At 58.8% G+C, this 57671-nt stretch carries 48 protein-coding genes (1 of these 48 only partly in view); 29 read left to right on the top strand and 19 right to left on the bottom strand.

Translation table 11 applies throughout. The annotated features are described in order from the left end of the window. Window positions 1–62 carry the 3' end of a PA3496 family putative envelope integrity protein gene (locus tag PSH69_RS05560; protein WP_305411307.1) on the top strand. Its footprint begins 118 nt before the window's first position, so the window shows 62 of its 180 coding nt (coding positions 119–180); its start codon lies off the left edge, out of view; it ends in the stop codon at window positions 60–62. A 91-nt stretch (window positions 63–153) separates the two neighbouring features. Here the strand turns inward: PSH69_RS05560 and PSH69_RS05555 are convergent, their stop codons facing one another. Then, a complete protein-coding gene (locus PSH69_RS05555; protein ID WP_305411306.1) occupies window positions 154–780 on the bottom strand; it encodes a response regulator transcription factor in 627 nt (208 codons plus the stop codon). Window positions 781–1342: 562 nt separating this feature from the next. Here PSH69_RS05555 and PSH69_RS05550 point away from each other — a divergent pair. Beyond that, window positions 1343–1924, top strand: coding sequence for a hypothetical protein (locus tag PSH69_RS05550; RefSeq protein ID WP_018926603.1), 582 nt, complete (start codon window positions 1343–1345; stop codon window positions 1922–1924). A 174-nt stretch (window positions 1925–2098) separates the two neighbouring features. Here the strand turns inward: PSH69_RS05550 and PSH69_RS05545 are convergent, their stop codons facing one another. Then, window positions 2099–3316, bottom strand: a complete 1218-nt coding sequence (locus tag PSH69_RS05545; RefSeq protein WP_007938916.1) for an argininosuccinate synthase — start codon at window positions 3314–3316, stop codon at window positions 2099–2101. A 129-nt stretch (window positions 3317–3445) separates the two neighbouring features. Continuing rightward, the gene (locus PSH69_RS05540; RefSeq protein WP_018926605.1) at window positions 3446–4354 is read right to left on the bottom strand and encodes an OmpA family protein; all 909 of its coding nucleotides are present in this window, start codon (window positions 4352–4354) and stop codon (window positions 3446–3448) included. Between the two features lie 157 nt (window positions 4355–4511). Between PSH69_RS05540 and pyrC the strand changes: the two genes are divergently transcribed. Further along, window positions 4512–5558, top strand: coding sequence for a dihydroorotase (gene pyrC, locus PSH69_RS05535; protein WP_018926606.1), 1047 nt, complete (start codon window positions 4512–4514; stop codon window positions 5556–5558). Further along, complete coding sequence (rnt, locus tag PSH69_RS05530) at window positions 5555–6232, top strand: ribonuclease T (protein WP_007938919.1); 678 nt, start codon at window positions 5555–5557, stop codon at window positions 6230–6232. The genes pyrC and rnt overlap by 4 nt, the downstream gene beginning before the upstream one ends. Window positions 6233–6308: 76 nt before the next feature. On the opposite strand, the gene PSH69_RS05525 is transcribed toward rnt, so the two are convergent. After that, on the bottom strand, window positions 6309–6911 hold the full coding sequence (locus PSH69_RS05525; RefSeq protein ID WP_018926607.1) for a peroxiredoxin: 603 nt from the start codon (window positions 6909–6911) through the stop codon (window positions 6309–6311). Between the two features lie 314 nt (window positions 6912–7225). Here PSH69_RS05525 and PSH69_RS05520 point away from each other — a divergent pair, with 314 nt between their 5' ends. Beyond that, the gene (locus tag PSH69_RS05520; protein ID WP_007938921.1) at window positions 7226–7444 is read left to right on the top strand and encodes a bacterioferritin-associated ferredoxin; all 219 of its coding nucleotides are present in this window, start codon (window positions 7226–7228) and stop codon (window positions 7442–7444) included. Between the two features lie 200 nt (window positions 7445–7644). Further along, a complete protein-coding gene (gene bfr, locus PSH69_RS05515) occupies window positions 7645–8118 on the top strand; it encodes a bacterioferritin (RefSeq protein ID WP_007898512.1) in 474 nt (157 codons plus the stop codon). Between the two features lie 117 nt (window positions 8119–8235). Here bfr and grxD read toward each other — a convergent pair whose 3' ends face one another. From grxD to PSH69_RS05500, 3 genes are all read right to left on the bottom strand, one after another. Continuing rightward, window positions 8236–8577: a Grx4 family monothiol glutaredoxin gene (gene grxD, locus PSH69_RS05510; RefSeq protein ID WP_007938922.1), complete on the bottom strand. Its 342-nt coding sequence runs from the start codon at window positions 8575–8577 to the stop codon at window positions 8236–8238. A 97-nt stretch (window positions 8578–8674) separates the two neighbouring features. Beyond that, window positions 8675–10783, bottom strand: coding sequence for a molybdopterin oxidoreductase family protein (locus PSH69_RS05505; protein ID WP_305411305.1), 2109 nt, complete (start codon window positions 10781–10783; stop codon window positions 8675–8677). Between the two features lie 135 nt (window positions 10784–10918). Next, complete coding sequence (locus tag PSH69_RS05500; RefSeq protein ID WP_305411304.1) at window positions 10919–11209, bottom strand: hypothetical protein; 291 nt, start codon at window positions 11207–11209, stop codon at window positions 10919–10921. A gap of 405 nt (window positions 11210–11614) precedes the next feature. Here PSH69_RS05500 and argF point away from each other — a divergent pair, with 405 nt between their 5' ends. Then, the gene (gene argF / locus PSH69_RS05495; RefSeq protein ID WP_019581556.1) at window positions 11615–12535 is read left to right on the top strand and encodes an ornithine carbamoyltransferase; all 921 of its coding nucleotides are present in this window, start codon (window positions 11615–11617) and stop codon (window positions 12533–12535) included. Then, window positions 12532–13641 (top strand): ABC transporter ATP-binding protein, encoded by a 1110-nt coding sequence (locus tag PSH69_RS05490; protein WP_305411303.1) that lies wholly within the window; start codon window positions 12532–12534, stop codon window positions 13639–13641. Before argF ends, PSH69_RS05490 begins: the two co-directional genes overlap by 4 nt. A 48-nt stretch (window positions 13642–13689) precedes the next feature. Here the strand turns inward: PSH69_RS05490 and PSH69_RS05485 are convergent, their stop codons facing one another. Both PSH69_RS05485 and ybaK read right to left on the bottom strand, forming a co-directional pair. Next, window positions 13690–14472: a PhzF family phenazine biosynthesis protein gene (locus PSH69_RS05485; protein ID WP_305411302.1), complete on the bottom strand. Its 783-nt coding sequence runs from the start codon at window positions 14470–14472 to the stop codon at window positions 13690–13692. Window positions 14473–14587: 115 nt separating this feature from the next. Then, the gene (gene ybaK, locus PSH69_RS05480; RefSeq protein ID WP_007938929.1) at window positions 14588–15058 is read right to left on the bottom strand and encodes a Cys-tRNA(Pro) deacylase; all 471 of its coding nucleotides are present in this window, start codon (window positions 15056–15058) and stop codon (window positions 14588–14590) included. A gap of 370 nt (window positions 15059–15428) precedes the next feature. On the opposite strand from ybaK, the gene PSH69_RS05475 reads away from it, so the two are divergent. The 11 genes from PSH69_RS05475 to PSH69_RS05425 all read left to right on the top strand — a co-directional run bounded on the left by PSH69_RS05475 (window position 15429) and on the right by PSH69_RS05425 (window position 27889). Next, complete coding sequence (locus tag PSH69_RS05475) at window positions 15429–16280, top strand: MIP/aquaporin family protein (RefSeq protein WP_305411301.1); 852 nt, start codon at window positions 15429–15431, stop codon at window positions 16278–16280. A 75-nt stretch (window positions 16281–16355) separates the two neighbouring features. After that, complete coding sequence (gene glpK / locus PSH69_RS05470; RefSeq protein WP_018926616.1) at window positions 16356–17861, top strand: glycerol kinase GlpK; 1506 nt, start codon at window positions 16356–16358, stop codon at window positions 17859–17861. Window positions 17862–17956: 95 nt separating this feature from the next. Next, entirely contained in the window at window positions 17957–18712 is a 756-nt protein-coding gene (locus tag PSH69_RS05465; RefSeq protein ID WP_007938932.1) for a DeoR/GlpR family transcriptional regulator, read from the top strand. A gap of 325 nt (window positions 18713–19037) precedes the next feature. Then, entirely contained in the window at window positions 19038–20576 is a 1539-nt protein-coding gene (gene glpD, locus PSH69_RS05460; protein ID WP_258613187.1) for a glycerol-3-phosphate dehydrogenase, read from the top strand. A 355-nt stretch (window positions 20577–20931) separates the two neighbouring features. After that, a complete protein-coding gene (locus PSH69_RS05455) occupies window positions 20932–21846 on the top strand; it encodes a glutamate/aspartate ABC transporter substrate-binding protein (RefSeq protein ID WP_204124682.1) in 915 nt (304 codons plus the stop codon). Window positions 21847–22010: 164 nt separating this feature from the next. Continuing rightward, the gene (locus PSH69_RS05450) at window positions 22011–22757 is read left to right on the top strand and encodes an amino acid ABC transporter permease (protein WP_018926619.1); all 747 of its coding nucleotides are present in this window, start codon (window positions 22011–22013) and stop codon (window positions 22755–22757) included. Next, entirely contained in the window at window positions 22757–23428 is a 672-nt protein-coding gene (locus tag PSH69_RS05445; protein WP_018926620.1) for an amino acid ABC transporter permease, read from the top strand. Before PSH69_RS05450 ends, PSH69_RS05445 begins: the two co-directional genes overlap by 1 nt. After that, window positions 23425–24159, top strand: a complete 735-nt coding sequence (locus tag PSH69_RS05440; RefSeq protein WP_019581562.1) for an amino acid ABC transporter ATP-binding protein — start codon at window positions 23425–23427, stop codon at window positions 24157–24159. Before PSH69_RS05445 ends, PSH69_RS05440 begins: the two co-directional genes overlap by 4 nt. A gap of 165 nt (window positions 24160–24324) precedes the next feature. Next, window positions 24325–26226: a sensor histidine kinase gene (locus PSH69_RS05435; protein WP_305411300.1), complete on the top strand. Its 1902-nt coding sequence runs from the start codon at window positions 24325–24327 to the stop codon at window positions 26224–26226. Between the two features lie 44 nt (window positions 26227–26270). Continuing rightward, window positions 26271–27551 carry a sigma-54 dependent transcriptional regulator gene (locus PSH69_RS05430; RefSeq protein WP_230139365.1) on the top strand — a complete coding sequence of 427 codons (1281 nt, stop codon included), beginning with the start codon at window positions 26271–26273 and terminating at the stop codon, window positions 27549–27551. An 8-nt stretch (window positions 27552–27559) separates the two neighbouring features. Continuing rightward, window positions 27560–27889, top strand: coding sequence for a GlpM family protein (locus PSH69_RS05425; protein ID WP_172901245.1), 330 nt, complete (start codon window positions 27560–27562; stop codon window positions 27887–27889). A gap of 91 nt (window positions 27890–27980) precedes the next feature. On the opposite strand, the gene PSH69_RS05420 is transcribed toward PSH69_RS05425, so the two are convergent. Next, window positions 27981–29015: an alpha/beta fold hydrolase gene (locus tag PSH69_RS05420; protein ID WP_305411299.1), complete on the bottom strand. Its 1035-nt coding sequence runs from the start codon at window positions 29013–29015 to the stop codon at window positions 27981–27983. Between the two features lie 250 nt (window positions 29016–29265). On the opposite strand from PSH69_RS05420, the gene PSH69_RS05415 reads away from it, so the two are divergent. Further along, window positions 29266–32472 carry a hypothetical protein gene (locus PSH69_RS05415; protein WP_305411298.1) on the top strand — a complete coding sequence of 1069 codons (3207 nt, stop codon included), beginning with the start codon at window positions 29266–29268 and terminating at the stop codon, window positions 32470–32472. Window positions 32473–32627: 155 nt separating this feature from the next. Here the strand turns inward: PSH69_RS05415 and metE are convergent, their stop codons facing one another. After that, complete coding sequence (metE, locus tag PSH69_RS05410) at window positions 32628–34940, bottom strand: 5-methyltetrahydropteroyltriglutamate--homocysteine S-methyltransferase (protein WP_305411297.1); 2313 nt, start codon at window positions 34938–34940, stop codon at window positions 32628–32630. Window positions 34941–35059: 119 nt separating this feature from the next. Here metE and metR point away from each other — a divergent pair, with 119 nt between their 5' ends. Then, window positions 35060–35977 (top strand): transcriptional regulator MetR, encoded by a 918-nt coding sequence (metR, locus tag PSH69_RS05405; protein WP_018926627.1) that lies wholly within the window; start codon window positions 35060–35062, stop codon window positions 35975–35977. 5 nt (window positions 35978–35982) lie between these two features. On the opposite strand, the gene PSH69_RS05400 is transcribed toward metR, so the two are convergent. The 4 genes from PSH69_RS05400 to PSH69_RS05385 form a co-directional block, all read right to left on the bottom strand. Beyond that, on the bottom strand, window positions 35983–36492 hold the full coding sequence (locus PSH69_RS05400; protein ID WP_305411295.1) for a GNAT family N-acetyltransferase: 510 nt from the start codon (window positions 36490–36492) through the stop codon (window positions 35983–35985). Between the two features lie 2 nt (window positions 36493–36494). Beyond that, entirely contained in the window at window positions 36495–37133 is a 639-nt protein-coding gene (locus PSH69_RS05395) for a LysE family translocator (RefSeq protein WP_019581569.1), read from the bottom strand. A 36-nt stretch (window positions 37134–37169) separates the two neighbouring features. After that, window positions 37170–37604 (bottom strand): NUDIX domain-containing protein, encoded by a 435-nt coding sequence (locus tag PSH69_RS05390; protein WP_305411294.1) that lies wholly within the window; start codon window positions 37602–37604, stop codon window positions 37170–37172. Window positions 37605–37821: 217 nt separating this feature from the next. Further along, complete coding sequence (locus PSH69_RS05385) at window positions 37822–39174, bottom strand: HD domain-containing phosphohydrolase (RefSeq protein ID WP_305411292.1); 1353 nt, start codon at window positions 39172–39174, stop codon at window positions 37822–37824. 257 nt (window positions 39175–39431) lie between these two features. Here PSH69_RS05385 and PSH69_RS05380 point away from each other — a divergent pair, with 257 nt between their 5' ends. The 6 genes from PSH69_RS05380 to PSH69_RS05355 all read left to right on the top strand — a co-directional run bounded on the left by PSH69_RS05380 (window position 39432) and on the right by PSH69_RS05355 (window position 49712). Continuing rightward, a complete protein-coding gene (locus PSH69_RS05380) occupies window positions 39432–41738 on the top strand; it encodes an EAL domain-containing protein (RefSeq protein WP_305411291.1) in 2307 nt (768 codons plus the stop codon). Further along, window positions 41735–43597 carry a bifunctional diguanylate cyclase/phosphodiesterase gene (locus tag PSH69_RS05375; protein WP_064616301.1) on the top strand — a complete coding sequence of 621 codons (1863 nt, stop codon included), beginning with the start codon at window positions 41735–41737 and terminating at the stop codon, window positions 43595–43597. Before PSH69_RS05380 ends, PSH69_RS05375 begins: the two co-directional genes overlap by 4 nt. Window positions 43598–43641: 44 nt before the next feature. Further along, on the top strand, window positions 43642–44601 hold the full coding sequence (locus PSH69_RS05370; protein ID WP_028939465.1) for a cytochrome-c peroxidase: 960 nt from the start codon (window positions 43642–43644) through the stop codon (window positions 44599–44601). After that, window positions 44598–46409 carry a DAHL domain-containing protein gene (locus tag PSH69_RS05365; protein ID WP_305411290.1) on the top strand — a complete coding sequence of 604 codons (1812 nt, stop codon included), beginning with the start codon at window positions 44598–44600 and terminating at the stop codon, window positions 46407–46409. The genes PSH69_RS05370 and PSH69_RS05365 overlap by 4 nt, the downstream gene beginning before the upstream one ends. Continuing rightward, on the top strand, window positions 46406–47812 hold the full coding sequence (locus PSH69_RS05360; protein WP_305411289.1) for an ATP-binding protein: 1407 nt from the start codon (window positions 46406–46408) through the stop codon (window positions 47810–47812). The genes PSH69_RS05365 and PSH69_RS05360 overlap by 4 nt, the downstream gene beginning before the upstream one ends. 280 nt (window positions 47813–48092) lie before the next feature. After that, window positions 48093–49712 carry an FMN-binding glutamate synthase family protein gene (locus PSH69_RS05355; RefSeq protein ID WP_305411288.1) on the top strand — a complete coding sequence of 540 codons (1620 nt, stop codon included), beginning with the start codon at window positions 48093–48095 and terminating at the stop codon, window positions 49710–49712. On the opposite strand, the gene PSH69_RS05350 is transcribed toward PSH69_RS05355, so the two are convergent. Genes PSH69_RS05350 through PSH69_RS05340 form a run of 3 tightly spaced genes read right to left on the bottom strand, consistent with a single transcriptional unit; the run spans window position 49690 to window position 53724 of the window. Next, window positions 49690–51267 carry a glycosyltransferase family 39 protein gene (locus tag PSH69_RS05350; protein ID WP_305411287.1) on the bottom strand — a complete coding sequence of 526 codons (1578 nt, stop codon included), beginning with the start codon at window positions 51265–51267 and terminating at the stop codon, window positions 49690–49692. The genes PSH69_RS05355 and PSH69_RS05350 overlap by 23 nt on opposite strands. Window positions 51268–51272: 5 nt before the next feature. Continuing rightward, window positions 51273–52781 carry a glucosyltransferase domain-containing protein gene (locus tag PSH69_RS05345; protein ID WP_305411286.1) on the bottom strand — a complete coding sequence of 503 codons (1509 nt, stop codon included), beginning with the start codon at window positions 52779–52781 and terminating at the stop codon, window positions 51273–51275. Between the two features lies 1 nt (window position 52782). Further along, window positions 52783–53724 carry a glycosyltransferase family 2 protein gene (locus PSH69_RS05340; protein ID WP_305411285.1) on the bottom strand — a complete coding sequence of 314 codons (942 nt, stop codon included), beginning with the start codon at window positions 53722–53724 and terminating at the stop codon, window positions 52783–52785. Window positions 53725–53975: 251 nt separating this feature from the next. Here PSH69_RS05340 and PSH69_RS05335 point away from each other — a divergent pair, with 251 nt between their 5' ends. Continuing rightward, window positions 53976–55100, top strand: coding sequence for an OpgC domain-containing protein (locus PSH69_RS05335; protein WP_305411284.1), 1125 nt, complete (start codon window positions 53976–53978; stop codon window positions 55098–55100). Window positions 55101–55154: 54 nt separating this feature from the next. Here PSH69_RS05335 and PSH69_RS05330 read toward each other — a convergent pair whose 3' ends face one another. After that, window positions 55155–56576 (bottom strand): amino acid permease, encoded by a 1422-nt coding sequence (locus tag PSH69_RS05330; RefSeq protein ID WP_305411283.1) that lies wholly within the window; start codon window positions 56574–56576, stop codon window positions 55155–55157. 503 nt (window positions 56577–57079) lie between these two features. Between PSH69_RS05330 and PSH69_RS05325 the strand changes: the two genes are divergently transcribed. Then, entirely contained in the window at window positions 57080–57538 is a 459-nt protein-coding gene (locus PSH69_RS05325; RefSeq protein WP_026286462.1) for a transposase, read from the top strand. The last annotated feature ends 133 nt before the right edge of the window (window positions 57539–57671 follow it).

Here is a 57671-nt window from a genome sequence, read left to right as displayed (position 1 = left end):
ACAATCTGCTGGAGGAGCGCCGACTGCAAAAGCAATTGGCCGATTACGATTTTGACCTATGACACCTAAAAGCCTCCCGAAACGGAGGCTTTTTACTAAGTGCCCATCCCCGACAAACGCCCGCTCATCGCCCCTCGTCAAACGCTGGCATACTCATACCAGGCCATTACGTTGAGCCAATTCAATAAGATCGACCAGTGAGCGAGCATTGAGCTTCAGCAACAGGCGAGTCTTGTAAGTACTGACGGTTTTATTACTGAGGAACATCCCATCGGCGATTTCCTTGTTTGTCTTTCCTCGGGCCAACTGCTGCAGGACCATCATTTCCCGCCCGGACAATCGATCCACCATGTCAGTTTCACTGGCATTCCCAAGACTGGAGCGCACAGTATGTAGCGCCTGATTAGGAAAGTAGCTGTAACCTGACAGTACGGCCTTTATTGCACTGAGCAACTCAGTAAGGTCCTGTTGTTTACAGACATATCCGGCGGCACCCGATTGCATACAACGCATGGAAAAATGTCCTGGAGCCTGGGACGTCAATATCAGCACTTTAAGAGGCATCGCCGCCGAGGTCAGGCGCGCAATAACTTCCAGCCCATCCAGCTTCGGTATTCCAATATCCAGGATAACGATATCCGGCATAAGTTCACGAGCAAGTTGCAATGCATCCACGCCATTGTCTGTTTCTGCAATGACTTCGTAGCCATGACGCTCCATTAGCATACGTACCGCAAGACGAATGACGGGGTGATCATCCACGATCAGCACTTTATTCATGGGCAATTCCAATTTTCGCTGTTCGAATTTTTAGAGCCCGCACCATAGCCTAGTCGTTTCACCCATGGCATGCCGTCCCCCTCGACCACTCGCACCGAGAGACATTACCTACAAACAACACGGATTATTCCTACAAGAAATCATTGCGCATGATGAGCCAGGGATTTTATTGGCCGAACACGGCTAAACGCTTCGACAATTTCTTTGTAACAATTCACACCCCAGAAAACAGGGTTCAACGCCCTTGGTCCGACAGACCGCGACTATTAAGCTACCCTTAAAGGTAACAAGTATCTTGCAGAATCTTACATAACCCGGCCCGAACGGCTCGAAAAACCTTACACACAGCAACACTTCAGAAGCCAAACAAACCCACACAAATTTAAAACAAATAAACAGACATACCCAGACCCAGAACAATGCAGCTACTATATCAATTTCAACCACACAGCAAAAAAACTTAAATAACAAAAACAAAAACAACACATCCATACATGCATCACCACCAAAACACACCCTATAAACCAACAGAGAAAAAGATAATATCTAATGAGTAAAAAACATGATAAAACTCAAAAAAAGAATCACCAACCCCATGACAATCATTGCAATATTTGCAGCACTGTCCGAAACATCAGCTGCTGTATCGCTGCCCTTTCTTGACCACAAGGAGAGAGAACTCTACATCTGGTTTCTGATCAGCTTTCCCTTTTATTTGCTTTTTCTTTTCTTCGCCACACTTAACTTCAATTATCGATCGCTTTACGCGCCCTCCGATTTCGAGAAGGGAAAGCATTTTATAAAAGTCATGGACAACGCTGATCACTCTGGAAACAGCACTTCCAGTGTGTCGCCTGAACGCTCGGTCCAACACCATGTGCAGCTGCCCGCACCGCTAAAGGATCTGCACATCATCGATGCACGCTGGATAACCAAAAAAATGGGGTTCAGCGCCCTGATGGAGAGTATCCAGCACGCTCCGGATAATCCTGCACACGTGATCGTATTTCTCACGTGCGCCGATTCGGAGGTAGTGCTGAAGGACAGTGCGCTCAAACACTGGAAACAGCTAAAGAAACGCAGCAACGCAACGTTCTGTGTTTCTTACAATTTGAGCTCACATGGCGTGACGATCATGGGCTAGGTTTTGACCCGTCGCACAGAGCAAGGCAGCCCTTGAAGTGAGATCAAAGGCAGGCAGCAAAAGGAACGGTTGGAAGAAACCAGCAGAAAGCGAAACGTAATATGCAGCAGCCCTTTTTCAGAACTGTGGCCTTGTCATCGACAAGGCCACAGTTCCATTACCGCATCAAAGGTCTCAGAACAGCTTGCGGCCTTTGTTCGCCGCGATACGCATGCGCAAGGCGTTGAGCTTGATGAAGCCCGCCGCATCGGCCTGGTTGTAGGCGCCACCATCTTCCTCGAAGGTCGCGATGTTGGCGTCGAACAACGACTCGTCGGACTTGCGTCCGGTGACGATCACGTTGCCCTTGTACAGTTTCAGGCGCACTACGCCGTTCACGTGGGCCTGGGAAGCATCGATCATCTGTTGCAGCATCAGACGCTCTGGGCTCCACCAGTAGCCGGTGTAGATCAGACTGGCGTATTTAGGCATCAGCTCGTCTTTGAGGTGAGCCACTTCGCGGTCCAGGGTGATCGACTCGATCGCACGGTGAGCGCGCAGCATGATGGTGCCGCCAGGCGTTTCGTAGCAACCACGGGACTTCATGCCCACATAGCGGTTTTCGACGATGTCCAGACGGCCAATACCATGTTCGCCACCAATACGGTTCAAGGTCGCCAGCACGGTGGCCGGGGTCATTTCGACGCCGTCCAGTGCAACGATGTCGCCGTTGCGGTAGGTCAGTTCCAGGTACTGCGGCTTGTCAGGAGCGTTCTCCGGGGAAACGGTCCAGCGCCACATGTCTTCTTCGTGCTCGGTCCAGGTGTCTTCCAGCACGCCGCCTTCATAGGAGATGTGCAGCAGGTTGGCATCCATCGAGTACGGGGATTTTTTCTTGCCGTGACGCTCGATCGGAATCGCGTGCTTCTCGGCGTAGTCCATCAGCTTCTCACGGGACAGCAGGTCCCATTCGCGCCATGGAGCGATCACTTTCACGCCTGGCTTCAAGGCGTAGGCGCCCAGTTCGAAACGAACCTGGTCGTTGCCCTTGCCGGTCGCGCCGTGAGAAATGGCGTCAGCACCGGTTTCGTTGGCGATTTCGATCAGGCGTTTGGCGATCAACGGACGAGCGATGGAAGTACCCAGCAGGTACTCGCCTTCGTAAACGGTGTTGGCGCGGAACATCGGGAACACGAAATCACGCACGAATTCTTCGCGCAGATCGTCGATATAGATTTCTTTTACGCCCATGGCCTGAGCCTTGGCGCGGGCCGGTTCGACCTCTTCGCCCTGACCCAGGTCAGCGGTGAAGGTCACTACTTCACAGTTATATGTATCCTGCAGCCACTTGAGGATCACCGAAGTGTCCAGGCCGCCGGAATACGCCAGAACGACCTTGTTTACGTCCGCCATGCCATCACTCCACGGGGTTCTACGGAAAGCTGTCAAGTCTACCGCTCATGCAGGATAATTTACAGAGGCGCGACAGCTTATGACGACGAAGCGACAGATTATGTCGAGCGAGCGACGAATTCAGCAGGCTCAGGAGGTCGTCGCGCTGCTCGCGGCGGCCGTGGCTTGAGGCGCAGGTTTCTCGGTCGGTGCGACCCGCTCGAGACGTACGGCAACCCGGCGGTTCTTCGCCCGGTTGGCGGCATTGTTGTTGGGCGCCAGCGGATAGCGCTCACCGTGAAAACGCAGGGTGATCTGCGATTCCTGCACACCATTGGCCTTGAAGAAATCCATCACCGCCAGCGCCCGGCGTCGTGACAGTTCACGGTTGGTCAGCCGGTTGCCACTGTTGTCGGAATGGCCGTCGAGTTCAATGTGGTTGACCGTCGGATCGGCCTTCATGAACTCCAGCATGACCTGCAACTGGGCCTTGGCCCTGGCATCGAGATCGATGCCCTCCCCCGGGAAGCCAACCTCGGATTGCTTCACTTGCTCGAAATTCTGTGGCAACAACTTGGCGACGCAACCTTGATAGTCACCATAGGCCTTGCTGAACTTGACTGGCAGCAGACGCACTTCAGACACCCGACCGTCACCCGATGAGTGTCGAACGACCGGGCTGCGCCCCTCCATCAACCCACTGATCAGGCGCCCGGCCTGCACTTGTGAGCTATTGAACAGCACGTTGCCACTACCGATTCTCACCGACCCCAGATTTATGTCGCCACGCCCCGGCTGCCATGGCGCGGCTGCCGCCAGCAAAGTCGCAGAACCCCCACCAATCATTGAGTTGTAGGCCTTCAGACGAAATGTCGCCTGCTCGCCGGCGCGACGCACAAACTCACCCGAACCGAAATCGGTGATCGGTTGAGTCAGGCGGCATTCGAATTTGTCACCTTCGACCGTCCACTCGATGCTCTCCAGACGAGTCTGGAAAGTGAGCGCCATCGCGGGAAGGCTGGCAAACACACTGAGCAAGGCTAAATAACGCTGGCGCACGGGAGGCTCCACTGGCTTCTACGACAAAAAGACCGACACACATATTCACGGCCTGCCTGTTGGGTATCGGAAGCTTGTCGTAAAACTTGATAGCGAGTGCCTGGAAGAGTCTTTTCCGGTAGCATTCCCCTGAGTTTGACCCGCCTGGAATTCCCTCATGTCCGACCGCCTGACCCTGCTGCGTCCCGACGACTGGCACATTCATCTTCGCGATGGTGCCGTGTTGACCAATACCGTCGCGGATGTCGCGCGCACCTTTGGTCGCGCCATCATCATGCCCAACCTGGTACCTCCGGTGCGCAACGCTGCTGAAGCCGATGGCTATCGCCAGCGGATTCTCGCCGCACGTCCGGCCGGCAGCCGTTTCGAACCGCTGATGGTTCTGTACCTGACCGACCGCACCCAGCCCGAAGAAATTCGTGAGGCCAAGGCCAGCGGTTTCATTCACGCCGCCAAGCTGTACCCGGCCGGCGCGACCACCAACTCGGACTCTGGCGTCACCAGCATCGACAAGATTTTCCCTGCACTGGAGGCCATGGCCGAAGTCGGGATGCCCTTGCTGGTTCACGGTGAAGTCACCCGTGGCGATATCGACGTTTTCGATCGGGAAAAAATCTTCATCGATGAGCACATGCGTCGCGTGGTCGAGCGTTTCCCGACGCTCAAAGTGGTGTTCGAACACATCACCACCGCCGATGCCGTGCAGTTCGTCAACGCGGCTTCAGCCAACGTTGGCGCCACCATCACCGCGCATCACCTGCTGTACAATCGCAACCACATGCTGGTGGGCGGGATTCGGCCGCACTTCTACTGCCTGCCGATCCTCAAGCGCAATACCCACCAGGAAGCGCTGCTCGACGCCGCCACCAGCGGCAGCGACAAGTTCTTCCTCGGCACCGACTCGGCCCCCCATGCCCAGCACGCCAAAGAAGCGGCTTGTGGCTGTGCCGGTTGCTACACCGCTTATGCCGCGATCGAGATGTATGCCGAAGCCTTCGAACAGCGTAATGCGCTGGACAAGCTCGAAGCCTTCGCCAGCCTCAATGGCCCGCGCTTCTACGGTCTGCCGGCGAACACCGATCGCATCACCCTGGTCCGCGAAGAGTGGACCGCCCCAACCAGCCTGCCATTTGGCGAGCTGACCGTTATCCCGCTGCGCGCCGGTGAAAAACTGCGCTGGCGCCTGCTGGAGGAACACGCGTGAGTGAAGACCATTTCGACGACGAACAGGACGGTCAAGGCGGTGGAGGTGGTCCTCGTCATCCAATGGCTGCCAGATTCCGTGGTTACCTGCCGGTTGTCGTCGACGTAGAAACCGGTGGCTTCAACTCGGCCACCGACGCCCTGCTGGAAATTGCTGCAACCACCATCGCCATGGATGAAAAAGGGTTTGTGTACCCCGATCACACCTACTTCTTCCGGGTCGAGCCATTCGAAGGCGCCAACATCGAAGCAGCAGCCCTGGAATTCACCGGGATCAAACTCGATCACCCGTTGCGCATGGCAGTGAGTGAAGAAGCGGCACTGACCGATATCTTCCGTGGCATTCGCAAGGCCCTGAAAGCCAACGGTTGCAAACGCGCGATTCTGGTCGGTCACAACAGCAGCTTCGACCTGGGTTTCCTCAACGCAGCAGTCGCGCGCCTGGACATGAAACGCAACCCGTTTCACCCGTTCTCCAGCTTCGACACCGCGACCCTCGCCGGTCTTGCCTACGGTCAAACCGTACTGGCCAAGGCCTGTCAGGCAGCGGACATCGACTTCGACGGTCGCGAGGCTCATTCGGCTCGCTACGATACCGAGAAGACCGCCGAGCTGTTCTGCGGCATCGTCAATCGCTGGAAACAGATGGGCGGCTGGGAAGACTACAACGACTGAGTCTGGTCGCCGGTTTATCCCGCCCATAAAAAAACCGGCCTCAGTGAGGCCGGTTTTTTATTGCCGGACGCCTGGCTTACAGCGCAGCAGCGTGCTCGGTCAGGTAAGCCGCAACGCCTTCTGGCGAAGCGTTCATGCCTTTGTCGCCTTTTTTCCAGTTGGCAGGGCAAACTTCACCGTGCTCTTCGTGGAATTGCAGAGCGTCAACCAGACGGATCAGCTCTTCCATGTTACGGCCCAGCGGCAGGTCGTTGACGATCTGCGAGCGGACAACGCCCTTGTCGTCGATCAGGAACGCACCACGGAAAGCCACGCCGTCAGCGGACTGAACGTCGTAAGCCTTCATGATTTCCTGCTTGATGTCAGCAGCCATGGTGTAACGAACCTGGCCGATACCGCCATTGTTCACCGGGGTGTTGCGCCACGCGTTGTGCGTGAAGTGCGAGTCGATCGAAACGGCGACCACTTCAACGTTGCGTGCCTTGAAGTCAGCCATGCGGTTGTCCAGAGCGATCAGCTCGGACGGGCAAACGAAGGTGAAGTCCAGTGGGTAGAAGAACACCAGGCCGTATTTGCCTTTGATGGCCGAGGACAGGGTGAAGCTGTCGACGATTTCGCCATTGCCGAGTACGGCCGGTACGGTGAAGTCAGGGGCTTGTTTGCCTACGAGTACGCTCATTGGATATCTCCTGGTGTAATAACGTTGAAGAACAGGGCTCATGCCAGCCTGTCACCCTCAGGCGACAGCCCTGTGACACGAACCTCCTTCGCAAAAGGCCGACCATCATACACCGCGTTTTTCGCCTGTCCTTAGCGGTTTTTTTCTGACGGGCAAAATGGCCACTTCTATTTTTTTTCATAAAGCGCGAGAGGAAACCGTTCGTCAGTCAAAGGCCCTTATGACAAAAAGCCTTCAGAAACCACTTTGACAATCATTCTCGTTAACATTAAGATCCATCGCAATTGAGTCACAACCAGCGACGGTTCTCACTTATGTATGTCTGCCTCTGCACTGGCGTCACCGACGGTCAAATCCGCGATGCAATCTATGAAGGTTGCTGCAGCTACAAAGAAGTCCGTCAGGCTACCGGCGTAGCCAGCCAATGCGGCAAATGCGCTTGCCTGGCCAAGGAAGTGGTGCGTGAAACTCTGGGCAAACTGCAAACGGCCCAGGCGGCGATCCCCTACCCCGTAGAATTTACAGCCGCATAACTACCGTATTTCGAAGAACCGGACTTGATGTCCGGTTTTTTTATGTCTGAAAATCAATCGCTTAGGCCTTAGACGCGGAACACAAACATTCTTATTCCGATTAATTTTCATTTAAGTTTCAATAACTTAGGTTTGACACTGTTAATTACGCGGCTCAAACTCCGCCTTATATACAGCTAATACAGGGCAGGACTCCCACCATGAAAGGCGACGTTACAGTCATCCAGCATCTCAACAAAATCCTTGCCAATGAACTGGTCGCGATCAATCAGTACTTCCTGCACGCGCGCATGTATGAAGATTGGGGCCTGAACAAGCTCGGCAAGCACGAGTACCACGAATCCATCGACGAGATGAAGCACGCTGACAAGCTGATCAAGCGCATCCTGTTCCTTGAAGGCCTGCCGAACGTCCAGGACCTGGGCAAGCTGCACATCGGTGAACACACCAAGGAAATGCTTGAGTGTGACTTGAAGATCGAACGCGACGGTCATGCCGACCTGAAAGTCGCTATCGCCCATTGCGAAACCGTTGGCGACTTCGGTAGCCGTGAACTGCTCGAAGACATTCTTGAATCCGAAGAAGAACATATCGACTGGCTGGAAACCCAGCTGGGCCTGATCGATAAAGTCGGCCTTGAGAACTATCTGCAATCGCAGATGGGCGAAGAGTAAGTTCTACGCCGCTAACCCCGACGCAATAAAAAGCCCCGCTCTCTTTACAGAGGCGGGGCTTTTTACGTGCTGAAGATCAAAAGATCGCAGCCTGCGGCAGCTCCTGCGGGAACCGAATCAGGCTTCGGTCTTGGCAGCGGCGGCTTTGGCGGCGGCGTCTTTGATCAGTGCCTGCAACGAACCGTCGGCAGACATTTCAGTCATGATGTCGCTGCCACCAACCAGCTCACCGGCAACCCACAGTTGTGGGAAGGTTGGCCAGTTAGCGTACTTTGGCAGGTTGGCGCGGATTTCCGGGTTCTGCAGGATATCCACATAGGCAAACTTTTCACCACAGGCCATCACAGCCTGGGCGGCTTTCGCGGAGAACCCACACTGCGGGGCATTCGGCGAGCCTTTCATGTAAAGCAGAATGGTGTTGTTGGCAATCTGCTCTTTAATCGTTTCGATGATATCCATGGAGCACCTCGGCTGAACTTTCCGACTCAGTGGTCGGCACGGTGGCGCATTGTAACGGAAACCCGAGCGCCATGCTCGGCCTCCCCGACAGACATGTTCACGCCGCCGCCACGGTCACCGGCACGCCGTTCAATGCCGCATTGCCCGACAACTCATCGAGCTGACATTCGTCAGTCAGGTCATTGGCGCTGGAACCTGGCTGGCCACTGGCAATCGTCATCTGCACGCCCGGTCGCGCATGGCCCCAACCGTGGGGCAGGCTGACCACTCCTTTCATCATATCGAGGCTGGCGACCACTTCAACCTCGATCACGCCGACCCGCGAACTGACGCGCACCCGCTGCCCATCGCTGAGCCCGCGGCTGGCCAGGTCATCCGGGTGCATCAGCAGTTGATGGCGCGGCTTGCCCTTCACCAGGCGGTGATAGTTGTGCATCCATGAGTTGTTGCTGCGCACATGGCGGCGACCGATCATCAGCAACTCATCGGCGGCTGGTGCTTGCAACGCCGCAAAGCGCGCCAGATCGGCGAGGATCTCCACAGGCGCCGCCTGGACACGCTGATTGGCCGTCTTCAGACGAGGCGTCAAATTGGGCTTGAGCGCGCCGAGATCGACACCGTGAGGGTGATCGAACAAGGTCGCCAGCGACAGTTTGTGCTCTGAAGCATCGCCATACAGGCCCATCCGCAGCCCCCGGTCAATCATCTGCGCCGGCGCAATGGTCGGTTTCAGCTCCTTGCCGGTCTTCGCCGCAAAGGCCTTGGCCAGCCCCACGAAGATCTCCCAGTCATGCAGCGCGCCTTGCGGCTTGGCGAGAATCGCCCGGTTGAAACGGGTGACGTTGCGCACCGCGAACATATTGAACGTAGTGTCGTAATGATCGTTTTCCAGCGCCGAAGTCGACGGCAGGATCAGGTCGGCATAGCGCGTGGTTTCATTGATGTACAGGTCGACGCTGACCATGAATTCAAGCCCGTCCAGCGCCTGCTCCAGCTGTCGGCCATTGGGCGTGGACAAAACCGGATTACCCGCCACGGTAATCAGCGCACGGACCTGCCCCTCCCCTTCGGTGAGCATCTCTTCGGCCAGCGCCGACACCGGCAACTCGCCACCGTATTCAGGACGCCCGGACACGCGGCTTTGCCACAGATTGAAATGGCCACCCGACGTGGACGCCACCAGGTCCACCGCCGGCTCGGTGCACAACGCACCGCCGACACGATCAAGGTTGCCGGTCACCAGATTGATCAATTGCACCAGCCAATGGCACAAGGTGCCGAAGGCTTGGGTCGAGACGCCCATGCGGCCATAGCAGACCGCCGTCGGGGCTGCCGCGAAGTCCCTCGCCAGTTGACGGATCTGTTCGGCGGGTACTGCGCACAGCGGGCTCATGGCCTCGACAGTGAAACCTGCGATCGCCTTACGCACTTCATCCAGACCATCGACCGGCAAATGACTGTCGCGGGTCAGGCCTTCAGCGAATAACGTATTGAGCAGCCCGAACAACAGCGCCGCATCGCCGCCGGGGCGCACGAACAGATGCTGATCGGCAATCGCCGCCGTTTCGCTGCGACGCGGATCGACCACCACCACTTTGCCACCCCGGGCCTGAATCGCCTTGAGGCGCTTCTCCACATCCGGCACGGTCATGATGCTGCCGTTGGAGGCCAGCGGATTGCCGCCCAGGATCAACATGAAATCGGTGTGGTCGATGTCCGGGATCGGCAACAGCAAGCCGTGGCCGTACATCAAATGACTGGTCAGGTGATGGGGCAACTGATCGACCGACGTCGCGGAAAACCGGTTACGGGTTTTCAACAGGCCAAGGAAGTAATTGCTGTGGGTCATCAATCCGTAGTTGTGCACGCTGGGGTTGCCCTGATAGACCGCCACCGCGTTCTGTCCGTGACGCTCCTGAATCGCCGCCAGGCGTTCGGCTACGAGGCTGAACGCAGCTTCCCACTCGATAGGCTGCCACTCGCTACCCACTCGCTGCATCGGCTGACGCAGGCGATCCGGGTCGTTCTGAATGTCTTGCAGGGCCACCGCCTTGGGGCAGATATGCCCACGGCTGAAGCTGTCCTGAGGGTCGCCCTTGATCGAGGTGATCTGCACGCCGCTGCCTTCGACTTCGGTGGTTTCGATGGTCAGGCCGCAGATGGCTTCACACAGGTGGCACGCACGGTGATGGAGAGTCTTGGTCATGGCCAGTCTCTGTTTTGTTCTGGGCGGACAATGTCGGCCGCGGGAACAAAACTATGGCGCGTGACTTGCCACCGCGCCAGCGACGTTCGTCTTGTGAATCGACGACCATCAGGCCGGCCGATGGCAGCAAGGGGATCAGTTCGGCGGCAGACTCGACGGCGCCTGCAGTTGGATTTCCTCGATGGTTTCGATCTGTTCGTGGGCGATGTGCACGCCGGTGAGCTCGCCGATCAGCCGCCAATGCTCGTCGAGCCCGGCACTGATGGTGGCCATGCGGTCGATCATACGCCGGCCAGCCGCCTTGGTGACTTCGTCTTCACTGCGTAACAACTCGAAAGACATCGAGGTCATGGAAGCAGTGAGGTGGGTCAGAGAGCGAGCCGTAAGGCCGAGTAGCTCCATCAATAACTGTTCTTTCGATTCCATTCCTGTGGCTTCCTGCGTCGCTCGTGCTTTAGTTATAACCCAGCACTTTGCATTAGCAAATGTTTCAGACCAGACACATTGCCCGCCAAAGGCTCGAATGACAGGTCAAAAACCGACTGCCAATAGTCGCCCGCGCCCTGTCTGATTGCCAAGCCCGGCGAGCCCAGTGTACAAATGCTCAGCTGCTGTCAGGAAACAGGCTTCAAAAGCGCTACCTCGGTCACCCCGTAGCCTCTCTGAAATCCTCTAAACACCGTAGCCTATTGGAAAAACGCGACATTTAATGTCAATATCGCGCCTCCCCCTATTTCGTCGCCCCGTGCGGCTTACGCCGCAGGTCTCGCCCGTTTTTCAGTTAAACAAGGCTTTGAGTATCTGCGGTCTGTTGCAAAAAGGTAGTCAATGATGAGCGCAAGGCACTTTCTCTCCCTGATGGATTGCACGCCCGAAGAGCTGGTCAGCGTGATCCGTCGAGGCGTTGAGCTCAAGGACCTGCGTAACCGCGGCGTACTGTTCGAGCCTTTGAAAAACCGCGTCCTGGGGATGATTTTCGAGAAGTCCTCGACCCGTACCCGTATTTCGTTCGAAGCCGGCATGATCCAGCTCGGTGGCCAGGCGATCTTCCTGTCGCCGCGCGACACTCAGCTGGGCCGTGGCGAACCGATCGGCGACGCCGCCATTGTCATGTCGAGCATGCTCGATGCAGTGATGATCCGTACGTTTTCGCACAGCACCCTGACCGAATTCGCCGCCAATTCGCGAGTCCCGCTGATCAACGGCCTGTCCGATGACCTGCACCCGTGCCAGTTGCTGGCCGACATGCAAACCTTCCTCGAACATCGCGGTTCGATCCAAGGCAAGACCGTGGCCTGGATCGGCGACGGCAACAACATGTGCAACAGCTATATAGAAGCGGCGATCCAGTTCGACTTCCAGCTGCGCATCGCCTGCCCGGAGGGTTACGAACCCAACCCTGAATTCGTGGCCAAGGCCGGCGATCGGGTAAGCATCGTCCGCGATCCTCAGGAAGCCGTGCGCGGCGCGCATCTGGTGAGCACCGATGTCTGGACCTCCATGGGCCAGGAAGAGGAAACCGCCAAGCGCCTGAAGCTGTTTGCACCGTTCCAGGTCAACCGGGCGCTGCTCGATCTGGCCGCGCCGGACGTATTGTTCATGCATTGCCTGCCAGCCCACCGTGGCGAGGAAATCAGCCTCGACCTGCTCGACGACCCGCGCTCGGTGGCTTGGGATCAAGCCGAAAACCGTCTGCATGCACAAAAGGCCCTGCTCGAGTTTCTCGTCCCACCTTCGTACCATCACGCATGAGCCAGCCATTACTGCTGAACCTGCGCAACCTGGCCTGTGGTTATCAAAACCAGCGGGTTGTGCAGAACCTCAACCTGCATTTGAATGCCGGCGATATCGGTTGCCTGCTGGGCTCTTCGGGCTGCGGCAAAACCACCACTCTGCGGGCCATTGCCGGTTTCGAACCGGTGCACGAGGGTGAGATCCAGTTGGCGGGCGAGACCATCTCCAGCGCCGGTTTCACCCTCGCCCCGGAGAAACGCCGGATCGGCATGGTGTTCCAGGATTACGCGCTGTTTCCGCATTTGAGCGTGGCCGAGAACATCGCCTTCGGGATCCGCAAGCACCCGCAAAAGGATCGTGTCACCGAAGAATTGCTCGAACTGGTCAACCTGAAAAACCTCGGCAAGCGCTTTCCCCATGAACTGTCCGGTGGCCAGCAGCAGCGGGTTGCACTGGCCCGCGCGCTGGCACCGGAACCGCAACTGTTGTTGCTCGACGAACCGTTCTCCAACCTCGACGGTGAGCTGCGGCGCAAGCTCAGCCACGAAGTACGCGACATCCTCAAGGCTCGCGGCACCAGTGCGATTCTGGTGACCCACGATCAGGAAGAAGCCTTCGCGGTCAGCGACCATGTCGGCGTTTTCAAGGAAGGTCGCCTGGAGCAATGGGATACCCCCTACAACCTCTATCACGAACCGCTGACACCGTATGTGGCCAGTTTCATTGGCCAGGGTTACTTCATTCGCGGTCAATTGAGCAGCCCGGAGTCAGTGCAGACCGAGTTGGGTGAATTACGCGGCAACCGTGCCTACACCTGGCCGATCGGTGGCGCCGTGGACGTATTGCTGCGTCCGGACGACATCGTCTATGCACCGTCCAGCCCACTGAGGGCGCAGATTGTCGGCAAGAGCTTCCAGGGTGCCTCAACGCTGTACCGCTTGCAGTTGCCTACGGGCGCACAGCTGGAGTCGATTTTCCCAAGTCATGCCGATCATCTGGTCGGTGCTGAAGTCGGCATTCGGGTAGCGGCGGAACACCTGGTACTGTTCCAGGCCTCCGGCAGTACAGCGGCGCAGATTCCGACGATCGAGTCCGGGGTTCGGCGCTACAGCGCTGCCAGATGAACAACGCAGACATAGGTGGGAGCGAGCTCCCACCTATTGGATTTTCGTTTAACCCAGCATTAGCGTTCCGCTCGCGACCAGCGTCGCATTCCCGCCAATACTCACCCGATCCCCTTCCAGCTGACAAAACAACTCCCCGCCCCGCGCCGAGCACTGATAAGCCGTCAGATTCGACTTGCTCAAGCGTTTCGACCAGTACGGAATCAGGCTGCAATGGGTTGAACCGGTCACCGGGTCTTCGTTGATGCCGATCGCCGGGGCAAAGTAGCGCGACACAAAGTCATGCTTGTTGCCTTTGGCTGTCACGATGGCGCCCGGCCACGGCAGTTTCGCCAGGGCAATCATGTCCGGCTGACAATCGAGCACCGCCTGCTCGGACTCCAGCACCACAAACAATTCCTTCGAGCCCAGCACATCGACCGCCTCGACGCCCAAGGCGCGCTCGACATCCCGGGTCATGCCCACTTCCGACGGCACGACTGCCGGGAAATCCAGCCACAAGCGCCCACCCTCTCGGCTGACACTCAACGGGCCGGACTTGCAGATGAAGTCCAGTCGCTCGACCGGTTCTTTATAGAGTTCAAACAGTACATAGGCGCTGGCCAGCGTCGCATGACCGCACAACGGGACTTCGGTGGTCGGGGTAAACCAGCGGATGCGCCAGACAGAACCCTCACGCACCAGGAACGCGGTTTCGGCGAGGTTATGTTCGGCGGCGATTTTTTGCATCAACTCATCGTCAAGCCACGCATCGAGCCGGTACACCATCGCCGGGTTGCCACTGAACGGCCTATCACTGAACGCATCGATCTGATGAAACTCAAGCTCCATGGCGCTGCTCCTTTTTCCGGGTCGCCGAGCATGAAGCCGTGGACAACGCTTCACCAGTGACAGAACGAATCAATTTTCACCATACAGCGCCAGGATGAAAACCCGCCCCCCCTATTCAGGCACGACCGATATCGGCGAACTTCGCCTGAGTGTGTTCGGCCAACACGGCAGGCGCCAGTTCGACTTCCAGACCGCGCCGCCCGGCGCTGACGAAGATGCTGGAAAACGGCTGGGCCGAATGATCGATAAAAGTGCGCAGGCGCTTCTTCTGCCCGAGCGGGCTGATACCGCCCAACAGATACCCTGTCGAACGCTGCGCAGCGGCTGGATCGGCCATTTCGACTTTTTTCACGCCTGCCGCCTGTGCCAGCGCCTTCAAGTCCAGACTTCCGACGACCGGCACCACCGCCACCAATAACTCCCCCTTCTCACTGGCCGCCAGCAATGTCTTGAACACCTGCGCGGGGTCCAGGCCCAGTTTTTCCGCGGCCTCCAGACCATAGGACGCTGCCTTCGGATCATGTTCGTAACTGTGCACACGATGTTCGGCACGAACTTTTTTCAACAAATCCAATGCGGGGGTCATGACAGCTCCAGACTTGGCGGCAGAAGAAAAATACTGCGCAGGATTCTAGGTCATTGATCGATAAAAGGCTCTATTGCGCTGCTATTTCCAAAGCATGGCCGGGCTTTCGGTCGTTCGTCCACACGCTTCTCGCCCGATGAACGATGCGATCATTCACAAGACTAATAGTTTAAATATGACTGATGGTTCACTTTCGACCTTTGACAGCAGCGCTTCTTGTCTATATTTTTTCGAATGTGAACACAGCACGAATATCTCACCGCAGCACCCGGCAGTAAGCCGAGCACAGGATGGGGATCCTGCCTCGGTGAAAATCGCGCTTTGACCTCGATGGAAAGGCGCCACACAACAACAAAAAACGAGGTTTTCAATGACAACTGCGTTACAACAACCGTCGCTCTCGAGCCAATGCATGGCCGAGTTTCTGGGTACTGCACTGCTGATCTTTTTCGGTACCGGCTGCGTTGCCGCGCTCAAAGTGGCGGGTGCCAGCTTCGGTTTGTGGGAAATCAGCATCATCTGGGGGGTTGGCGTCAGCATGGCGATCTACCTCACCGCCGGCGTTTCCGGTGCGCATCTCAACCCTGCCGTGAGTATCGCGCTGAGCATTTTCGCTGACTTCGAAAAGCGCAAACTGCCTTTCTATATCTTCTCCCAGGTCGCCGGTGCCTTCTGCGGGGCATTGTTGGTTTACACGCTGTACAGCAACCTGTTCTTCGATTTCGAACAAACTCACCAAATGGTTCGTGGCACCGAAGCCAGCCTTGAATTGGCCTCGGTGTTCTCCACCTTCCCGAACCCTGTCCTGTCCACGGGCCAGGCCTTTCTGGTTGAAGTGATCATCACCGCCATTCTGATGGGCGTGATCATGTCGCTCACCGACGACAACAATGGCCTGCCCAAAGGACCGCTGGCGCCGTTGCTGATCGGCCTGCTGATTGCCGTGATCGGCAGCTCGATGGGCCCGCTGACCGGTTTCGCGATGAACCCGGCCCGTGACTTCGGTCCTAAACTGATGACTTTCTTCGCAGGCTGGGGTGAAATTTCCTTCACTGGCGGACGCGATATCCCGTACTTCCTGATTCCGGTTTTCGCACCGATTGTCGGTGCCTGTCTCGGTGCTGCAGCTTATCGCGGGCTGATTGCCCGTCATCTGCCCAGCGCCATTCCTGCTACAAAGGACGCAGCACTGGCCATTGACGGCAAACCAAGAACGTCTTGAAACCGTTGGCGCGTGATCCTGCCCATTTGATCCCGCGCCTGACTTCACTTCCTTATTTCGTCCAAGGCAATCGACATGACCGACATTCAGAATAAGAACTACATCATTGCCCTCGATCAGGGTACGACCAGCTCCCGCGCGATCATTTTCGACCGCGACGCGAACGTGGTTTGCACCGCCCAGCGTGAATTCGCACAGCATTACCCGCAAGCCGGTTGGGTTGAACACGACCCGATGGAAATCTTCGCCACCCAAAGCGCCGTGATGGTCGAGGCCCTGGCTCAAGCCGGCCTGCATCACGACCAGGTCGCGGCCATCGGCATCACCAACCAGCGCGAAACCACCGTGGTCTGGGACAAGACCACTGGCCGCCCGATCTACAACGCGATCGTCTGGCAGTGCCGCCGCAGCACCGAAATCTGCCAGCAGCTCAAGCGCGATGGCCACGAGCAATACATCAGCGACACCACGGGCCTGGTCACCGACCCGTACTTCTCTGGCACCAAACTCAAGTGGATCCTCGACAATGTCGAAGGCAGCCGTGAGCGGGCGCGCAAGGGTGAACTGCTGTTCGGCACCGTCGACAGCTGGCTGATCTGGAAATTTACCGGCGGCAAGGTGCACGTCACCGACTACACCAACGCCTCGCGCACCATGCTCTTCAACATCCACACGCTGGAGTGGGACGCGAAGATGCTGGACGTCCTCGACATCCCGCGCGAGATGCTGCCGGAAGTTAAGTCCTCGTCCGAAATCTACGGCCACACCAAAAGTGGCATCGCCATTGGCGGTATCGCCGGCGACCAGCAGGCCGCCCTGTTCGGCCAAATGTGCGTCGAGCCAGGCCAGGCGAAAAACACCTACGGTACCGGCTGTTTCCTGCTGATGAACACCGGCGACAAAGCAGTGAAGTCCAAACACGGCATGCTGACCACCATCGCTTGCGGCCCGCGCGGCGAAGTGGCCTATGCGCTGGAAGGCGCGGTGTTCAACGGTGGCTCCACCGTGCAGTGGCTGCGAGACGAGTTGAAAATCATCAACGACGCCCACGACACCGAATACTTCGCCAACAAGGTCAAGGACAGCAACGGCGTGTACCTGGTGCCGGCCTTCACCGGTCTGGGCGCTCCGTACTGGGACCCGTATGCCCGTGGTGCGTTGTTCGGCCTGACCCGTGGCGTACGCGTGGATCACATCATTCGTGCGGCGCTTGAGTCGATTGCCTACCAGACACGCGATGTTCTGGACGCCATGCAGCAGGACTCCGGCGAGCGCCTGAAGGCCCTGCGCGTGGACGGCGGCGCAGTGGCGAACAACTTCCTGATGCAGTTCCAGGCCGACATTCTCGGCACTCAGGTCGAGCGTCCGAAAATGCGCGAAACCACAGCGCTGGGCGCCGCTTACCTGGCGGGCTTGGCCTGCGGTTTCTGGGGCAGCCTGGACGAGTTGCGTGGCAAGGCGGTGATCGAGCGCGAGTTTGAACCGGCGCTGGACGAAACCGCGAAGGAAAAACTCTACGCCGGCTGGAAAAAAGCCGTCAGCCGCACTCGCGATTGGGAACCGCACGAAGGCGCTGAATAAGCCACGGACCGGACTCGTATCCGGTTGTAACTGGTAGGGAGCGGATTCCTGCGGCATCATGGGCAAATTTTGCACGGCAGCCCAAAGGAAGCCCCATGAATCTGCCTCCCCGTCAGCAGCAAATCCTCGAACTGGTCCGCGAACGCGGCTATGTCAGCATCGAGGAAATGGCCCAGCTGTTCGTCGTTACACCGCAAACCATCCGCCGCGATATCAATCAACTGGCGGAAGTGAATCTGTTGCGTCGCTATCACGGCGGCGCAGCCTACGACTCCAGCGTCGAAAACACCGCCTACGCCATGCGCGCCGATCAGATGCGCGATGAAAAGCAGCGTATCGGCGAAGCCATTGCGGCGCAGATTCCCGATCATGCCTCGCTGTTCATCAATATCGGCACCACCACCGAATCCATTGCTCGGGCGCTGCTCAACCACAGCCACCTGAAGATCATCACCAACAACCTGCATGTGGCCTCGATGCTCAGCGCCAAGGACGACTTCGACGTGCTGCTGACCGGTGGCAACGTGCGGCGTGACGGTGGCGTGGTCGGTCAGGCCAGCGTCGACTTCATTAACCAGTTCAAGGTCGACTTCGCCCTGGTCGGCATCAGTGGTATCGATGAAGACGGCAGCTTGCTGGATTTCGACTATCAGGAAGTGCGGGTATCCCAGGCGATCATCGCCAACGCCCGACAGGTGATTCTCGCGGCGGACTCCAGCAAATTCGGGCGCAACGCGATGATTCGCCTGGGGCCGATCAGCCTGATCGATTGCCTGGTCACCGACCAGCCGCCTTCGCCGGCCCTGGCGCAGTTGTTGAGCCAGCACAAGATTCGGCTGGAGGTCGTGTAAGCACTCCCCCCCCCCTGTGGCGAGGGGGCTTGCCCCGTTGGGCCGCGAAGCGGCCCCAAAACCATTCACCGCCAATCCCTCAGTTAAATATCACAACCTGCTCTGCGACTGCTGCGCAGTCGAACGGGGCGATGCGGCGTTCCGACAAGCCCCCTCGTCACAAAACCGCGCCTGAATGTTCGAAAATTTTCCTTTAACGGCCCTTCGATCAGTATTTTCAATCGAAGCACGCTGGCTGTGGGCGTCTTTATGGGCTAGTATTTTCGCAAATGAACATTAATGTTCGAATTCAAATATAGAAATCCAAAAAGCCCGAGGCCAGCCGATGCCCACTTCTACCTTGCCTACGCCCCCTCTCGCCGAGGTCTACGATATCGCCGTCATTGGTGGTGGGATCAATGGCGTGGGGATCGCAGCGGATGCCGCCGGTCGCGGCCTTTCGGTGTTCCTTTGCGAAAAGGATGATCTGGCCAGCCACACTTCGTCGGCCAGCAGCAAGCTGATCCACGGTGGCCTGCGCTACCTGGAGCATTATGAATTCCGCCTGGTGCGCGAAGCCCTTGCCGAGCGCGAAGTGCTGCTGGCCAAGGCGCCGCACATCGTCAAACAGATGCGCTTCGTGCTGCCCCACCGCCCGCACCTGCGTCCGGCCTGGATGATCCGCGCCGGCCTGTTCCTTTATGACCACCTCGGCAAACGGGAAAAACTCGAAGGCTCGAAAAGCCTGAAGTTCGGCCCGGACAGCCCGCTGAAAAGCGAAATCACCAAAGGCTTCGAATATTCCGATTGCTGGGTCGATGACGCACGCCTCGTCGTACTGAACGCCATGGCCGCCCGCGAGAAAGGTGCCCACGTTCATACGCAAACCCGCTGCGTCAGCGCCCGTCGCACCAAGGGCCTGTGGCACATGAACCTGGAACGCGCCGATGGCAGCCTGTTTTCGATCCGCGCCAAGGCACTGGTGAACGCTGCCGGTCCATGGGTCGCTCAGTTCATTCGTGACGACCTGAAGATGGAATCGCCGTACGGCATCCGTCTGATCCAGGGCAGCCACCTGATCGTGCCAAAACTGTACGAAGGCGAACACGCGCATATTCTGCAAAACGAAGATCAGCGTATCGTCTTCACCATTCCGTACCTGAACCACTTCACCCTGATCGGCACCACCGACCGCGAGTACACCGGCGACCCGGCAAAAGTGGCAATCACTGAAGGCGAAACCGATTACCTGCTGAAAGTGGTCAATGCCCACTTCAAGAAACAACTCAGCCGCGCGGACATCCTGCACAGCTACTCCGGCGTTCGTCCGCTGTGCAACGACGAATCCGACAACCCGTCGGCCGTCACCCGCGACTACACCCTGGCGTTGTCGGGTTCTGGTGAAGAAGCGCCGTTGCTGTCGGTGTTCGGCGGCAAGCTGACGACCTACCGCAAACTGGCCGAGTCGGCGCTGGCGCAACTGGCCCCGTACTTCACGCACATCAAGCCAAGCTGGACCGCCAGCGCGCCCCTGCCCGGTGGCGAAGACATGACGACTCCGCAGGCATTGAGTTCGCGGATCCGCGACAAGTTCGACTGGATCCCCACCGAGATCGCCCGACGCTGGTCCACCACTTACGGCAACCGCACCTGGCGCATGCTCGAAGGCGTGGAAAACCTCGGTGACCTGGGTGAACACATCGGCGGCGGCCTCTACACCCGCGAAGTCGACTACCTGTGCAGCGAAGAATGGGCGACCACCGCCGATGACATCCTGTGGCGCCGCAGCAAGCTTGGGCTGTTCACCACTGCGGCGGAACAGCAGAAGCTCAAGGATTACCTGAACAAGCTCGAACAGAACCGCAGCAAGATCGAAGCAGCCTGATCGGATATCCGGTTAAACCAAAGCCCCTGAATCTCACGATTCAGGGGCTTTTTCATACCGCGCATTACTGTAGGAGCGAGGCTTTGTGCGAGTTAATCCATTCGGTTTTCCGAACGCGACTCCTCGGTCGATTCGGAAAACCGGATCATCCGACAATAAACTCAACGTCATAAACATTAAAATACTCTTAAAAATCAATAAATTGCTAGATGATGCATGGTCTGGCACGAGTCATGCTCTACTCTCCCTGACGAATGTTTATTGCGCTACTCCTTCAGGAGCCGCCAGGCATTCGAAGCACCAAAAAAGGCCGATGAACTGGCTCCATAAAAAAAACAATGTCGAGGAAAATTTGATGCGCATCGTTCCCCATCTCCTGGGCGCAGCCATTGCTGCCGCTCTGATTAGCACTCCAGTTTTCGCCGCCGAACTCACCGGCACACTGAAGAAGATCAAAGAGTCCGGCACCATCACCCTCGGGCATCGTGACGCTTCCATTCCGTTTTCCTACATCGCGGACGCCTCCGGCAAACCGGTTGGCTACTCCCACGATGTCCAGCTGAAAATCGTCGAAGCCATCAAGAAAGACCTGGACATGCCCAACCTCCAGGTCAAATACAACCTGGTGACCTCGCAAACCCGTATCCCGCTGGTGCAGAACGGCACCGTGGACGTCGAGTGCGGCTCCACCACCAACAACGTCGAACGTCAGCAACAAGTTGACTTCTCCGTCGGCATCTTCGAAATCGGCACCAAGCTGCTGGCCAAGAAAGACTCGCCCTACAAAGACTTCGCCGACCTCAAAGGCAAGAACGTCGTGACCACCGCCGGCACCACGTCCGAGCGCATCCTCAAGTCGATGAATGCCGACAAGCAGATGGGCATGAACGTGATCTCCGCCAAAGACCACGGCGAATCCTTCCAGATGCTGGAAACCGGCCGTGCCGTGGCCTTCATGATGGACGACGCCTTGCTGGCCGGTGAAATGGCCAAGGCCAAGAAGCCGGATGACTGGGCCGTGACCGGCACACCACAATCGTTCGAAATCTACGGCTGCATGGTCCGCAAGGGCGACGCACCGTTCAAGAAAGCCGTCGACGACGCAATCATCGCGACCTACAAGTCGGGCGAGATCAACAAGATCTACGAAAAATGGTTCATGCAGCCAATCCCGCCAAAAGGCCTGAACCTGAACTTCCCGATGAGCGACGAGCTCAAGACCCTGATCGCCAATCCGACCGACAAAGCGGCTGACGAAAAGAAATCCTGATTTCTGACTAACGTTACCCCCTGAGAAGGCCTCTGCCCTTTCAGGGGTTGTCACTCCCTGCTGGCATTTCTGGAAACACTCGAACCGGTGGTTGTCGAGCCGTTCGCGTGTGCCTGACCGTCATCGGGCACTTGTACATCGATCGAATCCGAGGGGAGACCCTAATGAATTACAACTGGGACTGGGGCGTGTTCTTCAAGTCCACCGGCGTGGGCAGCGAAATTTATTTCGACTGGTACCTCTCCGGTTTAGGCTGGACCATCGCCATCGCCGTCGCCGCCTGGATCATCGCGCTGCTGCTGGGCTCGATCCTGGGTGTCATGCGCACGGTGCCGAATCGCATCGTATCGGGCATCGCGACCTGCTACGTCGAACTCTTCCGTAACGTGCCACTGCTGGTGCAGCTGTTCATCTGGTACTTCCTGGTGCCCGACCTGCTGCCGCAAAACCTGCAGGACTGGTACAAGCAGGACCTGAACCCGACCACCTCGGCCTTCCTCAGTGTCGTCGTGTGCCTGGGCCTGTTCACCACGGCCCGGGTTTGCGAACAAGTGCGCACCGGTATCCAGGCGCTGCCCCGCGGCCAGGAATCCGCTGCCCGCGCCATGGGTTTCAAGCTGCCGCAGATCTACTGGAACGTACTGCTGCCCCAGGCTTACCGCATCATCATTCCGCCGCTTACTTCGGAATTCCTGAACGTGTTCAAGAACTCCTCCGTCGCGTCGCTGATCGGCCTGATGGAGCTGCTGGCGCAGACCAAACAGACCGCCGAGTTCTCCGCCAACCTGTTCGAAGCCTTCACCCTGGCAACGCTGATCTACTTCACCCTGAACATGAGCCTGATGCTGCTGATGCGCGCGGTCGAGAAGAAAGTCGCCGTGCCGGGCCTGATTTCCGTAGGGGGTAAATGATGGAATTCGACTTCTCGGGCATCATTCCGTCCCTGCCGGGTATGTGGAACGGCATGGTCATGACCCTCCAGCTGATGGCCCTGGGCGTGAGCGGCGGGATCATCCTCGGCACGGTCCTGGCGTTGATGCGCCTGTCCCACAACAAACTGCTGTCGAACATTGCCGGCGCCTACGTCAACTACTTCCGCTCGATCCCGCTGCTGCTGGTCATCACCTGGTTCTACCTGGCGGTGCCGTTCGTATTGCGCTGGATCACCGGCGAAGACACCCCGATCGGCGCGTTCGCCTCGTGCATCGTGGCGTTCATGATGTTCGAAGCAGCGTACTTCTGCGAAATCGTCCGGGCCGGGGTGCAGTCGATTCCCAAGGGCCAGATGAGTGCCGCCCAGGCCATGGGTATGACGTATGGCCAGATGATGCGGTTGATCATCCTGCCGCAAGCGTTCCGCAAGATGACCCCGCTGCTGTTGCAACAGAGCATCATCCTGTTTCAGGACACCTCGCTGGTCTACGCGGTCGGCCTGGTGGACTTCCTCAATGCCTCGCGTGCCAGTGGCGACATCATCGGCCGCTCCAATGAGTTCCTGATCTTCGCAGGTCTCACGTACTTCATCATCAGCTTTGCCGCCTCGCAGCTGGTCAAGCGTCTGCAAAAAAGGTTCGCCGTATGATCTCTATCAAGAACGTCAACAAGTGGTATGGGGACTTCCAGGTACTGACTGATTGCAGCACCGAGGTCAAAAAAGGCGAGGTGATCGTGGTGTGCGGGCCGTCCGGTTCCGGCAAATCCACCCTGATCAAGTGCGTCAATGCACTGGAACCGTTCCAGAAAGGCGACCTGATCGTCGATGGCACGTCCATCGCCGATCCGAAGACCAACCTGCCGAAACTGCGTTCGCGGGTGGGCATGGTGTTCCAGCATTTCGAACTGTTCCCGCACCTGACCATCACCGAAAACCTGACCATCGCGCAGATCAAGGTGTTGGGTCGCAGCAAGGAAGAAGCCACCAAGAAAGGCCTGCAACTGCTTGAGCGCGTCGGGCTGTCTGCCCATGCGCATAAGCACCCGGGCCAGCTTTCCGGTGGCCAGCAACAGCGTGTGGCGATCGCCCGTGCGCTGGCGATGGACCCGATCGTCATGCTGTTCGACGAACCGACCTCGGCACTGGACCCGGAAATGGTCAACGAAGTGCTGGATGTGATGGTGCAACTGGCCCACGAAGGCATGACCATGATGTGCGTGACCCACGAAATGGGCTTCGCCCGCAAGGTCGCGGACCGGGTGATCTTCATGGACGCCGGCAAGATTATCGAAGACTGCAAGAAAGAAGAGTTCTTCGGCGACATCAACGCCCGCTCCGAGCGTGCGCAGCATTTCCTCGAGAAAATTCTGCAGCACTAAGAAGGAAGGCACCGCTCCCCCAATTGTGGGAGCGGGCTTTTGTGGCGAGGGGGCCGCTGTGGCGAGGGGGCCCCCTCGCCACAAAAGCCCCCTTGCCATACAGCAACTCCCACGGGGCCCGTGGGGATATGGATATTGTGTTGTGGTTGACCCAAGGCATCTGTGATGAAATGCGACTCCACTCTCTATCGCGCCGCGCCGCCATCACTCGCCGTGAAACCCCGTCTGATTCGCCATCTGTTCCTGCCGCCGCTGATCATCGCCCTGATGATCGGATTGGGTTACATCGGCTTCTGGGTCAGTGAACACTACGGCATTCGCAGCCTCAGCGAGAACGGCCAGCGTCAGCTGGAACTGCACGCGCGCGCCGTCGAAAGCGAGATCAGCAAATACACCTACCTGCCCAGCCTGCTGGAACTCGAATCGAGTGTTTCCCAGCTGTTGGCAGACCCGTCGCCAGAACTCCGGCAGACGGTCAACGAATACCTCGAAGGCCTGAACCGGCGCAGCCGCAGTCGGGCCATTTATGTGATGGACACCACCGGTCGCGTACTGGCCACCAGCAACTGGCGCGATGTCGACAGTTATCTGGGCGAAGACCTGTCTTTCCGCGCTTACTTCCAGAACGCCGTGCGCGGCCAGCCGGGGCGGTTCTACGGCATCGGCAGCACCAGCGGCGAACCCGGCTATTACCTGGCTCATGGCCTGGAGGAACACGGCAAGATCACCGGCGTCGCGGTGGTCAAGGTGCGCCTCGAAGCCATGGAAGAACGCTGGCAGCGCGCGCGCCTGGAAGCGTTCGTCAGCGACGAGAACGGCATCATCATTCTCTCCAGCGATCCGGCGCGGCGGCTCAAGTCGGTGCTGCCGTTGAGCGACGACACCAAGGAACGCCTGGCCCGCAGCCTTCAGTACTACTGGTATCCGCTGAATGAACTGCAACCGCTGGCCCGAGAGAAACTGGCTGAAGGCGAGGAAAAACTGACCTTCCCCGCCAACAGCGAACTGGTGTCCGATGAAGAGAACATCAGCTACCTGTCGCAAACCCGGCCGCTGAGCGACACCCCGTGGAATTTCACCCTGCTCACGCCCCTGCAAGACCTGCGGCGTGAAGCGATCAATCAGGGAATCCTGGTGGCGGTGGCGTTTGCCCTGGTGGCCTTCCTGCTGATCGCCTGGAACGAGCGCCGCAAAGTGATCGCCACCCGCCTCGCGGCGCGGGAAGCCTTGCAGGAAGCCAACAATCAACTGGAGCGTCGGATTACCGAACGCACCACCGACCTGCGCGCCAGCAACGAACGGCTCAAGGGGCAGATTCGTGAGCGTCGACAGGCTGAAGAAACCTTGCGCCGCGCCCAGGATGAACTGGTCCAGGCCGGCAAACTGGCGGCCATCGGCCAGATGTCCACCAGCATCGCCCACGAATTGAACCAACCGCTGGCAGCCTTGCGGACCTTGTCCGGCAATACCGTGCGCTTTCTGGAGCGCGGTCAGCTGGATGTGGCCAGCACCAATCTCAAGACCATCAATGAACTGATCGACCGCATGGGCCGGATTACCGCCAGCCTGCGTTCCTTCGCCCGACGCGGCGATGACCAGGGCCAGGCCAGCCTCGGCAAAGGCGTGGACGCCGCCCTGCAACTGCTGGGCAGCCGGATGGAAAGCGTGCCGCTGCAACTGCATCGCGATTTCACCGACGTGCAGGTGCAGATCGACCAGACCCGTCTGGAGCAGATCCTGGTCAACCTGATCGGCAACGCGCTCGATGCCATGCAGTCGCAGCCCCAACCGACGTTGTGGCTCGAAGGCGAGGAATACGACGGCAAATATCGCCTGCGGGTGCGCGACAACGGCCACGGCATCGATGCCGAAGCACGCAAGCATCTGTTCGAACCGTTCTTCACCACCAAACCCGGCGAACAGGGCCTGGGCCTCGGCCTGACCCTGTCGGCGAGCCTGGCAGCCGCCACGGGCGGGCATCTGGGTGTCGAACACCCGGCCAGCGGTGGCACCACCTTCGTCCTCAGTTTACCGTTGGTAAGCCCTACTCCCGCCGAGCCGATATGAACAACGACCTTAGTGTGCTGATCGTCGAAGACGACCCCCATGTGCTGCTCGGTTGCCAACAGGCACTGACGCTCGAAGACATTCCCTGCATCGGCGTCGGCAGCGCCGAAGAAGCGCTGGAGCGGGTGGGCGATAACTTCGCCGGCATCGTCATCAGCGACATCCGCCTGCCGGGTATCGATGGCCTGGAACTGCTGACCCGGCTCAAGGCCCGCGATCGCAGCCTGCCGGTAGTACTGATTACCGGCCACGGCGACATCTCGATGGCCGTCGGCGCGATGCAGAAAGGCGCCTACGACTTCATGGAGAAACCTTTCTCCCCCGAACGCCTGGTGGACGTCGCCCGCCGCGCGCTGGAGCAACGCAGCCTGGCGCGGGAAGTCACCTCGTTACGTCGACAACTGTTCGAGCGTGATTCCCTCGAAGGCCGGATCATCGGTCGCTCGCCGGCCATGCAGAACCTGCGGGAACTGATCGCCAACGTCGCAGACACCTCGGCCAACGTGCTGATCGAAGGCGAGACCGGCACCGGCAAGGAACTGGTTGCGCGCTGCCTGCACGACTTCAGCCGCCGGCACAGCAAACAGTTCGTCGCGCTGAACTGCGGTGGCCTGCCGGAGAATCTGTTCGAAAGCGAAATCTTCGGCCACGAGGCCAACGCCTTCACCGGTGCCGGCAAACGGCGGATCGGCAAGATCGAACACGCCGATGGCGGTACGCTGTTCCTCGACGAAGTGGAAAGCATGCCGCTGCCGTTGCAGATCAAACTGCTGCGGGTGCTGCAGGAACGCACCCTCGAACGCCTGGGTTCGAACCAGAGCGTGGCGGTGGATTGCCGGGTGATCGCCGCGACCAAGTCCGATCTGGATGAGTCGAGCAAGGCCGGCGAGTTTCGCAGCGACCTGTATTACCGCCTGAACGTGGTCACCCTGGAACTGCCACCGCTGCGCGAACGCCGCGAAGACATCCTGCAATTGTTCGAGCACTTTTTGCAGCAGTCATCCCTGCGCTTCGACCGCTCGCCCCCCGAGCTGGACAACCAGACCGTGTCGATTCTGATGAGCCACGACTGGCCAGGCAACGTGCGCGAACTGCGCAACGTCGCCGAACGCTTCGCCCTCGGCCTGCCGGCCTTCAAGAAGACCGGCGCCAGCGGCAGCAATCAAGGCCTGGCCTTCGCCGAAGCGGTGGAAGCTTTCGAACGCAACCTGCTCAGTGACGCCTTGCAGCGCAGCGGCGGCAACCTGACCCAGGCCAGTCAGGAACTGGGGATGGCCAAGACCACGCTGTTCGACAAAGTGAAGAAATACGGGCTGAGCCACTGATGGACCTGATTTTCAAAGCAACCCTGGGCGCGGCGGTAGTGGTGATCCTCGCCATGCTGGCCAAGACCAGAAACTATTACATCGCAGGCCTGGTGCCGCTGTTTCCGACCTTTGCGCTGATCGCTCATTACATTGTCGGCAAAGGGCGTTCGCTGGATGACCTGAAGACCACCATCGTGTTTGGCATGTGGTCGATCATTCCGTACTTCGTCTATCTGGCGACTTTGTATGTGATGGTCGACCGGATGCGGCTGGAGGCTTCGCTGGCGGTGGCGGCAGTGGCGTGGTTGATGGCGGCGACGGTGCTGGTCAGCGTGTGGGTGCGCCTGCACGGCTAACCCCCTTTCCTTGAAATCTGTGACTTTTGAACTGTGGCGAGGGAGCTTGCTCCCTCGCCACAAGAGCCCGCTCCCACATTTGGATTGGGAACTACAGAAGATTGGGAGTTGCCACAGGATCGATCTGCGCCCAGTGCGAGGTGTCTTCGCGATGGGCCTGCAAATACGGCAACACCGCCGCCAGCAACGGTGCCTTGAACGCTTCCTGAAAACGATGGGCCAGCCCCGGAATCAACTTCAACTGACTGCCACGAATGTGTGCCGCCAGATGCACGCCATGCATCACCGGCAACAACGGATCAGCGGTGCCGTGAACCACCAGCGTCGGCACCCGCAGTTGGTTGAGCAGATCCACACGACTGCGCTCGGCAAGGATCGCCATGATCTGGCGCTTAACGCCTTCCGGGTTAAACGCCCGGTCATAAGACAGCGCCGCTTGATGCAGCAACGCCTGCCGATCATCAGTGACCGAAGGACTACCCAGCGCCGCCAGCAAATCAGCCTGTTGCTCCAGCGCCACTTCACGATTCGGCGCGCTGCGTCGCGCGAGCAGCTGCACCAGTGCCGCACTCGGCGCCGGCAAGCCTTCGGCACCCGAACTGGTCATCAGCAACGTCAGGCTCTCGACCCGCTGCGGCGCCATCGCCGCCAGATGCTGGGCGATCATCCCCCCCATGCTGGCGCCCAGCACGTGAAACTGCTGGATGTGCAAGGCATCCATCAGCCCAAGGGCATCGTCCGCCATGTCGGTTAGGGTGTAGGGCGCCGATACCGGCAGGCCGAGTTTGTAGCGCAACACTTCGAACGTCAGATTGGCCTCAGCGGGTGTCTGCCGCCAGGTCGACAGGCCAACATCACGATTGTCATAGCGAATCACCCGGAAACCCTGCTGACACAACGCGACCACTACCTCATCCGGCCAGTGAATCAACTGCCCGCCCAGGCCCATCACCAGCAACAACGCAGGGTCGGACGCACGGCCGATGCTCTGGTACGCCAGACTCACCTGATCCAGATCGACCCGTTCGGTCGGAACATTGACATCGCAACGAGACGCCGCCAAAGACGGGAAATTGAACAACACAGCGATCAGAAAGACCGCTGTGGATAAAAATCGTGCACGCATGAAAAACACCGAAACGCAGAACTCCAGTAGAGCGCGAGTCTGATGAAGTTTGTACAAGCGCGCTGCCACAGTTACGTGACAGTTTGATGAAGAGTGCTGAACGGTTGTGGGGCATGCGGGCCCACCACTCATCGGAAAACAACCTCAGCCTGTTATTTATGACAGTTGCCAGCCGCCAGCTTCGAGCCTTCAATCCTCTGACGCACCAATGCCCAGCGGTTCAGGCACCATCTCAAAATCGGAGCATGCTATGAGCGCTTTTACAGCAGAACAATTGGCCGCACTGCAACACGAAAGCCCGCAGCAACCGGTCGATCCCTTCGCAGAGATCAAGTCAGAGGGGGTATTTACGCAGGATGGAATACTCAATCTGTATCCTGTCCTGATTCCTGGCTGGCACAAGGTCGACTACCCCGTGGCATCGTACGGGGTCAACGCTGACGAAACGGCTGGCGCCGGAATTGGCTGGCTGATTCTCTTCCACTCCTACGAATTGATGGCGGCGCAAGACACGATACGGCTGTACATGGGCAAACGCCTTGAGCCGGGCCAGGTCCCGGATCCGACAGAGGAAGGTACCCTGATCAAGACAGTCGTGGTCCCTTCCGATCACAACAACCAGGACGTACTCAGTTTCATTCCCAGAGGCGCCATTGAAAGACCGGGCATCCACCGGTTGTGGTACACCGTCGAGCGCACCAGCGGCAATGGCCCCGAGTCCTCGGACGGAATCGTCGTATGGTTCAAGCCGACCTTCCCGGACAGCCTCGATCCGACGGGCAACTCCAGCGAACGAGTGCCTTTGCAAGCCCCTGAATTCCCATCGATCATCGATCAGGCGATGGTTGAGAGAGGCGTTGATTTCATCATTCCGCGCTGGACGATCATGAGCCCGGGGGACACAGTTTTGATGACTGTAGGCAATCAGCTCGTCGCTTACGTGATCAAGCCCGAAGAGATTGATCAGGACATCACGATTTTTGTCCCATCATCCGTTCTTGAATTGATAGGGCCTGCCAAGCCATTGCTCGTCAGTTACAGAATTCACGATCAGGTGCACAACAGCAGCCACACTTCAAAAATGGGTGACGGGGAGCTGGTTCCGGATAAAACCTATCTGGACATGTGCTGGGTAAATGAAACGGTGGATGACGTGTTGTTCATCGACACTCTCGATGGCCATCCAATGGAGGTTGTCGTGCCTGTTAAAAGGGGTGACGCCATCACCGGGGACACCGTGGAGCTCAAGCTTTATGACCCCAGGACCGAATTTTCACGTCTCTTTGGTCCCCTGATCTACAGGACACCCAGCGTAACGTTCCCTGTTCCCTATGCGGTCGTGAAGCAACTCGCCCCTGCGACCATAACGCTGAGTTACGAACGCATCAGAATCGAGAACGGCGAGAAGATCCGCACGCCGTCCTACCCGTACTCTCCCGAGCTGGTCGGCGAAAAATATCGCGGGCCCGCCCCTACAGCCCCCCAGGCCCATGGCGGCGTACTGTCGCCAGACCTTGCAGAGACCGTTGTGTATGTCGGCCCGGACATCAAGGGGCTTGAAATTGGCGATAAGGTAACGTTGACCTGTCTGAGCACGAGCGCAGGTGGCACCACTCGCCTGCAAATAGAAGAGAGGTTTGTCACTCGTTCGATGGTGATCCCAGGGGCGGGAATCATCGTGCCGTTCGAGATCGACACGAGGCACTTTGACACGTACCTGAGTGGCTCATTCAAGGCTACTTACACCGTAACCGGGGAAAATCACCTCGCCCCCCTGGAATCTCATGCTTTGCTTTTGCACATCGGCCCCGTCGAAGACACCTTGGATGTCGTCAACGTCGGCAAGGACGAAAACGGTGTACTCGATCCCAAGGATATTCCCTTCGGCACTCCGGCCATTTGCCCGGCAAAGGCCCATACCCAGGTCGGCGACACGGTTTACCTTCAGGTGTGGACCGCTGACGACAGACTCGTCTGGGTCGACTCGCTACCCATTACCGCCGCTCACATCGGTAAGGACATTGAGTTCAGATTGACGTTCGAACTGATCGACTCGCTGAACCACCAGGTCATCCGTATCGACTGGTACATTGAACGTAACCGAGCACTGCCGCTGACGGCGCCCGAACTGGAGTTACGCGTTGGGGATGTGGCTCTGGAGCTCCCGCCTCCGACGCTCGTTGAGGTGACCACCGGCAACCGAATCAATCCGCGGCTTACCGAAAAAAGCACGACCGTCGAAATCACCTATAAAGGCATGTCCGCCGCCCATCGTATCGCTCTGATCGTGATTGGCCGCGCCGGCTTGGGCAGCCCTGTCGTGGCCACGCAGCCAGGTAACGCCAACGGTACGCTACTGATCGAATTGCCACTGACGACAGTGCCCGCCAACCTGCGTCACTTCATGAAACTTCGATACCGTGTGTCCCAGCCCGAACTACCTGACCAATACTCCGGCGTCACCACTTATGAAGTCACCGCTGTACCCGATGAAGCCATCGTGTTTCCGAGCCTCAGCATTGCACAAGCGCCGGATCACAAGACGCTGGACCTCAGCACGTTTCAAGGCGATGCGCGCTGGAGTCTGGCGAGCTGGCTATTTATCGCCATAGGGACCCGAATGCGCGTGGCCTTGGGTGGAAGCAATGCGGCGGGAGCCGATCATCCCATCATATTGTTCGATGGCGTGATTACTGCCGATCATGTGAAAAGTGGGTTGAGCGGAGTCATCAACCGTCAGCAACTTGAACTGTTCAAGGATGGCGGTCAGGTGATGGGGCTTTCGATTGCGAACTTCAACAACAAGGGTGGCGTCGACACGTTTTTCCCTGTTCGTGAGTTAACACTCCTGAACAAGACCTGGAGTCTGCTCATCAATAGAGCGATCGATGCCAATACAAACGCTTCGATTCCCAACGGCGGCAGCACCAAAACCAATCGCGTGACGTTGTCCGGCACGGGTAAACCGGATAGCACACTTACACTGTTCCAAAACGATAATGTCCCGAAACCCATCGACTCATTCAAAGTGCCCGACAGCGGCAACTGGAGTTACACCGTCACAGTAACGGCCTCGTCGTTTTATCGACTTACCGTTATGGAGCAACCCACAGGGCGAACCTCGAACCTGTGGACGTTCAGTGTATTGGCACCCGAACCGGCTCCCGTCAGACCGCACATATTACTGGCGCTTAATGCAAGAGGTCAGAGCCTGTATGACTACCAGCACACAAGGACGACCGGTATCAGCGTGAATGGCGTTGCCGCGCCCGGAGCAATGGTGCAGATATTGCTCAATGGAATCGTCGTTCAGGACCGCGTTTACGTGGGCACTAATGGCTTCTGGCAGTCTGTCCTTTTTGGAGTGGGTTCTGGCACACACCGGATCAGTGTAAGAGGCTTGTATGGCAACTATCCCGTTTCGCTGGTATTCACACAGTCGGTGACCTACGGCTAGGGTGCTGAGCGGTCGTATTCAAGACCGAGTCGCCTGCTTCGCGAGAAAACCTGCCTGTTCCCACAGGATTGATGTCGTACACAACTTCTGTGATCGACCTCTCCCCCGTGGGAGCGGGCTTGCTCGCGAAGGCGCCAGAACAGGCGCCGCAGGATTTAGGCCAACTGACTGCGCAACTGCCGCGCCGCCGCCACCATGTTCACCAGCGCCGCCTCAGTCTCCGGCCAGGCCCGGGTCTTCAACCCGCAATCGGGGTTTACCCACAACCGCTCGGCCGGAATGCGCTTTACCGCTTTGCTCATCAACTTGACCATCTCGGCCGTGTCCGGCACTCGCGGCGAGTGGATGTCGTAGACGCCCGGGCCGATGTCGTTCGGGTAGTCGAAGGCTTCGAAGGCCTCCAGCAATTCCATGTCCGAGCGCGAGGTTTCGATGGTGATTACGTCGGCGTCCATCGCCGCGATGGACTCGATCACGTCATTGAATTCGCTGTAGCACATGTGGGTGTGGATCTGGGTTTCGTCACGCACACCCGATGCGCTCAAGCGGAACGCTTCCACCGCCCAGTCGAGGTATTCCTGCCATTGCGCCCGGCGTAGCGGCAGGCCTTCGCGGAACGCGGCTTCGTCGATCTGGACGATCTTGATGCCCGCAGCTTCCAGGTCGACCACTTCATCACGCAGGGCCAACGCCAACTGCTGCGCCTGGATTTTGCGCGAAACGTCTTCGCGCGGGAACGACCACATCAGCATGGTCACGGGACCGGTGAGCATGCCTTTCATTATCTTGTCGGTCAGGCTTTGCGCGTAGGTGATCCAGTCGACGGTCATGGCGTTCGGGCGACTCAGGTCGCCGTAGATGATCGCCGGTTTGACGCAGCGCGAACCGTAGCTCTGCACCCAGCCGAACCGGGTGAAGGCATACCCCTCAAGCTGTTCGGCGAAATACTCGACCATGTCGTTGCGCTCGGCTTCACCGTGCACCAGCACGTCCAGCCCCAGGCGTTCCTGGATTTGCACGGCGTGGCGGATTTCGCTGTGCATGGCATCGGTGTAATCGCTGGCCGAGAGTTTGCCTTGCTTGAAGGCCTGACGAGCCAGGCGGATCGAACCGGTTTGCGGGAACGAGCCAATGGTGGTCGTCGGGAATGCCGGCAGCTGCAAGCGCGCACGCTGCTGCTCGATCCGTTTGGCAAACGGCGAATGGCGTTGGCTGTCTGCCGCGCCGATGGCGTTGATGCGGGCCTGAACATCCGCCTTGTGGATACGCGGCGATTGGGCGCGACTGGCCGCAATGGCGCGGCTTTCAGCCAGGGCGGCTTGCACCTTGGGCGCTTGCGGATCGTTCAGGGCATCGCGCAGCACGGCGATCTCACCGCACTTCTGCACGGCAAACGCCAGCCAGCTTTTCAGTTCGGGGTCGAGTTTGTCTTCACGCGCAAGGTCCACCGGGCTGTGCAGCAGCGAGCAGGAACTGCTGACCCACAAGTTATCGCCGAAGCGCTCCTGGGCAAATTGCAGTTGTGCCAGGGCTTGCTCCAGTTCGCAGCGCCAGACGTTGCGGCCGTTGACCAGCCCCACCGAGAGAATCTTGTAGGTCGGCAGTCGATCCAAAACCTGGCCGAGCTGATCCGGCGAACGCACCGCGTCAATGTGCAAACCTTGTACAGGCAGGCCGACGGCCAGCCCGAGGTTGTCTTCCAGGCCACTGAAGTAGGTGGCCACGAGTTTTTTCAGCGGCGAGTATTGGAGGATGTGGTAAGCGCGCTCGAAGGCGTTTTTCCAGGACTGTGGCAGATCCAGGGTGAGGATCGGCTCATCGATCTGCACCCACTCCACGCCTTGGGCGGCGAGGCGGCCGAGGATTTCGCCGTAGATCGGCAGCAGGCATTCCAGCAGGTCGAGCTTGTCGAAGTCGTTGCCCTTGGCTTTGCCCAGCCACAGGTAAGTCAGCGGGCCGATGATCACCGGTTTGACGTTGTGGCCGAGGGCCTTGGCTTCTTCGACTTCATCGAACAGCTGTTCCCAGCTCAGCTTGAACTGTTGGTCGGCGGTGAATTCCGGGACCAGGTAGTGGTAGTTGGTGTCGAACCACTTGGTCAGTTCCTGGGCGTATTGCGCCTTGGCATGTTCGCCGCCGCAGCAGGTCGCGGTGGCACCACGCGCCATGGCGAACAAGGTGTCGAGGGTCGGCAGGCCGCGCTCATCCTTGACGCTGTCGAAACGCTCGGGGATCACACCGAAGGTAAGCGAATGGGTCAGTACCTGGTCGTACCAGGCGAAGTCGCCCACGGGCAGCAGGTCGATGCCGGCGTCTTTCTGCAATTGCCAGTGGGTGGCGCGCAATTGGCGGCCGACGCTGTTCAGGGCGTCCTGATCGAGATCGCCCTTCCAGTAGGCTTCGAGGGCTTTTTTCAGTTCGCGGTCGGCACCGATGCGCGGAAAACCAAGTGTGTGGGCCAGAGCCATGGTGAATTTCTCTCTATAAAGGATGCTGTAAAACATGCTGCTATTGTCGACAGCTCAGCCAACATGAGACAAACTCAACCTTTTCGTGTTGATCACAAGTTTTCCTCATGGAGCCCTCGGTGCTTGAAATCCGTCACCTGAAAACCCTGCACGCCCTGCGCGAAGCCGACAGCCTGGTGGATGCGGCCGACCGCCTGCACCTGACCCAGTCGGCGCTGTCCCACCAGTTCAAGGAGCTGGAAGAACGCATGGGCATGCCGCTGTTCGTGCGCAAGACCAAACCGGTGCGCTTCACCAGTGCCGGCTTGCGCCTGCTGCAACTGGCCGACGCCACCCTGCCGTTGCTGCGCAGTGCCGAGCGTGACATTGCACGGCTGGCCGGTGGCACGGCGGGGCGTCTGCACATGGCGATCGAGTGCCACAGTTGCTTCCAGTGGCTGATGCCGACCATCGACCAGTTCCGCGATGCCTGGCCGGAAGTCGAACTGGACCTGGCCTCGGGTTTCTCCTTCGCCCCGCTGCCGGCGCTGGCCCGAGGCGACCTGGACCTGGTGGTGACCTCCGATCCGCTGGAACTGGTGGGCATCACTTACGTGCCGTTGTTCACCTACGAAGCCATGCTCGCGGTGGCGAACCAGCACCGCTTGGCGAGCAAGCCGTACATCGTGCCCGAAGACCTGCTCACGGAAACCTTGATCACCTACCCGGTGGAACGCGATCGGCTGGACATCTTCACCCGCTTCCTGGAACCGGCCGACATCGAACCGGCGCAGGTGCGCACCTCGGAACTGACGGTAATGATGATGCAACTGGTGGCCAGCGGTCGCGGTGTCTGCGGCATGCCCCATTGGGCGCTGCATGAGTACAGTTCACGGGGTTACGTGAAGGCCAAGCGACTGGGGGAGAAAGGCTTGTTTGCGACGTTGTATGCCGGGATCCGCGCCGACATGCTGGATGCGCCGTACATGCGCGACTTTTTACTGACGGCCAAGGACACGTCGTTTTCGACGCTGGATGGGGTTAGTGCCGTTCGATAGAACGATCAAGGCTCAGCGGTGATCTCGCGCCACATATGGATCTTGTCGAAGTAGTCTTCGCCGACCCGCACCGCCAACGGTTCCAGGCCAAATTGCACGAAGCCGCAGCGCTGATACAGCCTGAAGGCGGCTTCGTTGCCGGCGGTGACGGTTAGTTGGATCAACCTCAGGCCCTGATGACTCTGCGCTTCAGCCAACGCGGCCTGTAACAGTTGATAACCGAGCCCGCGCTGGCGCACCTTGCCGGTCACGTACATGCCAAACAGCGTCGCCTTATGCCGGGCCTTTTCCCGAGTCTCGAAGGCCAGGCCGACGATGCCTGCCAGCTCCCCTTCCTCGAACGCCCCGAGCACCCGGTCCAGCTTGCTGGTCAGGCGCGATTCCCACCACCCCAGCGGCATCGTGGCGCGCTCGCGCACGCTGGAAGTGAACGCCTGGGGATGCGAGTCGTAGGCTTCGAGCATCAGCGCCCGATAATCCAGGGCATGACTGGCATCAAGCCGCTGAATCCACATGTTCAGGCCACTCGCCGCTGCTCAAACATCAACCGCACCGCCAGCCCGGACAGGACGAAGCCCATGAAATAGCGCTGCATCGCCAGCCAGTTCGGGTTGTTGACGAACCAGGAAGCGATGCCTGCGGCGAACAGCGCGATCAGCAGGTTGACGCTGAAGCTCACGCTGATCTGGGTCAGGCCGAGGATGATGCTCTGGTTGAACACCGAACCGTGCTCAGGGGAAATGAACTGCGGAAACACCGACAGATAAAACACCGCGATCTTCGGGTTCAGAGCGCTGGTGAGAAAACCCATCGTGATCAATTTGCGTGACGAGTCCGCCGGCAACTGCTGCGCCTCGAACGGCGAACGCGCACCGGGCTTGACCGCCTGCCAGGCCAGCCACAGCAGGTACAAAGCACCGGCCCACTTCAGCACCTCGTAGGCCACCGGCACGGCCATGAACACCGCGGTCAAACCCGCTGCGGCAGCGAACAGGTGCACTAGAAATCCCGCAACCACACCCAGCAATGACGTCACCCCGGCCTTGCGTCCCTGGCAGATGGAACGGGAGATCAGGTAGATCATGTTCGGCCCCGGCGTGAGTACCATCAGCAACGCCGCGGCGGCAAAAATCAGTAAGTCTTGAAGTGGAATCATGGGCATCCTGTCCTTGAAGTCAGAGGGTCTGGGTGATCAGGCGGTTTCGATCAGCGAAGCTCGATAAAACGGCAAGATCAGGTCGCGTGTCAATGGCGCCAGCGTGAGATCGCCGTTGGTGGCCGGGTCGATCCAGCGCACCTCTTCGATTTCTGCCGCCGGGCAAACGTCAGAATCGATGGTCAACTGAAACAGTTCGGCCTGTACGACAAAACCAGGCTCGTTGGCGGCCGGTGCCGAGAATGGCCCCAGGTAGGTGGCGTGCGCCGGATCGATGACCAGTCCCAGTTCCTCCTCCAGCTCACGGGCCAGGGCGTGGACCGGTTGCTCATGAGCCTCGATCTTGCCCCCCGGCTGCATGAACGCCTGGGTGCCGCGCTTGCGCACCAGCAAGGTGCGACCGTCGGGGCCGATCAACAGGGCAGCGGCAATGTGGATGATGCGGGGCGAAGCGGTGGATGAAAGCGTCATGGATCAGGATTGGCCTTGGGTAAAAGGCGCAAGGATCACATGAGCGCCGGCTTTTCGTCACGCCGAAAAGCATTGTGGCGAGGGGGCTTGCCCCCGTTGGGCTGCGAAGCAGCCCCAAAGTCTCTGATGTATCAAAGATCTTGTGAGTGCTACGCACTCAAACGGGGGCAAGCCCCCTCGCCACAGCCCGCTCCCACTGTTGATCAGTGCTGATAGCTCAACTGGTTTCGAGAATCGCCACTTCCTCCGGCACTTTCACAAAGATGCTGTACTTGGCACCTTCCATCGCCTCGAACGCGATCAGTTTCTCCACCAGCGGCCCGTTCAACACCTTGCCGGCATTGAGCAGCAGCATGCCGTTGTCGGCATTCAGGTTGCGCGCCAGGATCATGCCCGCCGCCAAGTCCCGGGTGGTCAGCACCTTGACCGTCGGATCGGCCAGCGTCACATCGCTCAGGTAAGCAGCGCAGACCCGAATGAAATCCTCCACCAGTTCCGGGTCGTAGAGCCGACCGGCGTACTGGCGGATATACACCAGGGCTTCATCGCTATTCATCTGCCGTTCGAGGATCAGCCCGCGCTGCAACTCGATGAAGTCCACCGCCAGTTTCAGCAACCGCGAACCGAGCGGAATGGCCTCGCCCTTGAGCCGATCGGGAAAACCGCTGCCGTCCCAACGCTCCTGGTGGTGCAGGATCAGCCGCGCGGCATCTTTCATCGGGTCGAGCGTCATCAGCAGCGACTCACTCTGCTTCGGATAACCCCGATAGCGCTCGCGGTCATTGTGATGCAGCAGATCCGAAGGCGTGCTCATCATGCTATCGGTCCAGCTCAATTTACCGATGTTGTAGAGCGCCGCCGCCATGGTCAGGTCTCGACTGGTGGCTTCGTCCAGGTGATGGAGTTTGCAGTGCACCCGCACCAGTTCGATGATCTGCCGGTTGGTCTGCTTGGCAGGTGGCAGGCGCAGGTTGGCCAGCAACGAAAACACTTCCGTGCCGGTGACATAGCTGCGTTTGAGCTCTTCGTAAGCCAGGTCCAGCATGTCAGCGGTCTGTTGCAGCTCGCTGGTGCGGGCCGCGACGTGTTTTTCCAGGGTGATGTTGAGCAGCTTCAGTTTTTCGTTCTGGTCCCACGTCTCCTGCACCAGACGCAACCGCTCACGCTCGGAATACTGATAGGCCAGCGATTGCCGCAGCGTCAGCAGCATTTCCTCATCGTGCCAGGGCTTGCTGATGTAACGATGAATCTGCCCTTCATTGATGGCTTTGATAATGGCCGAGGGGTCGGCATAACCGGTCAACATGATCCGGGTGGTGTCGGGGTAGCGCTGATGGACGTGGGCCAGCAGCGTGGCGCCGTCCATATTGGGCATTCGCGCGTCACTCATCACCAGATCGACCGACCGCTGCTCCATGATTTCCAGGGCCTGGGCACCGCTGGTGGCCAGCAGCACCTCGTAGGGCTGGCTGCGCAGCAGGCGGCGCAGGCTATTGAGAATCGACTCCTCATCGTCGACCAGCAGTAACGTGGGTTTATCGGCGACAGTCGTGGGGAGCTGCTCTTCCATGGCGATACCTCAAGTGAAACCAGCCTCTCTATGTCAGGCGCGAAAAAACATCCTCTGACTTTCCCGAGCCTGACCTACAGGCTAGATGATTTTCCGACCGACTCCGCAAATGATTCGTTTCAGTCAACCGGGCGAATATCCGACCGGACGACTATGCTCAGGTCACTCGGATCCAAACAATGCCCGCTCCGTCCAGCACTCAGGGAAGGGATACCCTCTATGAGCTCATCGCACCAAACTGCTGTCAGTACAGGCGCATGTCAGTGAATACGCTGCTTGTGCGGACTAATCGTCGGATTCTCATCGTCGACGACACCGCGTCGATCCACGAGGATTTCGTCAAGATTCTCAGTCCGTCATCGATCGAAGACGACAGTCTGGCCAGCGCTGAAAACGCCCTGTTCGGCACCCCCGTGACGGTGTCGTCGCAAGGTTTTGTCATCGAATCCGCGTTTCAGGGCCGTGAGGCGCTGGACAAGGTCGAGACCGCACTGGCGAATGACTCGCCCTACGCGATGGCCTTCATCGACATGCGCATGCCGCCGGGCTGGGACGGCCTGGAAACCATCGAACGCCTGTGGCAGGTCGATCCCAAGCTGCAAGTGGCGCTCTGCACCGCGTATTCCGACTATTCCTGGGAAGACATCGACGAGCGCCTGGATCTGGGCGATCGCCTGCTGATCCTGAAAAAACCGTTCGATGCCATCGAAATCCGCCAGATGGCCAGCGCATTGACCGCCAAGTGGCAAATGACCGAAGACGCGGCGCTGAAGATGTCCCTGCTGGAGCAAGCGGTCGAGGAGCGTACCCGAGAGCTGTCCGACGCCAACATCATTGTGCAGAACAGCCCGACCATTCTGTATCGGCTGCGCGGCGAACCGTCGTTTCCGTTGATGTATATCTCCCACAACATCACCAAATACGGCCACATCGCGGCGGCCCTGGTGGCCTCGTCCAACTGGGCTCAGGAGCTGATCCATCCCGACGACCAAGAGAAAGTCGATACGGCCATGGCGCGGGTGCTGGACCGCCATGCAGCCGGTGCTTCCATCGAATTCCGGATGCGCACCGGCGACGGTGACTGGCGCTGGGTCGAAAACCGATACATCCCGGTGCGCGACGATGAAGGCCGCTTGCTGGAAGTCGAAGGCATCATCATCGACATCACCGAACGCAAACTGGCCGAGGAAAAGATCGCCCTGCTGGCCCGCACCGACGGACTGACCGGGCTGGCCAACCGCGCGACGCTGATCGAGCGCCTGCATCAGGCGTTCGCCGCCGCCCGGCGAGGGGCCACCCCGTTCGCCATGTTTTACCTGGACCTGGATCACTTCAAACGCATCAACGACACCCTGGGCCACCCGGTGGGTGACCTGTTGCTGCAGGAGGTCGCCCGACGGATCAAAACCTGCGTGCGGGAAAACGACGTGGTCGCCCGCCTGGGGGGCGACGAGTTCGCGATTCTGCAACTGGACGTCGGCGATCCGACCCAGTCAGCGGCCCTGGCCGCCAAGGTCCGCGATGCGCTGGTGCTGCCCTACTCCCTGGCCGGCAACGACGTGCGGGTCTCGGTCAGTATCGGCATCAGCAGCTACACCCAGGTCAGCCTCAGCGCCGACAGCCTGTTGACCCAGGCTGACATGGCGCTGTATCGCTCCAAGGAAAAGGGCCGCAACCAGTACCACTTCCACTCCGAGGAAATCAATCAGGAAGTGGTCGAGCGCATGACCATCGCCAACGACTTGAAAACCGCCATCGAACGCGACGAGCTCGAACTGCATTACTGGCCGGAAGTAGACCTGAGCAGTGGCAAGATCCTCGGCATGGAAGCGCAGGTCAGCTGGAATCACCCCATACGCGGTTTACTGGAAGCCCCGGCATTCCTGCCCGCGGCGGAAAAGACCGGCATCATCATCGCCCTCGGTCACTGGGTGCTGGAGCGCGCCTGTCGGCAAATGCACCAGTGGCGCGACGAAGGCATGGCACCACCGGTGGTGGCGATAAAACTGTCCCTGGCCCAGCTCAAGAGTGGTCCCGAGCTGATCTATGACGTGTTGCGCACCACTGCCCGCTGGGATCTGTGCCCGTGGGACCTGCGTTTCGACGTCACCGAAGCGACCCTGGCCCAGACCAAGTGGACGCACAACGATATCCTGCCGCGCCTGCATGAGCTGGGGGTGAAGATCGCCATCGATGACTTCGGCACCGAATACTCTTCGTTCGACTACCTCAAGACTTACCAGGTCAATCACCTGAAACTCGCTCAGGCGTTCATCGACACCGCCGCCCACGACGCGGCCAGCGCCACCACCTTGCGGGCCATTATCAATTTCGCCCGCGACGTCGGAATCGGCATCATCGCCGAAGGTGTCGAAACCCAGGAGCAACGTACTTCGCTGATGGCTACCGGTTCACCGATGAATGCCCAGGGCTACTACTTCAGCAAAGCGGTCAGCAGCCAGCAGGCCGCCGAACTGTTGAAGGCCGGGAGCATCGTGCACGCGAATCAAAATCCCGGAGCAATGCCGGGTGATTCGCAACGTGCCACGGAGGACAAGGAATGAAAACTCCGTTCATCCAGGCCAACCGGCGCATTCTGATCATCGATGACACGCCCTCGATCCATGAGGACTTCCGCAAGATTCTGGGCGCCGATACCGACGATGAACTCACCCTCGCCGGCACTGAAGCCGCGCTGTTCGACACCCCACAAACGACTCGGCTGGTCTTCCAGCTCGACTCCGCCTATCAGGGCCAGGAAGCACTCAAACTGGTCAAGCGGGCCCAGGCAGAAGGTCGCCCTTACGCCATGGCGTTCACCGACATGCGCATGCCCCCGGGCTGGGATGGTCTGGAAACCATCGAGCGGCTCTGGAAGGTCGACCCTAACCTGCAAATCGCGCTGTGCACGGCGTTCTCCGATTACACCTGGGAAGCCATGGCCGAACGGCTGGAGTTCGGCGATCAATTGCTGGTGTTGAAAAAACCTTTCGACAGCCTGGAAATCCGCCAGATGGCCAGCGCCCTGACCTGGAAGTGGCAGATGGCGCAGGACGCGGCGATGAAAGTACTGAGCCTTGAGCAAACCATCGAAGCCCGGGTCCATGAACTGCTCAAGGTGTCTCATCTGTTGCAGTACGACGTGTTGACCGAGCTGCCCAACAGCACCTTGCTGGGTGACCGGCTGAACCAGTCCCTGGCCTTGTCCAGACGCCATGACAAACAACTGGCGGTGATGTTTCTGGGGCTCGACCGCTTCAAGCGCATCAACAATGCGTTGGGCCACCCGACCGGTGACGAGATGCTCAAGCGTGTCGGGCAAAGCCTGGTGGCCTGCGTGCGCGCCTCCGACTCGGTGTTTCGCTACGGCTCCGACGAATTTGTGGTGATCCTGGCCGACATCCACCACCCCCAACAGACCAAGGGCATCGCCGAAAAACTGTTGAACGCCATACGTGCGCCCCAGCACGTCGCCGGGCACGACTTGAGCGTGACGGCCAGCCTGGGCATCAGCATCTATCCCGATGACGGTTTCGATGCCATCGCACTGATCAAGAAAGCCGAAACCGCGATGCGCAACGTCAAGGAAAGCGGCCCCAACGATTTCAGCTTTTTCATCGATGAGATGAACCAGCGCGCGCGGGAACAGCAGACCATCGAGTCGGGGATTCGCCTGGCACTGGAGCGGAACGAGTTTGTCCTGCACTACCAACCGAAACTCGACCTGGGCAGCGGCAAGGTGGTCGGCGCCGAGGCGTTGATCCGCTGGCAAAAACCGGGGCACGGCTGGATCTACCCGACAGACTTCATTGCAGTGGCCGAAGACAGCGGCTTGATCGTGCCGTTGAGCAAATGGGTGCTGGCCCAGGCCTGTCGGCAAGCCCGTACCTGGCAGGCAAAGGGCCTGCCGAATCTGTGCATGTCGGTGAACGTGTCGGCCATCGATTTCCGCCAGCGGGATTTTGTCGACGGCATCGAACAGATACTCCAGAACACAGGCATGGACCCGGCCTTGCTCGAGCTGGAAATCACCGAAGGCGTATTGATGCAGAACGTCGATGCCACGATGGTCGCGCTGAGTCGGCTCAAGGCATTGGGGGTACGGCTGGCCATCGATGACTTCGGCACCGGCTATTCCAGCCTGAGTTACTTGCAACGGTTTCCCATCGATGTACTGAAAATCGATCAATCGTTCATTCGTGGCCTGGGCCGTGACAGCAACGACGCGGCTCTGGTCGGCGCCATCATCAGCCTGGGCAAAAGCCTCAATCTGACGGTCATTGCCGAAGGGGTGGAAACCCTCGAACAACTGAATTTTCTCAAGGCGCTCCATTGCGAGGAAGGCCAGGGTTACTACTTCAGCAAAGCCGTGGAGCCGGACGCCTTCGTGCAATACCTGACCTCCGTAAAGCCCCTCTCCTGAACGATGTGCAACTACACACAGGCCCTGAGCCAAGGAATCATAAGATGTCACGTTCCTTCTGCTACTTGCTCCTTGCGCCTCTACTCGGTTGTTGTCTGATAGCCAGTGGCGCACCGCTGGACGAACCGCTCAAACCCTTGCCCGCAGTGCCCGAGCAGAATCCCTTGCAAGTCGAACTCGGTCGCCGGTTGTTCAACGAACCACGGCTGTCGGTCAACAACAGCCTGTCCTGCGCCAGTTGCCATCGTCTGGAAATCGGCGGCGCCGACGACAAGGCATTGTCCACTGGCTTCAAGGGCGATCCCTTGACGATCAATACCCCGAGCGTGTTCAACGCGAGCCTGAACTTCCGGCAATTCTGGAATGGCCGCGCCGATTCTCTGGAAACCCAAGCCCACGAAGTAGTGCAGAGCCCCAGTGAAATGGGCAGTCATTGGGAGCATGTGGTCCAGATGCTGTCCGCCGACCCGGATTACAAAAGCGCTTTCACCAAGGCCTACCCGGACGGCGTCACCATGAACAATGTGCAAAGTGCCCTGGCCACCTATGAGCGCACGCTGATCAGCGCCAACTCGCGTTTCGACCAGTACCTGTCGGGCGATACCGACATTCTCACGACTGACGAGAAATACGGTTACCAACGTTTCAAAGACTACGGCTGCATTGCCTGCCATCAGGGGGTGAACATCGGCGGCAACATGTTCCAGAAATTCGGGGTCATGGGTGATTACTTTCAGGCTCGTGGTAACCCCACCGAAGCCGATCTGGGCCGCTATCTGGTCACCAAGGCCGAAGAGGATCGCAACGTGTTCAAGGTGCCGAGCCTGCGCAATGTCGCCGTGACCGCGCCGTACTTTCACGACGGCTCGGCTAAAACCCTCGAAGAGGCGGTAGACGTGATGTTCAAGTTCCAGCTCGGTCGTGTGCCCTCCGACAAGGACAAGGACCTGATCATCAAATTCCTCAAGACCCTGACCGGTGAATGGGGAGGCAAACCTTTATGAAAACATTCCCCCGTCGCAACCTGGCACTGCTCGCAGCCGTGGCCGTGCTGCTGGCCTCGACGCTGTTGTTCCTGTACCTCAAGTCCAGCTCGAACGAGACGTCGACCTACGCCGAATCCCGGGACTTGATCGGTCGGATCAAACAGTTGAACGCGCAATGGGAAACCGAGATTCTCAAGGCCAGGATCGCCATCAGTCACAACTACGATCCGCTGGTGGCACCGCTGAGCGAGATGACGCGCCTGTGGGAGCGGTTCGAAAGCATGGAGTCCAATCACGGTCGCAACGACTCGCCGACCTGGCGTGCCAGCCATGATGCGTACCTTGCCGCCATCCAGGAAAAAACCCGGTTGGTGGAACAGTTCAAATCCCACAACGCGGTGCTGCGCAACTCACTGGCGTTCTTGCCCACTGCCGAAGACGACATCCAGCAACCACTCGCCCAATTGTCAGATGAAGACAAGCTGCAACTGCAGAACATCGCCACCGACACTTACGACTTGCTGCTCAGCAGCCTGGAATTCGCCCAGGTCACCTCCGACGATAAAGCGGCGGATATTCTGCTGGGGATGAACAAACTGGGGGTTAACAAGCAACGATTGCCGGAGCAGTTTCACAGCCCGATCGATATTTTGAGTAACCACGTCACCCTGATCCTGCGTGAGCAACCGGTGGTCAATCGGTTACTGGAAAACATCGAAGCCATTCCCGTGGCCGAACGACTGGACGACATTACCGGCCTGCTGAACAAGGACCAGCAGCAAACCGACGCCATCGACCGGCGCTACCACTTCTACATGCTGGTGTTTTCGACGCTGCTGGTGCTGGTGCTGGTGTACCTGGCGATTCGCCTGATGCGCAGCTTCGGGGAGACTCAGCGGGTCAACAAGGAACTGCAAACCGCCAACGAAGTCCTCGAACAACGGGTCGAAGAGCGCACCCGCGAACTCAAGGATACCCAGAGCGAATTGCTCGACACCGCGCGTCAGGCCGGCATGGCCGAGATCGCCACCAACGTGCTGCACAACGTCGGCAACGTGCTCAACAGCGTGAACATCTCGGCCGATCTGGTCAGCCGCCGGCTGCGTAGCAGCAAGACCCAGGGGCTGGGCAAGGCGATGCAGCTGATCAACGAGCATCAAAGCGACCTCGGCACCTTTCTGACCCAGAACGAGAAAGGAAAACTACTGCCCGGCTATTTGAATCAACTGGTGGAGGCGATTGCCCTCGAACAGCAAGGCATGACCGAGGAACTCGCGCAGCTGAGCAAAAGCGTCGATCACATCAAAGACATCGTCGCCACCCAGCAGTCCTACGCGGGGGCCAACAACCTGGTGGAACCGCTGTACATCAGCGAATTGCTCGAGGACGCCCTGCGCATGAACGCAGGCGCCTTGACCCGGCATCACGTCACGGTGGTCAAGGAGTACGGCGACGTACCGCAAGTGATGGGCGACAAGCACCGCTTGTTGCTGATCCTGATCAACCTGATCAGCAACGCCAAATACGCCATGTCCGACCTCAGCAACCGAGCCCGACAGATCACCCTCGGGGTAAAAGTCGTCGAGGACACGATCCTGCAAATCAGCGTCAAGGATGACGGCGAAGGCATTGCACCGGAAAACATGACACGGATCTTTGCCCACGGTTTCACCACCCGCAAGGAAGGCCACGGCTTCGGCCTGCACAGCTGCGCGCTGGCCGCGATCGAAATGAACGGCCACCTCACCGCCCACAGCGACGGGCCGGGCAAGGGCGCCCTGTTCACCTTGCAGATCCCGTTGAACCCCGTCATGGAGGAAGCATGAGCGACCTATCGAACCGCCGCATTCTGCTAATCGACGACACCCCGTCCATCCATGATGACTTTCGCAAGATCCTCACCCCGACATCGGCCAAACATGCGGAACTGGACGAAATGGAGGCCGCGCTGTTCGGCAGCGAAGTGAAATCCACCCAACCGCTGTTCGAACTGGATTCAGCCTATGGCGGTCAGGAGGGCCTGGGCAAACTCGTCCAGGCCTTACAGGAAGACCGCCCCTACGCCCTGGCCTTCGTCGACATGCGCATGCCCGAGGGCTGGGACGGTGCACAGACCATCGAACACCTGTGGCAGGAAGACCCGAGCCTGCAAGTGGTGGTGTGTACCGCCTATTCCGACTATTCGTGGGATGAACTGCTGGAGCGCCTGCATGCCCACGACCGCCTGCTGATTCTGAAAAAACCGTTCGACAACATTGAAGTCCAGCAGATGGCCAACACCCTGCTCACCAAATGGGACATGACCGAACGGGCGTCTATCCAGATGAGCCATCTGGAGCATCTGGTGGATCAGCGCACGGCCCAGTTCAAACAGGCCAGCGAAGCATTGCAGCGGGAAATCGACGAGCGCAAACAACTGGAAAGCCAACTGGTGCAGTCGGAAAAACTCGCCTCGCTGGGGCAACTGGCGGCGGGTGTCGCCCATGAAATCAATAACCCCATCGGCTTCATTTCCTCCAACCTCGGCGCCCTCGATGGCTATTTCAAGCAACTGCAGGCCATGCTCGATGCCTATCGGGAGGCGGAGGCGGCCATTACCTCAAGCGACGTCCTCGAACGTCTCGGCCAGCTCCGGGAAAAGGTCGAGCTGGCGTTTCTGCGCGAAGACATTCCGCTGCTGATCAAGGAGTCCAAGGACGGCATCAATCGGGTCGGGCAGATCGTCAAAGACCTGAAGGACTTCTCCCGCGTCGACTCCAATCAGGAATGGCAGTGGACCAACCTGCAACAGGGCATCGAGTCGACGCTGAACATCGTCGCCAATGAACTCAAGTACAAGGCCGATGTGGTGAAGGAGTATCAAACGCTGCCTGACATCGAGTGCCTGCCGTCGCAGATCAATCAGGTGATCATGAACCTGATCGTCAACGCGTCTCAGGCCATGGGGCCGGAACGGGGCACCATCACCCTGCGTACCGGGCTTGAAGGTGAAACGGTGTCGATCGAAGTCGCGGACACCGGATCAGGCATCGAACCGGAATGCCTGCAGAAAATATTCGACCCGTTCTACACCACCAAACCGGTGGGCCAGGGGACAGGGCTCGGGTTGTCCCTGTCCTATGGCATCGTGAAAAAACATCGGGGCGATATTTCGGTACGTAGCGAAGTCGGCGTGGGTACCACGTTCCGGGTCGAGCTGCCGGTGCGGCAATCGAAAGCGGCTGTCTGACCAGCCGAACAAGGGATCAAATCTCAATCCAGGCTGTTTTCGTTTATTCTCCAGGCGCAGAATGCCTGACGCTCTGTGCTAACACAGGAGATCTCTGTGGCGAGGGCGCTTGCTCCCGCTGGATCGCGAAGCGATCCCAAAACAGGCAATGCGTTCAGTCAGACAAATCCCGGCAGCAGGTTTTGCGACTGCTGCGCAGCCGAGCGGGAGCAAGCTCCCTCGCCACAAAAACCTGTATACCACGGTCCTGCATGACCGAGCCCGAACCCAAGGAAACCGTATGAGCCTGTCACTCCTGAGCCGCTACGCCTTCTTTGCCGTCTGTGTGATATTCACCCTCGCCAGCCTGCCCTTCCTGGCATACGACTGGCTCTGGCCGATCGCCGCCGTCACCGGCGGCCTCAGCCTGGTGGGCCTGTTCGACCTGCTGCAAAGCCCTCATGCGGTGCGCCGCAACTACCCGATCCTGGGCAATATCCGTTATCTGGTGGAGGGCATTCGCCCGGAAATCCGCCAGTACCTGCTCGAATCCGACAGCGATGCCCTGCCCTTCTCCCGGGCCCAGCGTTCACTGGTGTATTCGCGGGCCAAGAACGAGAGCGCCGACAAACCTTTCGGCACGCTGATCGACGTGTATCAGTCGGGTTTCGAATTCATCGGCCACTCGATGCGTCCAGCGCCGTTGAGCGACCCAAGCAGTTTCCGGGTGATGGTCGGCGGTCCGCAATGCACCCAGCCGTACTCGGCGTCGGTGTTCAACATCTCGGCCATGAGCTTCGGCTCCCTCAGCGCCAACGCCATTCGCGCGTTGAATCAGGGCGCCAAACTCGGCAACTTCGCCCATGACACCGGCGAAGGCAGCATCAGCCCCTATCACCGGGAAAACGGCGGCGACCTGACCTGGGAACTGGGCAGCGGCTACTTCGGCTGCCGCACCGCCGATGGCCGCTTCGACCCGGAACGCTTCGCCGCCCAGGCACAGAACCCGCAAGTGCGGATGATCGAAATCAAAATGAGCCAAGGCGCCAAGCCCGGCCACGGCGGGATTCTGCCCAAGCACAAAGTCACCCAGGAAATCGCCGAAACCCGTGGCATCCCCATGGGCGAAGACTGCATTTCGCCGTCGCGCCACAGCGCGTTTTCCACACCAATCGAAATGATGCACTTCATCGCGCAACTGCGTGAACTGTCCGGCGGCAAACCGGTGGGCTTCAAGTTTTGCCTGGGCCACCCGTGGGAATTCATGGGCATCGCCAAGGCCATGCTGGAAACCGGCATCCTCCCGGACTTCATCGTGGTCGACGGCAAGGAAGGTGGCACCGGCGCTGCGCCCGTGGAATTCACCGACCACATCGGCGTACCGATGCGTGAAGGCCTGTTGTTCGTGCACAACACCCTGGTGGGCCTGAACCTGCGGGACAAGATCAAACTCGGCGCCAGCGGCAAAATCGTCAGTGCCTTCGACATCGCCAGCGTCCTGGCCATCGGCGCCGACTGGGCCAACTCGGCGCGCGGCTTCATGTTCGCCATCGGCTGCATTCAGTCACAAAGCTGCCACACCAACAAATGCCCCACCGGCGTCGCCACCCAGGACACCCTGCGCCAGCGCGCGCTGGTCGTTCCGGACAAGGCCCAGCGCGTGTACAACTTCCATCGCAATACGCTCAAAGCCTTGGCCGAAATGCTTGCCGCCGCAGGCCTGGAACATCCTTCACAGTTGTCGGCCAAACATCTGGTGCGGCGCATGTCAGCCACCGAGATCAAGCTGTTCTCGCAGTTGCATGTGTTCCTCAAGCCAGGCGAGTTGCTGACCGGTGAGGTGAATGGCGAGTTTTACTCGCGGATGTGGCAGATGGCACGGGCGGACAGTTTTGAGCCTAACGAAACGGCTGCCGCATAGGGTGTTTTTGCGCGCCGACCTCAACGGTTGGCGCTCCCTCCAGAATGAACAAACGAGCCTCACTGTCTCCCTCTTTCAACGTCAGCACCTGTTTCCAGTGTTCGGGAAACAAGGCGTCATGTTCAGGGCGCACATAACCCGTTACCCACCAGACCCTCTTGGCGTTCAGTTTCAGGGTCGAAAAGTCATTGAAGAGAATCCAGAGCAGGTGACGGGGAATGAGTGCCCAACCACCGTATTCGGCGGTTCCCCACAGGGTGCCGGTCGGCGATTTGACGACGTATAGCCTTGGTTGAATGCCGGTGGCGTTGTAGTAGGTGAACGGTAAGTACCAATACAGGTTATCCACAATGATCTCGTCCCCCGGACGCACCTCGCGACCAAGACCTGCTACCACGGCGTCCAGTTTCGCGTCTCTGCGAATGCTGGTGCCGTTCATCTCATCCGTTTGTGCATAAACCGCCGCCAGCCCATGGGCTTCTACCCACACAATAAAAACCATGGCGATAGCCGCAAGGGCGGCATGACGTTGGCTCAATGCGTCCAGCGCGAGCGCAACGATAAGGGGCAACGCTGCGGCAGCGAACACCAGGTACCGGGCATTGAAAACCGGAACGATCAGCGACACCAGAAACACGGTCAGCACCGGGACAAAGAAATAACCCACCAGCAAGACGCTGAGAGGGCGTGCCTTGAATAGCACCGCCGTAGCGCAAACAACGATCAACACCGAGGGCAATACGCGCCATAAGGATGAATAGCTGGTCGAATCCCCCATCACCACCAGTTGCCAAACGAAGGTCAGCACCGTCGGCCAGGTGAGCGGCGGTATCCATTCGAGCCCGTCCATTCGCAACAATTGACTGATGAGAGGCGGTGCCCACGGCAGGTACAACACGACGATTGCACTGTTGGCCAGTATCCACGCACGTGCGGATACCGTGCCCTGAACCTTGCGCACCCGCCACCAAAAAAGCCAATGCACCAACACGCACAATGCGGCGAAGTAGTGCGTGTAAAAAGCCGCCGTCATCAGCAGCACGTAAAGGATCGGAAAACGCTTTTGATCCATTGCCCTGAGCCAGCAGACCAGCGCCACGGTCGCGCCCATGAGCCAGAAGCCGAGCAAGGTGTACATTCGCACTTCCTGGCTGTAACGCACCGATATCGGCAGCCATGCCAACAACAATGCCGCTGTCCACGTCGCCCTTCGCGTCGCCAACAGGCTCATCAATTTAATGCCCAGCAACAGTGTGCCGACATCGGCCAGTGCACTCAGGGACCGCGCAGACAACACGCCATGACCGAACAGCACCATCCAGTAATGCAGCAAGACATAGTAAAGCGGCGGATGAACATCCCGAGCCGTCGTGGCCCAGATGTACGCAGGCGAGCCCTCGGCCAGCAGTATGCTGTAAGCCTCGTCGTACCAGATGACCGGCACGGTGATGGCGTGAAACCTTGCGAACAATGCGATCGCCAGCACCACCAGCAGAACCGCCCCGTCGGCAAGACCGGATGGAAAACGTTTGAAACGGATCCCAGGGGCGCTCATCGGCTTCACCACTGCAGCGTGGCAATCGGCGCCGGCTCTTTCATCACGATGAAACCGTAGTCACCCAACAAATAGAGGCTGTAGAACTGGTTATCCACCAGCGGTGGATAACCCTGATAACCCAACAGCGTCGCGTTGCGTCGCTCCCTCTCCGCGACCACGTTGGTGATGCCCGCCTTCGGCAGGTTTTCCGCCAGCATGTAGAAGTTGATGTTCAGCAAATAATGCAAAACCGGCATCTGTTTGAACGAGCCTGCGGCCTCCACCAGCCAGTGATCGGAATAACTCACCGACATGTAAATGCGCTTGGCTTCGCGCAGTTGCCGATGGGCCGCGATGTCATGCCCCAGGGAAAACAGTGCGCTGGACGCAAAGGTGTTCTGCACCGTCAGTACGCGGCCGTAAGCGTAGGACAACGAAAGCATCGCCAACAGCGGAACCACCAATAGCAACGCCAGCCGTTCATGGATGGGCGCCAGCGCCAGATGGCTCAAATAGAACAACAGCACCAACAACACCGCAAAACCCATCAAGGTTCTGGCGCCCTCATTGAAGTCGCGAAAAAACAGCGCAGCCCCCGACACCAGCAAGATCACGACCGGCACGGTCAGCACGCACACCAGGCCCATCACGACTTTGCTCAGCCCTGTGTCCTGGTGTTCCATCACGTTGCGGGCCAGCCGCACGCTGCCAGCGATGGCACACAACAACAGCACGGCGAACACCCAGGTGAATCCACCGTGAAACAGCAGCACGACTTTTTCCAGCACGCGGCCAATGTTGATCTCAAGTTGCAGCCAAGGCGCCGCCGCCCAGTTCAGGAACAAAACACGGGTCTGATCCATGTATGGATAAGCGGTGACGCTGTAGATCAACCCGCCGAGCACCACCTGGGCGAGTTTCCAACCGATCAACTCGCACCACTGCCGCCAGGCCCACTTGTCGTTCGCGGCCCTGAGCAGTTCCAGGCAACACAGGCCCAGAAACACATTAAGGCTCACCTGATAAAGCCCCAGCCCCAAGGCAATCAGGAAGGCCGGCACCAGCCATTGCAGGATGCGCGAAGGATGACGAAACGTGATCGCGTAGATCACCGCCACCAGGCTCAAGGCGTTGGCCGGCCCGTCGTATTGATACGACAGGTTCTGCAGGAAGAACGGGTTGTACCAGAGCGGCAACACCACCAGGCAGCAGGATAGCGTCGGCCGGGGATAGTAATGGAATGTCAGGCTGGTCAACGCAAACGCCATGGCCAGGGTGGCGATCAACAGCGGCAACGGAAAGATGTTCGGCGCGGCATCACTGAAGGTCAGAACGTTATAGAACAGTTCGGTGAACAGCCGCCCCTGGCTCGCCCAGGCCGTGCCGGCGGACAGCGAACGCCAGTTGTCATCGATGTAGGGATAGTCGGCGAGGATCAGCGGAATGACATAAATCAGGGTCGTGAACTGAAAAAACAGCCAGACCCGACGACGGCCGATTTCGCTGCTGAAAAAATCGCTCAGTCTGCCCATGCTAAAGCCCGACCCGGTCTTTGCCGCCGATGATGTCTTTGATCACATACCGGGGCCGGTGCTTGGCTTCGATGTAAATGCGCCCGATATACTCACCGAGGATGCCGATGCCGATCAGTTGCACACCGCCCAGAAACAATACGGCTGTCATCAAAGAAGGGTAACCGGGGACACTGTTGCCGAAGAAAATCTTGTCCAGCACCATGTACACCGCGTACAGCACCGCGAAGATTGAGATAGCGCCGCCGATGTAAGTCCATAACCGCAATGGCACGGTGCTGAATGAGGTAATGCCTTCCAACGCCAGGTTCCACAGTTTCCAGCCATTGAACTTGCTGCGGCCCGCCACTCGCCGGGCCCGCTCGTACTCCACCACCACGGTGGTGAAACCGGCCCACGACAGAACGCCTTTCATGAACAACTGATGCTCGGGGAGTGCGCGAATCACATTGACCACCTTGCGGTCCATGAGGCGGAAATCCCCGACGTTCTCTTCGATACGGGTGTAGGAAATCCTGTTCAGCAGGTGGTAGAACAGCGACGCGCTGTGGCGTTTCAGGTAACTGTCGCTGGCACGGTCCCGGCGTTTGGCGAGCACCACATCGGCGCCCTTCTGCCACTCGGCAATCAACCTCGGGATGACGCTGATCGGGTCCTGCAGGTCCACGTCCATGGGGATCACCGCATCGCCGGTGGCGTATTCCAGCCCGGCAAACAACGCCGGTTCCTTGCCGAAGTTGCGCGAGAAATTGATCAGCAATACCTGTTCATCGGCCCTGGCCAACGCCTTTGCCTGCTCAGCCGTCTGGTCGGTACTGCCATCGTTGATGAACACGATCTCCACGTCACACAGGTCGAGTCTCAATTCACGGCGCACCGCCTGATAGAACAGACTGATCGCCTGCTCTTCGTTGAATACCGGGACAATCAGCGAAACCTTCACGTTTCACACTCCTGAGAACCGAAGTGTAGATGCTCGCCAGATGCCATCAGGCGGCGTTCCGGTGTGCGAACCGTCCGGCAGACCGACGGCCACGCCGTTCGATCCGTTCGCGATAAGCAGCTGAGACATTCGGTAATATCCAGCCTTTTGCAATTGCCTGTGAATCACGGCACCCTGCGCGCCGCCGGTATGCGGCGCGCCATCTTTTACTGCGCCCACACCTTATTTCCCCCGTTCAAGAGCCCGCCGTCATGACGTTTGAACGCGATCACCGAATCGATTTTTTTCGCGGCCTGGCCCTGATCTTCATTTTCTGGGACCACGTGCCGCAGAACCCGCTCGCGCAGTTCACGGTGCGTAACTTCGGCTTCAGCGATGCGGCGGAGATTTTCGTGTTCCTGGCCGGTTACGCGGCCGTGCTGGCCTACGGCAAGATCGCCCGACGCGACGGGCTCATGGTCGCCACGGTGAAAATCCTGCGACGCGCCTGGGTGCTCTATGTGGTGCACATCTTTTTGCTGGCGCTGCTGATGGGCATCGTGTTTTTCGCCAATAGCCACGTGGAAACCCGCGATCTGGTGCAGGAAATGGGCTTGCAGTACTTCCTCAGCAATCCGCAGCAAGCGTTGATGGACGAGTTGCTGCTGCGCTTCAAGCCGAACCTGATGGACCCGTTGCCGCTGTACATTCTGTTGCTGCTCGGCCTGCCGCTGGTACTGCCGATGCTGCTGCGCAAGGCGGAATACGTGGTGGGGCTGTCGGTGGTGCTGTACCTGCTGGCGCCATGGCTTCAGTGGAACCTGGCGGGCACCGACGGGGGCGTGTGGTTTTTCAATCCGATGGCCTGGCAGCTGCTGTTCATTCTCGGGGGCGCGGCGGCGATTCACCGGCAAAGGCCTCGGGCGCCGCAACCTCGACCGCTGACTCGACAGCCGGTTTTCATCGCGGCTCTGACCTATCTGGTAATGAGCGGGATGATCGCGCTGTCGTGGAAATGGCCGACCGTGCATGACGCGTTCATGCCCCAATGGCTCGGCGAATGGCTCTATCCGATCAGCAAGACCAACCTCTCACCGGCGCGTCTGCTGCACTTCCTCGCCCTCGCCTACGTCACCGCCAGGTTGTTGCCGGACACGGGCTGGACGCAACACTGGCTGGCGCGACAAAGCTGTCGCATGGGCCGATATTCCCTGGAGGTGTTTTGTTTTGGTGTGTTGCTGGCGCCGTTGGCGGACATGCTCAATGCCTTGGGTGGGAACGTATTGGCGATGCAGCTATTCAGCGCAATGTTGGGGGTCGGGTTGATGGCGTTGCTGGGGGCTTGGCTGGATTTCAATAAGCGGTTGAACATGCCAATACCCGTGGCAGCCGTTTAAATGCAAAAGCCCCGATCATTCTGACCGGGGCTTTTGCATGGCTGGCGTTACAACTTACGAAGCCGAACGCACCGCGCCTTGCGTCACATTGGTCGGCTGCAACTTGAACATGTAGAACAACACCGTCAGCAGTACCAGGAACGCCGGGCCCACATACAGCGCCACTCGGGTGTCCGGGAAGTACGCCATCAGGCCGACCACCAGCACCAGAAATGCCAACGCCAGATACGAACTGATCGGGTACAGCCACATGCGGTATTTCAGGCCGGCACGTTCGCTTGCGCTCAGGCCTTTGCGGAACTTGAGCTGGGCCAGCAGGATCATCACCCAGGTCCAGATCGCGCCGAAGGTGGCTATCGCGGTAACCCAGACGAAAACCTTCTCAGGCACCATGTAGTTGAGCAACACGCCCAGCAACAACGCGCCGATCGACAACAGCAACGCACGACGGGGCACACCGCCGTTCGAGGTTTTGGCGAAACCGGCCGGGGCCTGGCCGTTCTGCGCCAGGCTGTAGAGCATGCGCCCGGTGCTGAAGATGCCGCCGTTGCAGGACGACAACGCCGCGGTGATCACCACGAAGTTGATGATGCCGGCGGCGGTCTTGATGCCCAGACGCTCGAAGGTCATCACGAACGGGCTGCCCTGGATGCCGATGGCGTTCCACGGGTAGATCGAAAGAATCACGAACAGGGCGCCGACGTAGAACAGCAGAATCCGCCAGAACACCGAGCCGATCGCATTGGGGATGGTCTTCTGCGGGTTCTTCGCTTCACCGGCAGTCAGGCCGATCATCTCGACGCCGAGGTAGGCGAACATCACCATTTGCAGGGACATCAACACGCCTTGCACGCCATTGGGCATGAAGCCTCCGTGGGCCCACAGATTGGAAATCCCCAGGGCGACGCCGTCGTTGCCGAAGCCGAACGCGATCACGCCGATACCGCCGACCACCATCGCAATGATGGTGACGATCTTGATCAGGGCGAACCAGAATTCGAACTCACCGAAGGCTTTCACCGCGATCAGGTTGATCGAGCCCATGCTGACCAACGCGGCAAGTGCCCAGATCCAGCGCGGCACGTCGGGGAACCAGACGCCCATGTACACCGCCACTGCGGTGATTTCCGCGACGCAGGTCACCAGCCACAGGAACCAGTAGTTCCAGCCGGTCAGAAAACCCGCCAAAGGCCCGAGGTAATCCTGGGCATAACGGCTGAACGAGCCGGCGACCGGATTGTGCACGGCCATTTCGCCGAGGGCACGCATGATCACCAGGATCGCCAGACCGCCGATGATGTAGGAGAGCATGATGGCCGGACCGGCCATTTCGATGGCCTTGGCCGAACCCAGGAACAGGCCGACGCCGATACAGGCACCGAGTGCCATCAGGCGAATATGCCGTTCGCCCAGTTCGCGTTTAAGCGGGCCGCCCTGAGCGGTCTCGCCGTGAGGCAGGTGATTGCCGACTGGCATAGGGGTGCAACCTCGTCTTGTTATTGGATATGACCACCGAGTGTCGAAGCGCCGACCGATAAGCCGGTGCCTAGTGAAACCGGGCCTGTCTTGTGGACAGACACGTCTTGCAGGACAAAACCTCCAAGATCAGCGGGGCGTGCAGTATAAAAAGCTAACGACAGGTGTTTTCACTATATAAAACACAATATTCAGCGATAACTAACGGGTAATTCCCGCAGAACGGAGTGGCATTACCTGGCTTATGCAGGTTTTTTCGCCACTGAAACCGCACGGAGTATTGCACAGCAATGGTGCATCGTCATGCCCCTACCTAGGCAGCATTTACCTCGTTGATGCGTCTAGCTCAACCCTTTCAGACGACACCCCTTGTGGGCAGGGGGCTTACTGTGGTGAATCCTTCGCAGGAATCAGAATCTTCACTCAGCATTTGCAGAACCGAAACAGACAAGCGGGCACTAGCGTGGAAAGGTCACCTGACTATTACGCAAGGAAGCAATGGATTGCCTACTCAACCAAACTCTCATCGCCTGCGCTTTGGCAGAGCCTCTGAAAACGGCCGCGCTTACCTCATCACCGCAGTTATTCACGAGCGCCAACCCATATTCTCTGACTGGCGATTGGGGCGTCTGCTTGTCGCAGAACTGCGCCGAGCTCACGATGCGGGTTTAGTGAATTCAATTGCCTGGGTTGTGATGCCCGATCATTTTCATTGGCTAATGCAGCTGCAGGGCAACAATCTGGGCAATGTTGTCGGCTCTACCAAGTCACGCTGCACCCTGGCAGTGAACAAAATGAACGGTCGGTGTGGTCCGCTATGGCAAAGCGGCTACCACGACCGGGCAATCCGCGATGGAGAAGAACTCCTGCCATTCGCTCGTTACATTGTTGCCAACCCTTTAAGAGCGGGGCTGGTCAATAAAATTGGCGATTACCCGTTGTGGGATGCCTGTTGGCTATAAACATCTGTGAGGGATTTCTGTGACGAGGGGGCTGTTGTGGCGAGGGGGCTTGCCCCCGTTGGACTGCGCAGCAGTCCCCAAAAAACAGCAGCACTGAATTTTTCAGGCACGCCGCATTTAAAGGGCTCACGAC

Source organism: Pseudomonas sp. FP1740, assembly GCF_030687165.1.
GTDB lineage: Bacteria > Pseudomonadota > Gammaproteobacteria > Pseudomonadales > Pseudomonadaceae > Aquipseudomonas.
This window is presented reverse-complemented; position numbering and strand designations above follow the sequence as displayed.

Coding starts and splice junctions, on each gene's coding strand:
- PSH69_RS05555 (WP_305411306.1), bottom strand. CDS start 780: ATGAATAAAGTGCTGATCGTGGATGATCACCCCGTCATTCGTCTTGCG.
- PSH69_RS05550 (WP_018926603.1), top strand. CDS start 1,343: ATGATAAAACTCAAAAAAAGAATCACCAACCCCATGACAATCATTGCA.
- PSH69_RS05545 (WP_007938916.1), bottom strand. CDS start 3,316: ATGGCGGACGTAAACAAGGTCGTTCTGGCGTATTCCGGCGGCCTGGAC.
- pyrC (WP_018926606.1), top strand. CDS start 4,512: ATGTCCGACCGCCTGACCCTGCTGCGTCCCGACGACTGGCACATTCAT.
- PSH69_RS05525 (WP_018926607.1), bottom strand. CDS start 6,911: ATGAGCGTACTCGTAGGCAAACAAGCCCCTGACTTCACCGTACCGGCC.
- PSH69_RS05520 (WP_007938921.1), top strand. CDS start 7,226: ATGTATGTCTGCCTCTGCACTGGCGTCACCGACGGTCAAATCCGCGAT.
- bfr (WP_007898512.1), top strand. CDS start 7,645: ATGAAAGGCGACGTTACAGTCATCCAGCATCTCAACAAAATCCTTGCC.
- grxD (WP_007938922.1), bottom strand. CDS start 8,577: ATGGATATCATCGAAACGATTAAAGAGCAGATTGCCAACAACACCATT.
- PSH69_RS05505 (WP_305411305.1), bottom strand. CDS start 10,783: ATGACCAAGACTCTCCATCACCGTGCGTGCCACCTGTGTGAAGCCATC.
- PSH69_RS05500 (WP_305411304.1), bottom strand. CDS start 11,209: ATGGAATCGAAAGAACAGTTATTGATGGAGCTACTCGGCCTTACGGCT.
- argF (WP_019581556.1), top strand. CDS start 11,615: ATGAGCGCAAGGCACTTTCTCTCCCTGATGGATTGCACGCCCGAAGAG.
- PSH69_RS05490 (WP_305411303.1), top strand. CDS start 12,532: ATGAGCCAGCCATTACTGCTGAACCTGCGCAACCTGGCCTGTGGTTAT.
- PSH69_RS05485 (WP_305411302.1), bottom strand. CDS start 14,472: ATGGAGCTTGAGTTTCATCAGATCGATGCGTTCAGTGATAGGCCGTTC.
- ybaK (WP_007938929.1), bottom strand. CDS start 15,058: ATGACCCCCGCATTGGATTTGTTGAAAAAAGTTCGTGCCGAACATCGT.
- PSH69_RS05475 (WP_305411301.1), top strand. CDS start 15,429: ATGACAACTGCGTTACAACAACCGTCGCTCTCGAGCCAATGCATGGCC.
- glpK (WP_018926616.1), top strand. CDS start 16,356: ATGACCGACATTCAGAATAAGAACTACATCATTGCCCTCGATCAGGGT.
- PSH69_RS05465 (WP_007938932.1), top strand. CDS start 17,957: ATGAATCTGCCTCCCCGTCAGCAGCAAATCCTCGAACTGGTCCGCGAA.
- glpD (WP_258613187.1), top strand. CDS start 19,038: ATGCCCACTTCTACCTTGCCTACGCCCCCTCTCGCCGAGGTCTACGAT.
- PSH69_RS05455 (WP_204124682.1), top strand. CDS start 20,932: ATGCGCATCGTTCCCCATCTCCTGGGCGCAGCCATTGCTGCCGCTCTG.
- PSH69_RS05450 (WP_018926619.1), top strand. CDS start 22,011: ATGAATTACAACTGGGACTGGGGCGTGTTCTTCAAGTCCACCGGCGTG.
- PSH69_RS05445 (WP_018926620.1), top strand. CDS start 22,757: ATGGAATTCGACTTCTCGGGCATCATTCCGTCCCTGCCGGGTATGTGG.
- PSH69_RS05440 (WP_019581562.1), top strand. CDS start 23,425: ATGATCTCTATCAAGAACGTCAACAAGTGGTATGGGGACTTCCAGGTA.
- PSH69_RS05435 (WP_305411300.1), top strand. CDS start 24,325: ATGAAATGCGACTCCACTCTCTATCGCGCCGCGCCGCCATCACTCGCC.
- PSH69_RS05420 (WP_305411299.1), bottom strand. CDS start 29,015: ATGCGTGCACGATTTTTATCCACAGCGGTCTTTCTGATCGCTGTGTTG.
- PSH69_RS05415 (WP_305411298.1), top strand. CDS start 29,266: ATGAGCGCTTTTACAGCAGAACAATTGGCCGCACTGCAACACGAAAGC.
- metE (WP_305411297.1), bottom strand. CDS start 34,940: ATGGCTCTGGCCCACACACTTGGTTTTCCGCGCATCGGTGCCGACCGC.
- PSH69_RS05400 (WP_305411295.1), bottom strand. CDS start 36,492: ATGTGGATTCAGCGGCTTGATGCCAGTCATGCCCTGGATTATCGGGCG.
- PSH69_RS05395 (WP_019581569.1), bottom strand. CDS start 37,133: ATGATTCCACTTCAAGACTTACTGATTTTTGCCGCCGCGGCGTTGCTG.
- PSH69_RS05390 (WP_305411294.1), bottom strand. CDS start 37,604: ATGACGCTTTCATCCACCGCTTCGCCCCGCATCATCCACATTGCCGCT.
- PSH69_RS05385 (WP_305411292.1), bottom strand. CDS start 39,174: ATGGAAGAGCAGCTCCCCACGACTGTCGCCGATAAACCCACGTTACTG.
- PSH69_RS05380 (WP_305411291.1), top strand. CDS start 39,432: ATGTCAGTGAATACGCTGCTTGTGCGGACTAATCGTCGGATTCTCATC.
- PSH69_RS05375 (WP_064616301.1), top strand. CDS start 41,735: ATGAAAACTCCGTTCATCCAGGCCAACCGGCGCATTCTGATCATCGAT.
- PSH69_RS05370 (WP_028939465.1), top strand. CDS start 43,642: ATGTCACGTTCCTTCTGCTACTTGCTCCTTGCGCCTCTACTCGGTTGT.
- PSH69_RS05365 (WP_305411290.1), top strand. CDS start 44,598: ATGAAAACATTCCCCCGTCGCAACCTGGCACTGCTCGCAGCCGTGGCC.
- PSH69_RS05360 (WP_305411289.1), top strand. CDS start 46,406: ATGAGCGACCTATCGAACCGCCGCATTCTGCTAATCGACGACACCCCG.
- PSH69_RS05355 (WP_305411288.1), top strand. CDS start 48,093: ATGAGCCTGTCACTCCTGAGCCGCTACGCCTTCTTTGCCGTCTGTGTG.
- PSH69_RS05350 (WP_305411287.1), bottom strand. CDS start 51,267: ATGAGCGCCCCTGGGATCCGTTTCAAACGTTTTCCATCCGGTCTTGCC.
- PSH69_RS05345 (WP_305411286.1), bottom strand. CDS start 52,781: ATGGGCAGACTGAGCGATTTTTTCAGCAGCGAAATCGGCCGTCGTCGG.
- PSH69_RS05335 (WP_305411284.1), top strand. CDS start 53,976: ATGACGTTTGAACGCGATCACCGAATCGATTTTTTTCGCGGCCTGGCC.
- PSH69_RS05330 (WP_305411283.1), bottom strand. CDS start 56,576: ATGCCAGTCGGCAATCACCTGCCTCACGGCGAGACCGCTCAGGGCGGC.